This window comes from Streptomyces sp. NPDC104309 (assembly GCF_055584025.1).
Genome location: NZ_JBVJMV010000013.1, coordinates 113,112 through 170,307, shown reverse-complemented (window position 1 = coordinate 170,307; position 57,196 = coordinate 113,112). Strand labels below are relative to the sequence as shown.

The 57,196-nt window shown below is 70.3% G+C and carries 48 protein-coding genes and 1 pseudogene (2 of these 49 only partly in view); 27 read left to right on the top strand and 22 right to left on the bottom strand.

Annotated features, from left to right (window positions below; all coding sequences use genetic code 11):
- Both ACZ68L_RS20840 and ACZ68L_RS20835 read left to right on the top strand, forming a co-directional pair.
- Positions 1-1,096, top strand: the 3' portion of a protein-coding gene (locus tag ACZ68L_RS20840) for an HTTM domain-containing protein (protein ID WP_469578983.1). The gene continues 188 nt to the left of window position 1, outside the view; 1,096 of the gene's 1,284 nt are visible here — the last part of the coding sequence; the start codon falls outside the window, past its left edge; it ends in the stop codon at positions 1,094-1,096.
- Positions 1,097-1,236: 140 nt separating this feature from the next.
- Positions 1,237-1,887, top strand: a complete 651-nt coding sequence (locus tag ACZ68L_RS20835) for a TrmH family RNA methyltransferase (protein ID WP_469578981.1) — start codon at positions 1,237-1,239, stop codon at positions 1,885-1,887.
- A 314-nt stretch (positions 1,888-2,201) separates the two neighbouring features.
- Here the strand turns inward: ACZ68L_RS20835 and paaN are convergent, their stop codons facing one another.
- Complete coding sequence (gene paaN / locus ACZ68L_RS20830) at positions 2,202-3,902, bottom strand: phenylacetic acid degradation protein PaaN (protein ID WP_469578979.1); 1,701 nt, start codon at positions 3,900-3,902, stop codon at positions 2,202-2,204.
- A gap of 123 nt (positions 3,903-4,025) precedes the next feature.
- Here paaN and ACZ68L_RS20825 point away from each other — a divergent pair, with 123 nt between their 5' ends.
- Positions 4,026-4,619: a TetR/AcrR family transcriptional regulator gene (locus ACZ68L_RS20825; RefSeq protein ID WP_469578977.1), complete on the top strand. Its 594-nt coding sequence runs from the start codon at positions 4,026-4,028 to the stop codon at positions 4,617-4,619.
- Between the two features lie 180 nt (positions 4,620-4,799).
- On the opposite strand, the gene ACZ68L_RS20820 is transcribed toward ACZ68L_RS20825, so the two are convergent.
- On the bottom strand, positions 4,800-5,306 hold the full coding sequence (locus ACZ68L_RS20820) for an Lrp/AsnC family transcriptional regulator (protein ID WP_469579163.1): 507 nt from the start codon (positions 5,304-5,306) through the stop codon (positions 4,800-4,802).
- Positions 5,307-5,567: 261 nt separating this feature from the next.
- Here ACZ68L_RS20820 and pdhA (ACZ68L_RS20815) point away from each other — a divergent pair, with 261 nt between their 5' ends.
- The 7 genes from pdhA (ACZ68L_RS20815) to ACZ68L_RS20785 all read left to right on the top strand — a co-directional run bounded on the left by pdhA (ACZ68L_RS20815) (position 5,568) and on the right by ACZ68L_RS20785 (position 14,738).
- A complete protein-coding gene (pdhA, locus tag ACZ68L_RS20815; protein ID WP_469578974.1) occupies positions 5,568-6,731 on the top strand; it encodes a pyruvate dehydrogenase (acetyl-transferring) E1 component subunit alpha in 1,164 nt (387 codons plus the stop codon).
- A complete protein-coding gene (locus ACZ68L_RS20810; protein ID WP_361447392.1) occupies positions 6,728-7,759 on the top strand; it encodes an alpha-ketoacid dehydrogenase subunit beta in 1,032 nt (343 codons plus the stop codon). Before pdhA (ACZ68L_RS20815) ends, ACZ68L_RS20810 begins: the two co-directional genes overlap by 4 nt.
- Complete coding sequence (locus tag ACZ68L_RS20805; protein WP_469578969.1) at positions 7,759-9,363, top strand: dihydrolipoamide acetyltransferase family protein; 1,605 nt, start codon at positions 7,759-7,761, stop codon at positions 9,361-9,363. The genes ACZ68L_RS20810 and ACZ68L_RS20805 overlap by 1 nt, the downstream gene beginning before the upstream one ends.
- A 100-nt stretch (positions 9,364-9,463) precedes the next feature.
- Positions 9,464-10,312 (top strand): NTP transferase domain-containing protein, encoded by an 849-nt coding sequence (locus ACZ68L_RS20800; RefSeq protein ID WP_469578966.1) that lies wholly within the window; start codon positions 9,464-9,466, stop codon positions 10,310-10,312.
- A gap of 647 nt (positions 10,313-10,959) precedes the next feature.
- On the top strand, positions 10,960-12,465 hold the full coding sequence (locus tag ACZ68L_RS20795) for a molybdopterin molybdotransferase MoeA (protein ID WP_469578964.1): 1,506 nt from the start codon (positions 10,960-10,962) through the stop codon (positions 12,463-12,465).
- Positions 12,423-13,559: a potassium channel family protein gene (locus tag ACZ68L_RS20790; RefSeq protein WP_469578962.1), complete on the top strand. Its 1,137-nt coding sequence runs from the start codon at positions 12,423-12,425 to the stop codon at positions 13,557-13,559. The genes ACZ68L_RS20795 and ACZ68L_RS20790 overlap by 43 nt, the downstream gene beginning before the upstream one ends.
- A 192-nt stretch (positions 13,560-13,751) precedes the next feature.
- Positions 13,752-14,738 (top strand): NAD(P)H-quinone oxidoreductase, encoded by a 987-nt coding sequence (locus ACZ68L_RS20785; protein ID WP_469578959.1) that lies wholly within the window; start codon positions 13,752-13,754, stop codon positions 14,736-14,738.
- A gap of 217 nt (positions 14,739-14,955) precedes the next feature.
- Here the strand turns inward: ACZ68L_RS20785 and ACZ68L_RS20780 are convergent, their stop codons facing one another.
- From ACZ68L_RS20780 to ACZ68L_RS20755, 6 genes are all read right to left on the bottom strand, one after another.
- A complete protein-coding gene (locus ACZ68L_RS20780) occupies positions 14,956-15,504 on the bottom strand; it encodes a bacterial proteasome activator family protein (protein ID WP_323183884.1) in 549 nt (182 codons plus the stop codon).
- Positions 15,505-15,623: 119 nt separating this feature from the next.
- On the bottom strand, positions 15,624-18,470 hold the full coding sequence (locus ACZ68L_RS20775; protein ID WP_469578956.1) for an FtsX-like permease family protein: 2,847 nt from the start codon (positions 18,468-18,470) through the stop codon (positions 15,624-15,626).
- Positions 18,467-19,240: an ABC transporter ATP-binding protein gene (locus ACZ68L_RS20770; RefSeq protein ID WP_469578954.1), complete on the bottom strand. Its 774-nt coding sequence runs from the start codon at positions 19,238-19,240 to the stop codon at positions 18,467-18,469. The genes ACZ68L_RS20775 and ACZ68L_RS20770 overlap by 4 nt, the downstream gene beginning before the upstream one ends.
- Positions 19,241-19,377: 137 nt before the next feature.
- Complete coding sequence (locus ACZ68L_RS20765; RefSeq protein ID WP_469578952.1) at positions 19,378-20,007, bottom strand: PadR family transcriptional regulator; 630 nt, start codon at positions 20,005-20,007, stop codon at positions 19,378-19,380.
- Between the two features lie 85 nt (positions 20,008-20,092).
- Positions 20,093-20,791: a hypothetical protein gene (locus tag ACZ68L_RS20760; protein ID WP_469578951.1), complete on the bottom strand. Its 699-nt coding sequence runs from the start codon at positions 20,789-20,791 to the stop codon at positions 20,093-20,095.
- A 309-nt stretch (positions 20,792-21,100) separates the two neighbouring features.
- The gene (locus ACZ68L_RS20755) at positions 21,101-22,744 is read right to left on the bottom strand and encodes a protein kinase domain-containing protein (protein WP_469578949.1); all 1,644 of its coding nucleotides are present in this window, start codon (positions 22,742-22,744) and stop codon (positions 21,101-21,103) included.
- A 459-nt stretch (positions 22,745-23,203) separates the two neighbouring features.
- On the opposite strand from ACZ68L_RS20755, the gene ACZ68L_RS20750 reads away from it, so the two are divergent.
- Positions 23,204-24,838, top strand: coding sequence for a protein kinase domain-containing protein (locus ACZ68L_RS20750; RefSeq protein WP_469578947.1), 1,635 nt, complete (start codon positions 23,204-23,206; stop codon positions 24,836-24,838).
- A gap of 85 nt (positions 24,839-24,923) precedes the next feature.
- On the opposite strand, the gene ACZ68L_RS20745 is transcribed toward ACZ68L_RS20750, so the two are convergent.
- The 3 genes from ACZ68L_RS20745 to ACZ68L_RS20735 form a co-directional block, all read right to left on the bottom strand.
- Positions 24,924-25,916, bottom strand: a complete 993-nt coding sequence (locus ACZ68L_RS20745; RefSeq protein WP_469579161.1) for a phosphotransferase — start codon at positions 25,914-25,916, stop codon at positions 24,924-24,926.
- 126 nt (positions 25,917-26,042) lie between these two features.
- Complete coding sequence (locus ACZ68L_RS20740; RefSeq protein WP_469578945.1) at positions 26,043-26,471, bottom strand: pyridoxamine 5'-phosphate oxidase family protein; 429 nt, start codon at positions 26,469-26,471, stop codon at positions 26,043-26,045.
- 308 nt (positions 26,472-26,779) lie between these two features.
- Complete coding sequence (locus tag ACZ68L_RS20735; RefSeq protein WP_469579160.1) at positions 26,780-27,439, bottom strand: response regulator; 660 nt, start codon at positions 27,437-27,439, stop codon at positions 26,780-26,782.
- Between the two features lie 340 nt (positions 27,440-27,779).
- On the opposite strand from ACZ68L_RS20735, the gene pdhA (ACZ68L_RS20730) reads away from it, so the two are divergent.
- Genes pdhA (ACZ68L_RS20730) through ACZ68L_RS20720 form a run of 3 tightly spaced genes read left to right on the top strand, consistent with a single transcriptional unit; the run spans position 27,780 to position 31,382 of the window.
- Positions 27,780-28,985, top strand: coding sequence for a pyruvate dehydrogenase (acetyl-transferring) E1 component subunit alpha (gene pdhA, locus ACZ68L_RS20730; RefSeq protein WP_469578943.1), 1,206 nt, complete (start codon positions 27,780-27,782; stop codon positions 28,983-28,985).
- 2 nt (positions 28,986-28,987) lie between these two features.
- Positions 28,988-29,968, top strand: a complete 981-nt coding sequence (locus ACZ68L_RS20725) for an alpha-ketoacid dehydrogenase subunit beta (RefSeq protein WP_469578942.1) — start codon at positions 28,988-28,990, stop codon at positions 29,966-29,968.
- A 10-nt stretch (positions 29,969-29,978) separates the two neighbouring features.
- The gene (locus ACZ68L_RS20720) at positions 29,979-31,382 is read left to right on the top strand and encodes a dihydrolipoamide acetyltransferase family protein (RefSeq protein ID WP_469578940.1); all 1,404 of its coding nucleotides are present in this window, start codon (positions 29,979-29,981) and stop codon (positions 31,380-31,382) included.
- Here the strand turns inward: ACZ68L_RS20720 and ACZ68L_RS20715 are convergent.
- Positions 31,369-31,860, bottom strand: a complete 492-nt coding sequence (locus ACZ68L_RS20715; protein ID WP_469578938.1) for an ATP-binding protein — start codon at positions 31,858-31,860, stop codon at positions 31,369-31,371. The genes ACZ68L_RS20720 and ACZ68L_RS20715 overlap by 14 nt on opposite strands.
- A gap of 242 nt (positions 31,861-32,102) precedes the next feature.
- On the opposite strand from ACZ68L_RS20715, the gene ACZ68L_RS20710 reads away from it, so the two are divergent.
- From ACZ68L_RS20710 to ACZ68L_RS20690, 5 genes and pseudogenes are all read left to right on the top strand, one after another.
- Positions 32,103-32,984: a helix-turn-helix domain-containing protein gene (locus ACZ68L_RS20710; RefSeq protein WP_469578937.1), complete on the top strand. Its 882-nt coding sequence runs from the start codon at positions 32,103-32,105 to the stop codon at positions 32,982-32,984.
- A 5-nt stretch (positions 32,985-32,989) separates the two neighbouring features.
- The gene (locus ACZ68L_RS20705; RefSeq protein WP_469578935.1) at positions 32,990-33,181 is read left to right on the top strand and encodes a DUF397 domain-containing protein; all 192 of its coding nucleotides are present in this window, start codon (positions 32,990-32,992) and stop codon (positions 33,179-33,181) included.
- Between the two features lie 73 nt (positions 33,182-33,254).
- A pseudogene (locus ACZ68L_RS20700) lies at positions 33,255-33,787 on the top strand (GNAT family N-acetyltransferase); the annotation flags it as partial.
- Positions 33,788-33,912: 125 nt separating this feature from the next.
- The gene (locus ACZ68L_RS20695; RefSeq protein ID WP_362441155.1) at positions 33,913-34,509 is read left to right on the top strand and encodes a hypothetical protein; all 597 of its coding nucleotides are present in this window, start codon (positions 33,913-33,915) and stop codon (positions 34,507-34,509) included.
- A gap of 99 nt (positions 34,510-34,608) precedes the next feature.
- On the top strand, positions 34,609-34,998 hold the full coding sequence (locus ACZ68L_RS20690; RefSeq protein WP_469578933.1) for a VOC family protein: 390 nt from the start codon (positions 34,609-34,611) through the stop codon (positions 34,996-34,998).
- Positions 34,999-35,077: 79 nt separating this feature from the next.
- On the opposite strand, the gene ACZ68L_RS20685 is transcribed toward ACZ68L_RS20690, so the two are convergent.
- The gene (locus tag ACZ68L_RS20685; protein WP_469578931.1) at positions 35,078-35,977 is read right to left on the bottom strand and encodes a D-alanyl-D-alanine carboxypeptidase family protein; all 900 of its coding nucleotides are present in this window, start codon (positions 35,975-35,977) and stop codon (positions 35,078-35,080) included.
- A 380-nt stretch (positions 35,978-36,357) separates the two neighbouring features.
- Between ACZ68L_RS20685 and ACZ68L_RS20680 the strand changes: the two genes are divergently transcribed.
- Positions 36,358-37,062 (top strand): GntR family transcriptional regulator, encoded by a 705-nt coding sequence (locus ACZ68L_RS20680; protein WP_469578929.1) that lies wholly within the window; start codon positions 36,358-36,360, stop codon positions 37,060-37,062.
- Entirely contained in the window at positions 37,059-38,369 is a 1,311-nt protein-coding gene (locus ACZ68L_RS20675) for an MFS transporter (RefSeq protein WP_469578927.1), read from the top strand. The genes ACZ68L_RS20680 and ACZ68L_RS20675 overlap by 4 nt, the downstream gene beginning before the upstream one ends.
- Positions 38,370-38,499: 130 nt before the next feature.
- On the opposite strand, the gene ACZ68L_RS20670 is transcribed toward ACZ68L_RS20675, so the two are convergent.
- Complete coding sequence (locus ACZ68L_RS20670) at positions 38,500-39,324, bottom strand: maleylpyruvate isomerase family mycothiol-dependent enzyme (protein WP_469578925.1); 825 nt, start codon at positions 39,322-39,324, stop codon at positions 38,500-38,502.
- A 330-nt stretch (positions 39,325-39,654) separates the two neighbouring features.
- Between ACZ68L_RS20670 and ACZ68L_RS20665 the strand changes: the two genes are divergently transcribed.
- The gene (locus ACZ68L_RS20665) at positions 39,655-40,455 is read left to right on the top strand and encodes a carbon-nitrogen family hydrolase (protein ID WP_469578923.1); all 801 of its coding nucleotides are present in this window, start codon (positions 39,655-39,657) and stop codon (positions 40,453-40,455) included.
- A gap of 276 nt (positions 40,456-40,731) precedes the next feature.
- On the opposite strand, the gene ACZ68L_RS20660 is transcribed toward ACZ68L_RS20665, so the two are convergent.
- Positions 40,732-41,226 (bottom strand): LURP-one-related/scramblase family protein, encoded by a 495-nt coding sequence (locus ACZ68L_RS20660; protein ID WP_469578921.1) that lies wholly within the window; start codon positions 41,224-41,226, stop codon positions 40,732-40,734.
- An 82-nt stretch (positions 41,227-41,308) separates the two neighbouring features.
- Between ACZ68L_RS20660 and ACZ68L_RS20655 the strand changes: the two genes are divergently transcribed.
- Positions 41,309-43,135: an NHL domain-containing thioredoxin family protein gene (locus ACZ68L_RS20655; protein WP_469578919.1), complete on the top strand. Its 1,827-nt coding sequence runs from the start codon at positions 41,309-41,311 to the stop codon at positions 43,133-43,135.
- A 108-nt stretch (positions 43,136-43,243) separates the two neighbouring features.
- Here ACZ68L_RS20655 and ACZ68L_RS20650 read toward each other — a convergent pair whose 3' ends face one another.
- The 6 genes from ACZ68L_RS20650 to ACZ68L_RS20625 form a co-directional block, all read right to left on the bottom strand.
- Complete coding sequence (locus ACZ68L_RS20650; RefSeq protein ID WP_469578917.1) at positions 43,244-44,002, bottom strand: DUF4232 domain-containing protein; 759 nt, start codon at positions 44,000-44,002, stop codon at positions 43,244-43,246.
- Between the two features lie 170 nt (positions 44,003-44,172).
- Positions 44,173-47,103 (bottom strand): AfsR/SARP family transcriptional regulator, encoded by a 2,931-nt coding sequence (locus tag ACZ68L_RS20645; protein ID WP_469578915.1) that lies wholly within the window; start codon positions 47,101-47,103, stop codon positions 44,173-44,175.
- Between the two features lie 133 nt (positions 47,104-47,236).
- The gene (locus ACZ68L_RS20640; protein WP_469578913.1) at positions 47,237-47,458 is read right to left on the bottom strand and encodes a DUF6458 family protein; all 222 of its coding nucleotides are present in this window, start codon (positions 47,456-47,458) and stop codon (positions 47,237-47,239) included.
- A 102-nt stretch (positions 47,459-47,560) separates the two neighbouring features.
- Positions 47,561-48,859: a M18 family aminopeptidase gene (locus ACZ68L_RS20635; RefSeq protein ID WP_469578911.1), complete on the bottom strand. Its 1,299-nt coding sequence runs from the start codon at positions 48,857-48,859 to the stop codon at positions 47,561-47,563.
- A 102-nt stretch (positions 48,860-48,961) separates the two neighbouring features.
- Positions 48,962-49,588: a Uma2 family endonuclease gene (locus ACZ68L_RS20630; RefSeq protein ID WP_469578910.1), complete on the bottom strand. Its 627-nt coding sequence runs from the start codon at positions 49,586-49,588 to the stop codon at positions 48,962-48,964.
- Between the two features lie 112 nt (positions 49,589-49,700).
- Positions 49,701-51,527, bottom strand: coding sequence for an acyl-CoA dehydrogenase (locus tag ACZ68L_RS20625; protein WP_469578908.1), 1,827 nt, complete (start codon positions 51,525-51,527; stop codon positions 49,701-49,703).
- A gap of 171 nt (positions 51,528-51,698) precedes the next feature.
- On the opposite strand from ACZ68L_RS20625, the gene ACZ68L_RS20620 reads away from it, so the two are divergent.
- From ACZ68L_RS20620 to ACZ68L_RS20610, 3 genes are all read left to right on the top strand, one after another.
- Positions 51,699-52,139, top strand: a complete 441-nt coding sequence (locus ACZ68L_RS20620; RefSeq protein ID WP_072487501.1) for an SseB family protein — start codon at positions 51,699-51,701, stop codon at positions 52,137-52,139.
- A 147-nt stretch (positions 52,140-52,286) separates the two neighbouring features.
- On the top strand, positions 52,287-53,243 hold the full coding sequence (locus tag ACZ68L_RS20615) for a pirin family protein (RefSeq protein WP_469578906.1): 957 nt from the start codon (positions 52,287-52,289) through the stop codon (positions 53,241-53,243).
- Between the two features lie 84 nt (positions 53,244-53,327).
- Positions 53,328-54,428 (top strand): AI-2E family transporter, encoded by a 1,101-nt coding sequence (locus tag ACZ68L_RS20610; protein ID WP_469578905.1) that lies wholly within the window; start codon positions 53,328-53,330, stop codon positions 54,426-54,428.
- Between the two features lie 348 nt (positions 54,429-54,776).
- Here ACZ68L_RS20610 and ACZ68L_RS20605 read toward each other — a convergent pair whose 3' ends face one another.
- Entirely contained in the window at positions 54,777-56,870 is a 2,094-nt protein-coding gene (locus tag ACZ68L_RS20605; RefSeq protein WP_469578903.1) for an ATP-binding SpoIIE family protein phosphatase, read from the bottom strand.
- A 196-nt stretch (positions 56,871-57,066) separates the two neighbouring features.
- Between ACZ68L_RS20605 and aspS the strand changes: the two genes are divergently transcribed.
- Positions 57,067-57,196, top strand: the beginning of a protein-coding gene (aspS, locus tag ACZ68L_RS20600; RefSeq protein WP_469578901.1) for an aspartate--tRNA ligase. 1,655 nt of this gene lie beyond the right edge of the window; only the first 130 of its 1,785 coding nucleotides appear in the window; its start codon is at positions 57,067-57,069; its stop codon lies off the right edge, out of view.

Below are 57,196 nucleotides of genomic sequence, written 5' to 3'. Positions count from 1 at the left end.
GGCGAAGCAGCTGATATCGGGCAATCAAGCCTTCACCACGCTCATGTGGTCGGACAGTGCGGTCTGGTTCGAGATCGTGTACGCGGTGGCACTGCTCGCCGCCGCGCTGCTGATGGTCGGCTGGCACACCCGCGCCACGTCGGTCCTGTTCATGGTCGGGGTGCTCTCCCTGCAGAACCGCAGCATCTTCATGGGTGACGGCGGCGACAACGTCATCCATCTGATGGCGATCTATCTCGTGCTGACGCGCTGCGCACAGGTCTGGTCGTTGGACGCCCGGCGTGCGGCTCGTGCGGCGGAGACGGATGGCGGCGTGGAGGCGGGTGAGGACGCGGAAGCGGCAGTGGATGCCGGTGGTCCTCGGCGCTCGGTGCGGGGGGACGTGGCTGGTCCGGTTCTCTGGGGACTGCTGGGTCTGGTCCTGATCGTGGCCACCGTGACGGACGGCCTCGGCGGCACCTGGTGGCTGCCGGTTCTCTTCTGGATCCTCTGGGCCGGCCAGGGCGTCTGGTGGGCCGTGAACCGTCGCGCGCCGCACAGCGAGGCGCGCACTCTGCTCGACGTCATCGCCAACCTCGCCCACAACGCGACCCTCGTCGTGATCATGGCCGAGGTCTGTGTGATCTATGCGACGGCGGGTTGGTACAAGATCCAGGGGTCGCGGTGGCAGGACGGCACGGCGCTGTACTACCCGCTCAAGCTCGAATACTTCACGCCCTGGCCCGCGCTGTCGGACATCCTCGCTTCCAGCGGCGTGATGGTGATGCTGCTGACGTACGGCACGGTCATCGTGCAGGTCGCCTTCCCCTTCACCCTGTTCAACCGGCGGGTCAAGAACGTCCTGCTCGTCGTCATGATGTGCGAGCACGCCGGAATCGCCCTGCTGCTCGGTCTGCCCTTCTTCTCGATGGCGATGATCGCCGCCGACTCCGTCTTCCTGCCGACCGTCTTCCTCGTGTGGCTCGGCGGCCGGGTGACGCTCGGGCGGGAGCTGCTGTTCTCGCGCCGGGGCAAGGTGCCCGGCCCGCGGCAGGCCGTCGATGACGAGGAGGTCCCGCAGCGCAGCGGCGACGGGGGCCATACGCTCGTCGGGTGAGTAGTGAGAGCGACAGCAGCACTGGTGGCATCGGACGCCCTGACGGTACCGGCGGGAAATCGTCGACCGGGGAGTCCGCGGGGTCGGAACCGTCCGGCGCATCCGTTCCGACGGCAGAAGCTGGTCCGGCCGCGGAACCGATGCAGTACGACGACGGGTTCGGGACGGAGATCGGCGTCGGGCCGCACCCGCTGCCCTGGCCCGAGGACGAGCGGTACGACCCCGAACTGCTTGCCCAGGGCGACCGGCGCAATGTGGGCGACGCCTACCGGTACTGGACGCGGGAGGCGATCGTCGCCGATCTGGACCTACGGCGGCACGACTTCCACGTGGCGGTCGAGAACTGGGGCCACGACTTCAATATCGGTTCCGTGGTGCGCACCGCGAACGCCTTCCTCGCCAAGGAGATCCACATCGTGGGGCGGCGGCGCTGGAACCGGCGCGGTGCGATGGTCACCGACCGGTACCAGCATGTGCGGCACCACCCCGACACGGAGTCGCTGACAGCGTGGGCGGCGGCAGAGGGGCTGCCGATCATCGGGATCGACAATCTGCCGGGGGCGGTGCCGCTGGAGCGGACCGAACTGCCGCGGCGGTGTGTGCTGCTCTTTGGGCAGGAAGGGCCCGGACTCACCGACGAGGCCCGCAAGCACGCGGCCATGGTGTGCTCCATCGCTCAGTTCGGGTCGACGCGGTCGATCAATGCGGGGGCCGCGGCCGCGATCGCCATGCACGCGTGGGTGCAGAGGTATGCGGAGATTCCGGGGGATGGGCGGAAACCGGGGGCCTGACGTAGGCGGCGCGGTGAGGCACAGGTGCAGGCATGAGTAGGGGTACGTGTACGGGCGGGGCACCGGTTGAGGGCTGTTCCCCCCACCCGCCCCCTCACGTAACCGAGGGCCCCTCCCGACCGGGGGCCCGCCCCCGTCCCCACCGTCCCCTCTCCTCGAACGCCGGAGAGGTTGGACGGAAGCCCATAAACGTCAGGGGCAGGGAGAGGACGGGGGCGGGCGGTACGGGCGACCCGAGCGGTCCGGGGAAGATCCGGAGGGCGCGGAAGTCCGAGTGGACGGGGAGGGGCCGGGCCGAAGGCTCGGAACGCGGGTTACGCCTGGCGGCGGACTTCCACCATGCGGAAGCGGTTTGACACGAAGGCTCCGTCGCACAGGGCCGCGTTCGCAGCCGGATTGCCTCCCGAGCCGTGGAAGTCGGAGAACGCCGCAGTCTGGTTGACGTACACCCCGCCGGTCAGATTCAGCGAGAGCTGGGCCGACTCGTCAAGGCAGACATCCTCCACCGCGCGCTCCACCTCCGGTGAGGTGGTGTACGCACCGACCGTCATCGCACCCTTGTCACGAATCGTGCGGCGGAGCAGTTCCACGGCGTCGGCGGTCGAGTCGACCGCCACAGCGAAGGAGACCGGCCCGAAGCACTCCGACAGGAAGTGCTCCTCGTCATCCGGCTTGGTGCCGTCCAGCTTGACGACGACAGGGGTGCGGACCACGGCGTCGGGGTATTCCGGGTTGGCCACCTCACGGGAGGACAGGGCGACCTCCCCCAGCTCCGCGGCCGCGTCCAGACGGGCCTTCACATCGGGGTTGACCAGGGCGCCCAGCAGCGCGTTCGCCCGGGAGTCGTCGCCCAGCAGTCCGTTGACCGCGGCCGCGATGTCGTCGACGACCTCGTCGTACGTCTTGTCGCCGGCATCGGTGGTGATCCCGTCCCGGGGGATCAGCAGATTCTGTGGGGTCGTACACATCTGGCCGCTGTACAGAGAGAGGGAGAACGCCAGGTTGGCGAGCATCCCCTGGTAGTTGTCGGTGGAGTCGAGGACGATCGTGTTGACTCCGGCCTTCTCCGTGTAGACCTGGGCCTGGCGGGCGTTGGTCTCCAGCCAGTCGCCGAACGCGGTGGATCCGGTGTAATCGATGATCTTGATCTCGGGGCGGACCGCCAGGACCTTCGCGATGCCCTCGCCCGGTCGTTCGGTGGCCAGAGCGACCAGGTTGGCGTCGAAGCCCGCCTCGGCGAGCACCTCTCGCGCCAGCTGCACCGTGAGCGCCAGCGGGAGCACGGCGCGCGGATGCGGCTTGACCAGGACGGGATTTCCGGTGGCCAGGGAGGCGAAGAGCCCGGGATAGCCGTTCCACGTGGGGAACGTGTTGCAGCCGATCAGGAGCGAGATGCCACGGGGTGCCGCGATGAACGACTTGTGCAGGCGGAGCGGATCGCGCTTGCCCTGGGGCTTGGACCAGTCGGCACTCCGCGGCGTGCGGATCTGCTCCTCGTACGCGTATGCCACCGCTTCCAGGCCGCGGTCCTGGGCGTGCGGTCCGCCCGCCTGGAACGCCATCATGAAGGCCTGGCCGCTGGTGTGCATCACCGCGTGGCCGAACTCATGGGTCCGCGCGTTGATGCGCGAGAGGATCTCCAGGCAGACCAGGGCCCTGGTCTCGGGGCCCGCCGCGCGCCAGGCGGCCATGCCCGTACGCATCGCGGGAAGCAGGACGTCCAGGTCGGCGTGCGGGTACTCGACGCCCAGCTCGGGCCCGTACGGAGAGATCTCCCCGCTCGTCCAGCCGTCGGTGCCCGGCTGGCCGAGGTCGAGCCGGGTGCGCAGCACGGCGTCGAAGGCGGCCTTGCCCTCGGCGGCGCTCAGGCTGCCGGGGGCGCCGCCCTCGCCGTACGCCTTCGGATGCTCGGGGTGCGGGGACCAGTAGGCGCGCGTACGGATCGCGTCGAGGGCCTGGTCGAGCGTGGGGCGGTGCTTCTCGGACAGCAGGTGCGGGGAGAGCTCGGCGGCCATGACGGACCAACTCCTCATCGAGCTGGGCAGGGACGGGCGGACAGAGTTAGAGTAACCGAACGATCGGTCGGGACAAGGGGGCCCGCCAAACCTGTGGACAACTCGTAGGGGAGGATCGCGGACATGACCACGGCCAAGCGGGACACGTACACCCCGGAGACTCTGCTCACCGTCGCCGTCCGTGTCTTCAACGAGCGCGGCTACGACGGCACGTCCATGGAACATCTCTCCAAGGCGGCGGGCATCTCCAAGTCGTCCATCTATCACCACGTCGCGGGCAAGGAGGAACTGCTCCGCCGCGCGGTGAGCCGGGCGCTGGACGGGCTCTTCGGGATTCTCGACGAGCCGGGGGCGACGCAGGGACGTGCGATCGAGCAGGTCGAGTACGTCACCCGTCGTACCGTCGATGTGCTGATAGCCGAACTGCCCTACGTCACGCTGCTGCTGCGCGTACGGGGAAACACGAAGACCGAGCGCTGGGCCATGGAGCGCCGGCGCGAGTTCGACCATCGGGTGACCGATCTGCTGAGAGCGGCGGTCGCGGACGGCGATCTCCGCTCCGATGTCGACATACGGCTGGTGACACGGCTGCTCTTCGGCATGGTCAACTCGCTGGTGGAGTGGTACCGCCCGCAACCGGACGGTGGTGTCGACGGGGAGCGGCTGGCGGACACGCTCGTCCGGGTGGCCTTCGACGGGATGCGGTCCAGCCGCTGAAGCGTTGGCGCCGCGACCGGCCCGGACCACCGTCCTTCGGCGCGACCGCTGCCTTGCGTGCGCCCGGGTTCCTGTCCGCCGGCGCGGCTCCTGAAGGGATTGTGCGCGTGAGCGGGTTGCGCGCGTGAACGGGCTTCACGGCGGAGCGAGCTCCGCTCCTGGTTCGGATTCCGGTTTCCGTCACGTGAGCTCGGTGGGCCGGTCCGGGCCCGGGGCGAGGTCCGTCTCCTCGAACACCAGAAGCGTCCGGGTGGAGAGAACCTCAGGGATGGCCTGGATCCTGGTCAGGACCAGCTCGCGCAGTGAGCGGTTGTCCGGGGTGTGCACCAGCAGCAGGACGTCGAAGTCGCCGCTGACGAGTGCGATGTGAGTGGCCCCTGGCAGCGCTTGGAGCTGCTCGCGGACAGTACGCCAGGAATTCTGGACGATCTTGAGCGTGATGTACGCGGAGGCGCCCTGCCCCGCCCGTTCGTGGTTCACCCGCGCGCTGAATCCGCGGATCACGCCGTCCTCGATGAGTCGGTTGATCCGGGAGTACGCGTTGGCCCGCGACACGTGGACGCGATCGGCCACCGAGCGTATCGAGGCGCGGCCGTCCGTCTGGAGCAGTCGCAGGATGTCGCGGTCGATGGCGTCGAGCGGGCGCGCGGGCGGAACCTGGCCGGAGCCCTCGACCCCGTCGGCCATTTGTTCAGCTGACATGTGCCCGCGCCTCCCCGTCCTGGACGACCTGCCCCTATCCCAGGCTGTGGAGAACCGTTTGTCCACAGGCTGAGGGCGCCTGTAGCCAAAATGCGCTCGCGACCGAACAATCGGTAGGTGAGGCACACCACAACCGTGTCTCGGACAGTGCTCGACATTTCGATGTATTTCGACACCCTCGACATCGGACGACCCTCGATGTCGCCAGACGCCGCTCGAAACCCTCGATGCCAGGAGGTGCTTGTCATGACGGTCCAAGAGCTGCCCGGCGCGGCTGCTTACCGGCCCACGCCGCCCCCGGCCTGGAAGCCGCTCACGGATCCCGCGCCGCTGCTCCCGGACCCCGAGCCGTACCGCGTGCTCGGTACGGACGCCGCGGCCGATGTCGACCCCGAACTGCTGCTGCGGCTCTACGCGGAGCTGGTCCGAGGCCGGCGGTACAACGCGCAGGCGACCGCTCTCACCAAGCAGGGCCGACTCGCCGTCTACCCGTCGAGCACGGGGCAGGAGGCCTGCGAGATAGCGGCCGCCCTGGTGCTGGAGGAGCGGGACTGGCTCTTTCCCAGCTATCGCGACACGCTGGCGGCCGTGGCGCGCGGCCTGGACCCGGTCGAGGCACTGACCCTGTTGCGCGGTGACCGGCACACCGGTTACGACCCGCGCGAGCACCGCATCGCACCACTGTGCACGCCCCTCGCCACCCAGTTGCCGCACGCCGTGGGCCTGGCACACGCTGCGCGTCTGAAGGGCGACGACGTGGTGGCGCTGGCCATGGTCGGTGACGGCGGGACCAGCGAGGGGGATTTCCACGAGGCGCTGAATTTCGCGGCCGTCTGGCGGGCCCCGGTCGTCTTCCTCGTACAGAACAACGGCTTCGCGATCTCCGTTCCACTGGCGAAGCAGACCGCCGCGCCGTCCCTCGCGCACAAAGCCGTGGGATACGGGATGCCGGGCCGGCTGGTGGACGGCAATGACGCGGCCGCCGTGCACCAGGTCCTCGGCGAGGCGGTCGCGCGGGCTCGGAGCGGGGGCGGTCCGACGCTCGTCGAGGCGGTGACGTACCGCATGGACGCCCATACGAACGCCGACGACGCGACTCGTTACCGCGTCGAGAGCGAAGTGGAGACATGGCGGGCGCACGATCCGATCCAGCTCCTGGAGCGGGAGCTGACCGAGCGGGGGCTGCTCGGCGACGACGGGATCGAGGAGGCGCGCGCGGCCGCGGAGCGGATGGCGGCGGCTCTGCGCGAGCGGATGAACGCCGATCCGGTGCTCGACCCGATGGATCTCTTCGCCCATGTCTACGCGGAACAGACCACGCAACTCCGGGAGCAGGCAGCGCGGTTGCGTGTGGAGCTGGAGGCCGAGCAGGACCAGCACGGCCACAACGACGTGGAGGAAGGGCGATGACCACCGCAGCGGCGCCGGCCGGAGAGCGTACGGCGAAGGCCAAACCCGCCACCATGGCGCAGGCGCTCGGGCGAGCGCTGCGCGACTCGATGGCCGAGGATCCGACGGTGCACGTCCTCGGTGAGGACGTCGGCACCCTCGGTGGCGTCTTCCGGATCACCGACGGCCTGGCGAAGGAATTCGGCGAGGACCGTTGCACGGACACCCCGCTGGCCGAGGCGGGCATTCTCGGCACGGCTGTCGGCATGGCGATGTACGGGCTGCGGCCCGTGGTGGAGATGCAGTTCGACGCCTTCGCCTATCCGGCGTTCGAGCAGCTCATGAGCCATGTGGCCAAGATGCGGAACCGGACGGCCGGTGCCATGCCGTTGCCGATCACGGTGCGGGTGCCGTACGGCGGAGGGATCGGCGGGGTCGAGCACCACAGCGACTCCTCGGAGGCGTACTACATGGCGACGCCCGGCCTCCAGGTCGTCACGCCCGCCACCGTCGAGGACGCGTACGGGCTGCTGAGGGCCTCGATCGCCTCCGACGACCCGGTGGTCTTCCTGGAGCCGAAACGGCTCTACTGGTCGAAGGCCGACTGGTCGCCCGAGGCGCCGGTGGCGGTGGAACCGATCGGGCGTGCCGTCGTCCGTCGAACCGGGCGCAGCGCGACGCTGATCACGTACGGGCCGTCGCTGCCGGTCTGCATGGAGGCGGCGGAAGCGGCCGTCGAGGAGGGCTGGGATCTCGAAGTCGTCGATCTGCGCTCACTGGTGCCGTTCGACGACGAGACCGTCGCCGCTTCCGTGCGGCGTACGGGGCGCGCGGTGGTCGTCCATGAGTCCTCCGGCTTCGGCGGTCCGGGCGGAGAGATCGCGGCCCGGGTCACCGAGCGTTGCTTCCACCATCTGGAGGCGCCGGTGCTACGGGTCACCGGGTTCGATATTCCGTATCCGCCGCCGATGCAGGAGCGGCACCATCTGCCCGGCGTGGATCGGGTGCTCGACGCGGTTGCCCGCTTGCAGTGGGAGGCGGAGAGCTGATGCCTCAGGTACTCGAATTCAAGCTGCCGGACCTCGGCGAGGGGCTGACCGAGGCGGAGATCGTGCGCTGGCTGGTGGAGGTCGGCGATGTCGTCGCCATCGACCAGCCGGTCGTCGAGGTGGAGACGGCCAAGGCGATGGTGGAGGTGCCGTGCCCGTACGGGGGCGTGGTGACCGCACGGTTCGGCGAGGAGGGCGTGGAGCTTCCGGTCGGGGCGCCGCTGCTGACGGTGGCCGTGGGGACCGAGGGAGCCTTGGAGTCTGAGGAGGCCTTGGGGTCTGGGGGATCGGCGGGCGCGGGCACGGGGCCAGGTGCGGGCACGGGTGCGAGCCCCGGCCTGGGTTCGGGCTCACGCTCCACGGCGGGTTCCGGTTCCATGGCCGGTTCTAGGGGCTCACGCCACACGGCGGGTTCCGGCGCCGATTCCGGATCCGGTTTCGACTCGGGCTCCGGATCAGGCGCCCGGGACAGTGGGGCAGAGTCGTCCGGGAATGTGCTGGTCGGGTACGGGACAGGCGCACCGTTGGCGCGCCGTCGGCGGGTTCGTCCCGAGGCGATGGGGGCGCCTGCTGCCCCACCCGCGACGGCTGCGGCCGCGGGTTCCGCATCCGTGCCGGACTCGGTGCGGGGGCCGGTGGCCGTCGTCTCCCCGCTGGTACGGAAGCTGGCGCGGCAGCACGACCTCGAACTGCGGCAACTGGCGGGGTCCGGGCCCGACGGGCTCATCCTGCGGGCCGATGTCGAATCCGCGATCAGGGCAAAGGCCGAACAGAAGGCGGCCCCTCCGGCGACCACGGTGTCGGTCTCAGTCCCGGTGCCGGAGCCGGAGCCGGGGTCGGTTTCGGAACCATCGTTGCGGCTCCCGGGGCGGCCCCCGGTGGCGCGGGAGGCGGCGAGGCCGGCCCTGGAACGGATTCCATTGCGTGGTGTACGCGGCGCGGTAGCCGACAAGTTGGCGCGCAGCCGGCGGGAGATTCCCGATGCCACGTGCTGGGTCGACGCCGATGCCACCGAGCTGATGGCCGCCCGATCCGCGATGAACAGGGCCGGTGGTCCGGCCGCCGGACCCAAGGTGTCGGTGCTCGCCCTGCTGGCGCGTATCTGTGTTGCCGCGCTGGCCCGCTTCCCCGAGCTCAACTCCACGGTGGACACGGAGGCGCGGGAGATCGTGCGGCTGCCCGAGGTCCATCTCGGGTTCGCGGCCCAGACCGGGAGGGGCCTGGTCGTTCCCGTCGTCCGGGATGCGCACGCCGGGAACGTCGACTCGATCGGGGCCGAGATCACCCGGCTCACCGAGGCGGCCCGGAACGGCAGGCTGACCCCAGCGGAGCTGACCGGCGGCACGTTCACCCTGAACAACTACGGGGTGTTCGGGGTCGACGGTTCGACCCCGATCATCAACCACCCGGAGGCGGCCATGCTGGGTGTCGGCCGGATCGTGCCCAAGCCGTGGGTGCACGGGGGTGAGTTGGCCGTACGCCAGGTCGTCCAGCTCTCGCTGACCTTCGACCATCGGGTCTGCGACGGTGGGACGGCGGGTGGCTTCCTGCGCTACGTGGCCGACTGCGTGGAGCAACCGGCGGTGCTGCTGCGCACGTTGTAGGCGAAGTCGGCCGCGGGCTCTCGTTCTCTCCACTCGTCGATCCGCCGGATTACGGAGGGGGGAGGATCGACGGGAGGCCGCGGCCCGCATACTCGGATGCATGACCGCGTATGACGCCATCGTTCTGGCCGGAGGGGCTGCCAAGCGGCTCGGCGGCGCCGACAAGCCGGGGATCCGGGTCGGTGGCCGTGCGCTGCTCGACCGGGTGCTCGCGGCCTGCGCCGATGCCTCGGCCACCGTGGTGGTGGGTGGGCGGCGGCCTACCGTGCGCACAGTGACCTGGACGCGCGAAGAACCGCAGGGCGGCGGTCCATTGGCCGCGCTCGATGCCGGGGTCCGGCGTACCACTGCGGAGCGGGTCCTCGTTCTCTCGGCCGATCTGCCGTTCCTGGGGAAGGGCACTGTCGGAGCTCTGTTGGCCGCCGCCGGTGAAGGGCGGCGCGACGGGGCCCTGTGCACCGATCAGGGCGGTCGCGATCAGCCTCTCGTCGCCGTCTACCGTGCCGAACCGCTGCGCCGCGAGCTCGCCCTGCTCGCCGCCGAGCACGGCAGTCTGTCCGGGCTCCCTCTGCGGTTGCTGACGAATGAGCTCGACCTCGCCCGGGTGGAGGCCGGTCCTCTCGCCTCCTTCGACTGCGACACCTGGGAGGACGTCGCGTCGGCCCGTGCCCGCATCAGAGAGCATGGGACCGTGCTGGATGAATGGATCACCGCAGTCAAGAACGAACTGGGCATCGAACTCGACGTCGACACCGACGTCCTGCTCGATCTGGCCCGTGACGCCGCTCACGGCGTCGCCCGGCCCGCCGCGCCCCTGACGACCTTCCTGGTCGGTTACGCGGCGGCGAAGGCGGGCAGCGACGGCGACGGCCCGGCGGCGGTTGCCGAGGCCGCCCGCAAGGCTGCCGCACTCGCCCTTCGGTGGGCGGATGAGAACGAGACGCAATGACGGCCCCCGACAGCAGGTCCGACCCGCCTCCTGGCGCCGGCGTCGCGTCGATGGGCACAGGCCCCTCGGCGGGCGCCGGTCCCGCGATGGACGCCGGTTCCTTGGCGGGTGTCGGGTCCTCTGCCCGTGACCGTCCGGCTTCAGCCGATCACGGGTTGGAGCCCGGCGATGGCTCTTCGGCGGCTGATCCATTCTCGACGGGCGGGTCGTCCTTGCAGGCCGCTCCCTCTTCGGCGGGCGCCACCTCCTTGCCGGACGGTTCGTCTTCCGCGGGTGGGGTGTCGTCGGAGGGCGACCGGCTTTTGGCCGCAGGTACGTCTTTGGCCGCAGGTACGTCTTCGAGCACCGGCACGTCTTCGGTGGTCAGCTCGCCCTCGGGAGGCGACCGCTCTCTCTCGGTGGATCGGGGACCGACCCCGGAGGAACTGCGGGCCGTCGAGGAGGACCGGGCCGTCGAACAGGCGCTCGCTCTGGTCGGGCGCCGGTCGCCGGGCGAGTCCTGCGCCACGGAGCGAACTCACTCCGTGAATCAGCCCCACCCCACCGGCCGGCCTCAGCCCGCGGATGAGCCCGACTGCGCGGACTCCCGGTCGTCGGAGCAGCCGTGTTCCCCGGATCGATCCCGCGCACCGGGGCGGCCGCATTCCATGAACCCGCCCCGGCCCGCGGAGGAGGGTGCGAGCGCAGCCGCGGTCCCGCCCCCGAACCAGAGCACCGACCGGCCCCGCGGACGTGAACGGCACAGGCGGGCGACGTCCTGGGAAACGGCCCGCGCGCTGGCCGCACGGTCGGGCCGCGACGTTCCCGTCCGCGCCCGGCGGATCCCCCTCGACCAGGCAGTCGGACACGTACTTGCCGAGCCGCTCGTGGCACTCACCGATCTGCCGTCCTTCGACACCTCCGCCATGGACGGCTGGGTCGTCACCGGGCCGGGGCCGTGGACCATCCGCGCGTTCGAAGAACCCAGGGACAAGGAAGGAGCCGGGGACAGAGAGGGGGCCCGGGACAGGGAGAGAGCCCGGGACGCGAGTGCCGGCTCACGCCCCGGCTCACGCCCCACCGGCCAGCGCCCCGGCCAGGGTCTCGGCATCCTCGCCGGACACGGCGCCCCTGCCGTGCTCCCCGACGGGGATGCCGTACGGATCGCCACCGGCGCGCGCATCCCGGCGGACGCCAACGCCGTGATCCGCAGCGAACACGTTCACGTGGACGAAGCCAGGGGGCTGCTCCACGCGAATCACCAGGTGCTCCCCGGGCAGGACATCAGGCCGCGTGGCCAGGAATGCCGTTCCGGAGATCAACTCCTGCCCGCCGGAACCCTGGTGACACCCGCTGTCCTCGGTCTGGCCGCCGCTGCCGGGTACGACGAGTTGCTAGCTGTCCCGCGCCCTCGCGTCGATGTCCTCGTCCTCGGTGACGAACTGCTGACCAGCGGCCTCCCGCACGACGGGCTGATCCGTGACGCGCTCGGCCCGATGATCGGCCCCTGGCTGTGCGCGCTGGGCGCCGAGGTCTCCGCGCCGCAGCGCCTCGGTGACGACGTACACGCCCTCCGGCGGGCTCTCACCACGTCCGGCGCCGATCTGGTCATCACCACCGGCGGTACGGCATCGGGACCTGTCGATCACGTCCACCCGGTCCTCGCCGAGACCGGGGCCGAGTTGCTGGTCGACGGGGTTGCCGTCCGCCCCGGCCATCCGATGCTGCTGGCCCGACTCAAGACGAAGGACTCCGGCACCGGCCCGTATCTCGTCGGGCTGCCCGGCAACCCCCTGGCCGCCGTGTCCGGGCTCCTCACGCTCGCCGAACCGCTGCTCCGTGGGCTGACCGGCCGGGCGCCGGAGACGTCGTACCGGGTCGTCGTGCGCGACGAGGTGCACGGGCACCCGCACGACACCCGTCTGGTGCCCGTCGTCCACCGAGCGGCCAGGGCGGGTGCCGGTGCCGGCGGCTTCGGCAGCACGGGAACCGACAGCGGCGCCGAGCATGTCGTACCGCTGCACTACAACGGTCCGGCGATGCTCCGGGGGGTTGCCGCGGCGGACGGGCTGGCCGTCGTACCGCCTGGCGGGGTACGGTCCGGCACCGAGGTGGAGATCCTCGACCTACCGTGGGCCTCGGCGATGCCGTGGACGGAAGGGTGTTTCACGTGAAACTTCCCGGTCACGATGCGATGGCCAGGCGTGCCGACGAGTATGTCGCGCCCACGCGGGTGCAGCTCCCGCGCAGGGTCGTCCAGGGACCGGCGCGTCAGGTGGCCAAGCGACTGTCGATGGCACTGATGGTGCTTGCCGTCACCGTGCTGATCGTCTGGCTCGACCGTGGCGGATATCACGACGCCGCAGATGACAATGTCGACCTGCTGGACGCGGTGTACTACGCGACCGTCACCCTCTCCACCACCGGCTACGGCGATATCACCCCGTACGGGGACGTCGCTCGGCTCACCAATGTGGTGCTCATTACACCGCTGCGGGTGCTCTTCCTGATCATCCTGGTCGGCACCACTCTTGAGGTCCTTACGGAACGGACCCGCGAGGACTTTCGGCTGAAGCGTTGGAGAACCAACTTGCGTGACCACACCGTCGTCGTCGGCTTCGGCACGAAGGGACGTTCGGCCATCCAGACCCTGCGCGCCACCGGCCTGAAGAAGGAACAGATCGTCATCGTCGACCCGGCGACCAAGGTGGTCGAGATCGCCAACGCCGAGGGGTTCGTGGGAGTGGTCGGCGATGCGACCCGCAGCGAGGTGCTGTTGCGGGCGGAACTCCAGAAGGCACGGCAGATCATCATCGCCACTCAGCGCGATGACACCGCGGTGCTGGTGGCGCTGACGGCGCGGCAGCTCAACCGCGGCGCGAAGATCGTCGCAGCGGTGCGCGAGGAGGAGAACGCACCGTTGCTGCGGCAGTCCGGCGCCGACGCCGTGATCACCAGCGCCAGCGCGGCGGGGCGACTGCTCGGCCTCTCCGTTCTCAGCCCCAGCGCGGGCACGGTGATGGAGGACCTGATCCAGCAGGGCAGCGGTCTCGATCTCGTCGAACGGCCGGTGATAAAGGCCGAGGTGGGCAAGAGCGTCCGGGAGACGGACGATCTCGTGGTCAGCGTGCTGCGGGGACATCGACTGATCGGCTACGACGACCCGGCGGCCAGCCCACTGCAGTTGACGGACCGTCTGATCACCATCGTGCGAGCCTCGAACGAGCCACCGCCGAGCAACCCGGTTGTGGGGGGCCCGCTCCCGTAGCGGCGTCGATCCTGCGCGGTTCGCCTCCGCCGACGCGGCCCTTCGCTCCATGGAGTGGGCTCACGGCCTCCCGGCGCCGCGGTCTCCCGGCCCACCGCCGGTCTCCCGGCCCACCGCCGGTCTCCCGGCCCACCGCCGGCCCGCAGCTGTCACACCGTCGTCCGGCCCGTGTCACGGAGTAGCCTCGCCGCCATGTATGCGATCACGATCCCCGAACCCGGTGGCCCCGAGGCGCTCGTATGGGCCGAGGTGCCCGATCCGGTGGCCGGCGAGGGCGAGGTCCTCGTCGATGTCGTGTCCAGCGCGGTCAACCGCGCCGATGTGCTGCAGCGGCAGGGGTTCTACAACCCGCCGCCCGGCGCGTCCCCGTACCCGGGCCTGGAGTGCGCGGGCCGTGTCTCGGCGATCGGGCCCGGTGCCACCGGCTGGTCGGTCGGCGACGAGGTGTGTGCGCTGCTTGCCGGCGGCGGATACGCGGAGAAGGTTGCCGTACCCGCCGGACAGTTGCTGCCCGTACCTGCCGGTGTCGACCTGAACTCGGCCGCCGCGCTGCCCGAGGTGACGGCCACCGTCTGGTCGAACGTGTTCATGGTGGCCCACCTTCGCCCCGGCGAGACGCTGTTGGTGCACGGTGGGTCCAGCGGCATCGGCACCATGGCGATCCAGCTCGCCAAGGCCGTGGGCGCACGGGTCGCGGTGACCGCCGGTGGCCCGGAGAAGCTGGCGCGCTGCGCGGAGCTGGGCGCCGACATCCTGATCGACTACCGGGAGCAGGACTTCGTCGAGGAGCTGCGCAAGGCGACGGACGGGACCGGTGCGGATGTCATCCTCGACATCGTCGGCGCGAAGTACCTGGACCGGAACGTGAAGGCACTCGCCGTCAACGGCCGGCTGGCCGTCATCGGCCTCCAGGGCGGCGTCAAGGGCGAGCTGAATCTGAGCGCCCTGCTGAACAAGCGGGCCGCCATCACCGCGACCTCGCTGCGCGGTCGCCCGCTCGTCGAGAAGGCCGCCATCGTCGCCGCCGTACGCGAACACGTCTGGCCGCTGATCGCCGACGGCGTGGTCCGGCCGATCGTGGATCGCACGCTGTCGATGGCCGATGCCGCCGAGGCTCACCGGGTGCTGGAGTCCAGCGCGCACATCGGAAAGGTGCTTCTGCGGACCCCTGCGGGCTGACGCGCCGCCTTCCCGCGCTACACCTCCCACGCCACCTCCCCGCTGCCCCGCGCCGTCTCCCGGCGCCACCTACCCCGCGCCGCCTCCCCGCCCGTGCTTCAGGCACCGTGCGGCAAAAGGCCCGGCGTACAGGTCGTCGACCATGTGCGCCGGGCCTTGGTGTCGCTATGCGATCGGGGTGTACGGGCCAATCGGGGCGTACGGACTGGCGTATGGACTAGAGATACGGGCCGGACCGGATGGCCCCGTGCTGGTCCCCGCTGCCGTCCTCGTCCTCGTGGCCACTGCCCGGCGGAAGGGCGCGCCGCATCTGCTCCAGCTGTGCCCGAGCCGCCATCTGCTGCGCGAACAACGCCGTCTGGATGCCGTGGAAGAGGCCCTCCAGCCAGCCCACCAACTGCGCCTGTGCGATCCGGAGTTCCGCCTCGGAGGGCACGGACTCCTCGGTGAACGGCAGGGAGAGCCGCTCCAACTCCTCCACCAGCTCAGGCGCGAGGCCGTCCTCCAGCTCCTTCACGGAGCTCGCGTGGATCTCCTTGAGCCTGACCCGGCTCGCCTCGTCGAGAGGAGCCGCCCTGACCTCCTCCAGGAGCTGCTTGATCATGCTGCCGATGCGCATGACCTTCGCGGGCTGTTCGACCATCTCCGTCACCGGGACCTCGCGCGATTCGTCGTCAGTGCCACCGCCGCCGATCGCCATGCCGTCCTGCCCCACCACGAGGACTTGGGGGTGCTCCTGCGACCGTTCATTCCTCGGCATCTCCATGGCGTCATTGTCTCGCACACCTGCTGTACAACACGGTGGTGCCCCCGCAAACGGTTGATCCACCGTTTACAGGGGCACCAAATCAGCCGGTCAGGCCATTCACCGCACCGCCCGCGCGCTCATCCGGCCCGCCGCGCCAGCACCAGGCGCGACCGTGTGAACGCCGCCGCGAGCACCCCGGCCAGCAGCGGAATGCACACGACGAGCAGACCGATGGTCGACCAGGGCAGCACGATCGGCGTGTACGCCGACTGCGTGGGATCGAGCCGCATCGACTTCAGTGCTTCCCGCAGGTCGATGAAGCGCAGCGCCACCGCGGGCACCAGACCGGCCAGTGTGCCGAGCACCACACCTGTGAGCGCCACCACCACGCACTGGAAGCCGGACAGCTTCCGCCGTACGCCCGGGGGCGCGCCCACCGCGCTGAGGGTGTTGAGATCGGCCTCCGCGTCCGCCTTGGCGAGGCCCGTCGTGATCGCGGCCGCGCCGAGCGTCACCACGCCGGCGAACAGGGTCAGGATCAGCAGTACGGTGTTGTCCTGCTGGCCGGAGCCGTATTCGGACTGCACCCAGATTCCGCCGCCGACCTGCTCAAGGGCACCACGAACCCGCTGCTGCTCGGCGTCCGTCGGAGCATGGGCGACGGCATACACGCTCCCGGACACCCTGGTGTGCAGGCCGAGCCGCTCCGCCGTCCCCTCCGGAAGGATCAGGCGGATTCCGGGGGTGGACGCGTACGTCGCCGGGGCCACGTACACCTTGAGCTTGTCCAGCGTGGTCCGCGCCTTGCCCGGGTGCAGCTTCCGGTTCTTCTTGTCCTTCTCGCTGTACCGATGGACCGACTTGATGGTGACCTCGCCGTTCTTCGCGTACACCGGGTTGAGCAGCACCGGTGTACCCGCGGCCAGTGCCCTGGCGGCCGCGGGATCGTGGAGCTTCACGTACGTGTCGAGCAGGGCCGCGTCCGCGACGACGATGTCGCTCCCGCCCCTGCTGAAGACTCCCGATGCCATCAGGTCGCTGAGGCAGGCGGGGGAACGCATCAGCTTCCTGTGCTCGTCGGCGGAGAGCCTCGCGGCGAGTTCCTTGGCTCCGGCTCGGGTGAGCGGGCACGTGTGGGCCTTTCCGCCGGGCCTGACCAGTTCCAGCGAGCCGCACTGGTTCTCCTCGTAGCCGTAGCAGTCGCTGCCTGCCCAAACCTGTCGGAAGTCCGTGTGTCCGCTGGTGACGGCCATGCTCCGTTCCACGGCCGCCCGCGCACGCGGGAGCTCTTCGACCGACTCCGCACTGGAGGTCGAGACGACGATGGTCCCCGGGGTGAGCGAGGGAACGTAGTTGTACTCGGCCTGGGCCGCACTGCTGGCCATGTATGTGGCGATGCCCACCGAACCCGCGACGGCCGCCATCACCGCGGCGACGGCGGGAGCGGTGCGACCGCGGTTGCGGGCGGCGTCGCGCAGCGCCATCCGGGGCGTGAGAGGCAGCCTCCGGCCGAGCCGCCCGAGCAGGCCGACGATCGCCGGGATGCAGCCGAGCAGCCCGAGTTCGGCGACCATCGAGCCCCCGGCGACGAGTGTCGGGTTCCCGCTGGTGCCGCCGTAGAGGGCGATCGCGGCACCGAACGCCAGCACGGAGGTGCCCAGGACGGGCAGCACCCGTGAGGAGCGGCGGACGCCCCGGCGGCCGGTCAGCGACTCCAGTACCGACTGCCGACTCGCCACGATCGCCGGGGCGAACGCCGCCAACAAGCCGGTGATCAGGCCGATCGCGGCGATGACCAGCAACTCCAGCGGCGCGATCGTCAGAGAGCCGAACCGGTGTCCGGCCCAGTTCTCGATCAGGGGCTGGAAAGCCGCGGTGAGCCCGAGGCCGACCACGACACCCGTCACCGCTCCGATGCCACCGAGCACCAGACCGCCACCGAGCACGACGGCCCTGACATGGCGTCGGTCTCCGCCGCAGGTGCCGAGGAGGCCGAGCTGACGGCGGGAACGGCGCGCACCGACCGCGAAGGCCGGTCCGGCGAGCAGCACAATCTCCAGGACCGCCATGGCGATCACGGTGACGAGTGCCGTGCCGAGCTTTTCGGAGCTCCCGTCGGCGATGCCGGGGTTCCTGGCCATCAGCGGGACCTCGGAGTCCGGCGGCGGGTCGAGGGCGACCTGCCGGGACGTGACGAGCACGCCCGACTTGTTGGCCTCCATGACGTGCGGCCAGGTCACGCCGACTCCCGCCGGGCCTTTGACCAGCCAGTCCGTGGACTCGGTGTGCGGCGGAAGCACCTTCTTGTCGTGGTCGGCCTTGGCCTTCCACGGAGCGATGACCGCACCGGGGTCGGCGTAGAGCGCCTCGGTCTTCAGCTCGCTGGGCAGCTCGACCACGCCGGTGATGGTGTACGTCCGGCCGGAGTTGCGCACGGTGGTGGTCGAGCCGACGTGCAGCCCGGTCGCCTTCAGGAACGGCTGTGTGGCGGCCATCTCGCCCTTGCCGTGCGGGTAGGCGCCGCGCACGAGGTCGATCTTGCCGCGGGCCATCGCGTCCGACGTCCGGATCTCGACGATGTCGGTGTTCGTGATGCCGTACCGGGTGGTGACACTCGCGGGGACGGACTGGATGCTGATCGCCCGCGAACCTTTGGGGAAGGTCGTCCTGATGTCGATCGGGTCGGCGTTCTCCACGGGCGGTGCGTCGTCCACGCCCATGTAGATGTGGCTCACCGCCCCGTCGGGGAGTTGCTCGATGGGCCCCATCGTCTTGTCGCTGAACAGCGCGTCGGCGGAGCCCATTTCGCTGGTCAGCGTCTCGGCGACGGACGGTTTCTCGCTGCGGTACGTCACATCGAGGGCCGTGACGCCGAGTACCGGTACCGCGAGCATCGCGACCACCAGCGCGCTGCGGCCCTTGGCGCGCATCGCGTCGCGCCTGGCTATGCGGAGGGAGGCGCGCCAGCCCGTGAAGACGCTCACTTGGCGCCCTCGGCGGCCAGCAACGAGTCGGCGTCGGCGGTCAGCGTCTGGTCGACGAGCGATCCGTCCCGGAGGAATATGACCCGGTCCGCCCAGGCCGCGTACCGCGGCTCGTGCGTCACCATCACGCCGGCCGCGCCCTGGTCGCAGCGCTTGCGCAGCAGCGCGAGCACGGCCTCGCCGGTCTCCGAGTCGAGCGCCCCGGTCGGTTCGTCGGCGAGCACGAGGCGCCGGTCCCCCACCAGCGCGCGGGCGATGGCGACGCGTTGCTGCTGGCCGCCGGACATCTCGTCCGGGAACCGGTCGGCGATCTCCAGGAGCTTCATTTCCTCCAGCGCCGCCCGTGCCTCCTTGCGCGCCTTGCGCACGGAGACCCCGTCGAGCTCGCGCGGCAGGGCGATGTTCTCGGCGGCGGTCAGCGCCGGGATCAGGTTGTAGTCCTGGAAGACATAGCCGATGCTGCGGCGGCGCAGGGCGGCGACGCCCTTTCGGCCGAGACCGGAGATGTCCTGACCCTCGATGACGACCTGGCCGCCGGTCGCGGTGTCGAGACCGCCCGCGATGGTCAGCAGCGTGGACTTGCCGGAGCCGGAAGGGCCCATCACGGCGACCAGTTCACCGGCGTGCACGGAGAGATCGATGCCGCGCAGGGCGTGCACCTCGGCGATGCCGGTGCCATGGGTGCGGGTGAGCGCTCGGAGTTCGAGCACCGGTGTGTCCGCGGCCGGCGGTGAGCCGGAGGCGGATCGGGACGGGGCGCGCGAGGACATGGTGGTGGTTCCCCCCTTGGAACGGTTTGTGGGGCCGACATCGGGTCGCCGAGGCGGTCCGTGGCCGGCACGGGGCGCGTACGTGGTGGTCCGTCGTGGTGCCGGAAGCCGGGACGCGGACGCGCGGTGGTGTGTGGTCAGCGCCGGCCGCGCGGGCCGGCGGCACGGGCCGGAGCGCGGACGACCGGGGTACGCCCGGTCGTGCGTGCCTCGGGCTCCGGCTCCGTGGCGGCGGCCTCGGCGAGGCGGACCAGCCGGGACTCGCAGTGGTCCAGCCAGCGGGCCTCGGCCTCCGCCTGGAAGATCAGCTGTTCGAGCACGAGCAGCCAGGCGACCTCGTCGCGGTCGGCCGGGACATCGGTGAGCGCCTGCGCCTTCAGGCGGGTGTAGTCCTGCATCGCCTTCACGGTGTGGCGGCGCTGGGACTGGATGACGGCGCGGATGTCCACACCGGGCGCGCCGACCGCCATGGCGAGCTTGATGGCCAGTTCGTCGCGCGGCGGACTGCTGCGGTCGACGGGCGTCTCGAACCAATTCCGCAGTTCGGCACGGCCGTCGTCGGTGATGGCGTAGAGGGCGTGCCCCTGGTCGTCCTCGTCGTCCTGGACGACCAGGCCGTCGCGCTCCAGCCGGCTCAGTGTCGTGTACACCTGGCCGACGTTGAGCGGCCAGGTGGAGCCGGTGCGCGACTCGAATTCGGTACGGAGCCGCGAGCCGTATCTGGGCCCCCGCTCCAGCAGGGCCAGCAGCCCGTGACGGATCGACATACTGAGTATGTATACCGAGTATGTTGGTGGACGCAAGTTCCTGCCGGAGCGTGTGGGCGCCGGTGAAGAGGGGGTGCGGGGCGTCTCAGTTCGAGCGGCGCATGCGGAGCGCCAGGAAGCCGAGCCCCAGTCCTATCAGCGCGATCCCGGCGCCCAGCGACACGTGCCGGACCTGCCGCACGGTGGGTCCGTCGAGGGCCTGGGGTGCGAGCCGGCCGGGCACGGGGGATGTGTCTACCGCCGGTGTCACGGCGGGTGCCGATCCCGGATCGCTCGCCGCGGGGCGCGTGACGGGCTCGTCGAGGGAGCTGTCCGCGTGTGCGAGGTCCCACGGCGCGAGCGGCCGTCCGGGGCGCGGTCTTCCTTCCCCGGCCTCGCGCCCGGCGAGCGGGGGCTGGGCGTCGGGGGGCGCCGAGCCTTCGGCGGCCGAGGCGCCGGGGGAGGCGGAGGCGGACGGGTCGGCGGAGGCGGACGGGGAGGGGGGCCGAGAAGAGGGCGGGGAGGGTGCCGGGGGTGCGGGGGCGGCCGACGCGTCATCCGTGGATATCGCCGAGGGTTCGGCCGAAGGGGTGGCCGAGGGGGCGGCCGAAGCATCGGCTGACGGTTCGACACCGGGGCGTGTGGGGCGTGTGGGGCGGACGGAAGGCACGTCCGGTGTGGTCGGGGGCGGCGTCACCGAGGCGCTGACCGCTCCCGGTGCCCTGCCGGGCGCGCGCTGCTGGGCCTGCGCCTCGCCCGTGGCGGCCCCCAGTGCGGCGCCCGCCGAGAATATGAGACCGACCACGCACCTCGTGGACCGTGAAGGGAGAAGTCCTGGAGCCATGAGGGCAGCGTCACATGTGACGATATGCCCGGCATCTCGGGCATGCGGGGGCATGCGGCGCCTCCTTGGGCTCGCGACACCCTCCTTGGGCTCGTGTCGGTCCCGGCTCGTGTCGGTCCCGGCTCGTGCCGATCTCTGAGAGCCGCTGCTATGCGTACGTGGCCCGGAAAGCCGCCCTCACACGTACCGGACCCTCACTCGCGCGCGCCGAGTGCCCATGCCCCGGGCATCCCTGCCCCCGAGTGCCCGCGCCTCCGCGTGTGCGCCCGCTCAGGCCGGGTCGCCCGTCGCGACGCGCAGCTCGAAGTGGGCGCCCGTCTTGTCAACGGCAGTTCCGGAGGTCGGGAACTGGTCGATGACCTGGTCCTCCGCGTAGGCGTTCCCTGGCACCTTGACCTTCTTGACGGTCCAGCCCGCCGCATCCGCGCAGGCCTTCGCGGAGAGGTAGTCCTTGTACAAGAACTTCGGCGCGTCCACCTTCGCCGGGTCGGTCGAATCCTCCAGGGGGTCCGTGCAGTCCTCGGTCCTCATCGTCCGGTTACGCTCCGGATCCTTGTGCTCGCTCGCGGCCGGCGACTCGTTCGCGGAGGAGCCGCCCGAGGGCGTGTCGTCTTTCAGCGAGAGCACCGTGATCAGGCCGCCGATCGCGATCAGCGCCACCACGACAGAGCCGACGATCACCGGCATGTTCCGCTTGGAGCCGCCCCCGCCGGAGCCGCCGTGCGTCTGTGTCTGCTGCGCGACCGCGTACGGCGGCGGGGTCTGCTGCTGCATCGGCGACATCGGGGCCTGGCCCTGGTACGCCGGAGCCGACTGCGGATATCCGTACGACGGGGCCGGGGTCGGCGCACCGTACGGCCCCGGCTGGGCGCCCGACTGGTACGGGCCCGGCTGGTACGGCGTCTGGACGTTCTGCGGCACCGGGATGGACTGGTCGACCGGAGGGAAGACCGCCGAGCCGACACCCGAACCGCTGTTCGGTGGTGCGCCGCCACCTGCGACGATCACCGGGGCGCCGGTCTGTCCGCTCGCGCTCAGCACGCGCGCGATCTCGTCCTGCATCGCCGCGGCGCTGGGGAAGCGCTCGTTCGGGTTCTTCTTCAGCGCGCGGGCCACGAGCGCGTCCATCGCCGGGGTGATCGACCGGTTGATGGTGGAGGGCGCGACCGGCTCCTCCTGGACATGCGCGTACGCGATGGCGAGCGGCGAGTCCGCGTCGAACGGGATGCGGCCGGTCACCAGCTGGAACAGCATGATGCCGACCGAGTACAGGTCGGAGCGCGCGTCCACCCCGCGGCCCAGGGCCTGCTCGGGGGAGAGGTACTGCGGGGTGCCGACGACCATGCCGGTCTGCGTCATCGACGTGACGCCCGACTGCATGGCGCGGGCGATGCCGAAGTCCATGACCTTCACGACACCGCGCTTGGTCACCATCACGTTGCCGGGCTTGATGTCGCGGTGGACCAGCCCCATCTCGTGGCTGGTGTCCAGCGCGGCCAGCACGTCGGCCGTCACCTTGAGGGCCTTGTCGGCCGGCATCGCGCCGTAGCTCTGGATGTCCGCCTGGAGCACCGAGCCGAGCGGCTGCCCCTCCACGTACTCCATGACGATGTACGGCATCAGCGCGCCGCCGAGCTCGTCCTCACCGGTGTCGAAGACCGAGACGATGTTGGTGTGCTGCAGCTTGGCGACGGCCTGCGCCTCGCGCCGGAACCGCTCGCGGAAGGACTGCTCGCGTCCCAGTTCCGTGTGCAGTGTCTTGATCGCGACCTGGCGGTCCAGTGCGGAGTCGTACGCCAGATATACGGATGCCATCCCGCCTTCGCCGAGCAGGTCGTGCAGCTGGTAGCGGCCGCCGGCGACCGAATCGCCCGCATAGCGCCCCTGAGCGCCGTGTGCGCCGTCCTGGCTCATGACTTGCTTCCCCCTCGGCGCGCGACTGACGCGATGATCCCTATTACGCGCCAAGTCTGCCCGAGGGGTACGGCACGTCAAGCCAGGTGCCCGTTCCGTGACCCTACGCACAAGAAGCGTCTCGGAAGCGTTACAGGAAGCCCATGGAATTTGCGCGCGCGGCACGCCGGCCGGTTGGATGACCCGTCCCTCTCGGAAACGGTGTGTCCGGCGGAGGCTGTAGCGTGACGTGGCAATGCAGCTGGTGCTGTGGCCGGAAAGGTTTGCCGGGAAACTCGCGGCGTCCGGTGCGGTGCATCGCAAGGCGGAGGATCGCCCTCGTGCTGGACGCACTCGGGTGATGCGACGACGTGGCGAGGCGCCGTGCCGGACGTGACGACCCGGCGAACCTTTCCGGCCACAGCACTGGGACACCGTGAGAACCCGCGGACGCGCGGACAGATACGACGGCGAGGACTGATGGCACCCGATTCCGAAGCAAACGGCGGCGGAGTTTCGGATGGCACCGACTCCTGGGGCATCGACGGCGTCGTCGGTGACGGGCGCTACCGGATGACCCACCGGCTCGGCCGGGGCGGCATGGCGGAGGTCTTCGCGGCCGAGGACGTCAGGCTGGGACGTACGGTCGCGGTCAAGCTCCTGCGTTCCGATCTCGCCGAGGACCCGGTCTCCAAGGCCCGGTTCACGCGCGAGGCACAATCGGTCGCGGGCCTCAACCACCACGCGATCGTCGCCGTGTACGACTCCGGCGAGGACGTCGTGGGCGGCCAGACCGTCCCCTACATCGTGATGGAGCTCGTCGAGGGCCGCACCATCCGCGATCTGCTGCTCAATGCCGAGGCCCCGCCGCCCGAGCAGGCGCTGATCATCGTCTCGGGCGTGCTGGAAGCCCTCGCGTACTCGCACCAGCACGGCATCGTGCACCGTGACATCAAGCCCGCCAACGTGATCATCACGAACTCGGGTGCGGTCAAGGTGATGGACTTCGGCATCGCCCGTGCGTTGCACGGCGCGCAGTCGACGATGACGCAGACCGGCATGGTCATGGGCACGCCGCAGTACCTCTCCCCCGAGCAGGCGCTGGGCAAGGCCGTCGACCACCGCTCCGACCTCTACGCCACCGGCTGTCTGCTGTACGAACTTCTGGCGCTGCGGCCCCCGTTCACGGGTGAGACGCCGCTCTCCGTCGTGTACCAGCACGTGCAGGACATCCCGGTTCCGCCGTCCGATGTGCTGGAGGCGGTTCCGCCGGAGCTGGACGGGCTGGTCATGCGTTCGCTCGCGAAGGACCCGGACGACCGGTTCCAGAGCGCCGAGGAGATGCGCGGTCTCATCCAGTACGGCCTGCAGATGCTTCAGGTGCAGGGCGGCCACACGGGTACGTGGAACACCGGCCCGGTCGCGGTGCACGAAGGCGGTCACACCCCGCCCATGGGTGTCACCGGGGGCACGATGGCGATGGGGCATCCGCAGCACGGGGACACCTCGCAGGGTCCGATCCTGCCGCCGATGAACCCGGACGACGGTGGCTACGAGGGCAGACCGCAGGGCGGTGGCGGCCGGGGCAAGCTGTGGCTCTTCGTCGTGCTCGCGCTGATCGCGATCGGGGCCGGCGTCGCCATCGCCGTCAACGCGACGGGCAGCGACGGCGGCCGGCACGAGAAGAAGCCCGCGGAGACGTCCAGCTCGTCGTCGTCGCCGGAGAGTTCGCCCTCGCCGAGCGACCGGCAGAGCGAGGAGAGCCAGCAGTCGGGGAACTCCACCGGCAACCAGCAGAACACGCGGCCGCGGCACTCCTACTCCCCGTCGTACACCCCGAGCCAGCCGGCCGAGCCGCCGCCGACCCAACCGTCCACCCCGGCCACGGGCGGCGCTTCCGACGGGGGTACGGGTGCGGCCGACGGAGGTACCGGGACGGCCGACGGAGGTACGGGTGCGGCCGACGGAGGTACCGGGACGGCCGACGGAGGTACGGGTGCGGCCGACGGCGGCACCGGGACGGCCAACGGCGGCACGGGTGCGGCCGACGGCGGCACCGGGACCACCACCGGCACGTCCGCGGCGGGGGGCACCGCGGCGGGCACCACCCCGTAACCCGGGCACGGCTCAGTGCCCCGCGCGGTGGCCCGTGTCCCGGGCCCCGTGCCGGGCTCCGTGCGGTGCTCCGCACGGGGCGGGCTCAGCCCGTGAACGCCTCGCACACCGCCTGGTACTCGCGCGTCCACCAGACCGCCAGGGCCGACACCGCAGGGAACTGCGGGTCGGCCCTTCGGTCGTCCAGGCAGTACCGCCAGCGCAGTATCCAGAAGTCGTTGAGCCGCTCCCACCACACCCGGTGCACCGCCGCGGCGAGCTCCGCCGCCCCCGCCCCGGCCGCCCGCCGGTAGGCCCGCGCGTACGCCCGTACCTTCTCCAGCTCCAGCTTCCCGGCCGGCTGGACGAAGAAGATCGCCGCGGCCCGTACCGCCTCCTCCGCGCGCGGCTGGACGCCGAGCCGGTCCCAGTCGAGGATCGCGACCGGGTCCGTGCCCCGGTAGAGGACGTTCAGCGGGTGGAAGTCGCCGTGCACCCAGCCGGTGGCCGGGACGTCGGGGGTGGGAGGCCTGCGGTCGGCGTGCTGCTCCAGCAGGGTGCGCCGTTCCAGGAGGCGGTGTTCGGCCAGCTCGTCGAAGGAGTCCCGGGGGCGGCGCCCGCGTGCGGCCGCCAGCAGGTCCTCGATCAGCGCGAAGGTGTCGGCGGGGTCGGGGCTCCGGTGTCCGCCGGACCGCCCGGCAACCCCCGAGCCCGTCTCCATGACCTGTTCGAGCCCGGTGTGCACGGCGCCGAGCAGCGCTCCGAGTCGTTGCGACTGGGCGGTGGTGAGCTGGGCGCCGGCCCGGTGCAGTCCGTCCACCCAGGGGTGCAGGGCGTAGCACCGGCCACCGATCTCCGTGACCGTGCCGCCCTCGGTGTCCTCCAGGGGAGGGGCGACGGGCACGCCGAGTGACTGCAGCCGCTGGGTGGCGCGGTGCTGGCGGACGATCGTGGCGCGGTCGCCGGTGGAGTCGTCGAGGTGGTGCTTGAGGAAGTACGAGCCGCGGGTGGTGGAGACGCGGTAGCCGTGATTGAGCAGCCCCTGGGTCACGGGCTTGCAGGTGAGAGGCGTACCGGCGTCCGGATAGCGGCGCAGCACCTCGTCCACCGGAGGAACCGGCGGCCGGGGTGCGGAGGAGCGGGGCACGGATGAGCACAGCACCTCGTCGGCCGGTGGAGCAGACGGAAGGGTTACAGATGAGCGCGGCACTCGCCAGATGTTAGATCACGCTGCGTTGCGGATCGGCTGAGTTGCGTGGAAGCCCAGAGTGTGCACGGAGACGAGGTGCGGGTCGACCGCGAGGAACGCGGGGGTGAAGGGCTCCCCGTTCACCTGGGCGGGGGCGGCGCCGAAGCGGCCTCGCTGTTCGGCGGTCGGGTGCACGATCTGGGCGGGGCCGGTGAACTGCACGGACCACAGCTCGCCGCCGTCCTCCGAGGGCGCGGCGTTGAAGTTGTCCGCTCCGTACGCCACGACCGTGCCGTCGCAGGCGTCGTGGTAGCCGAGGCCGCCGTGCATCCGCAGGACGACACGGCCGTCGACCACGATATGACGGGCCACCGCCAGTATCGGGAGGGCCCGCATGCTCGTCGCCAGCCGGCCGTACGGGACGCGGCCGAGCAGTTCGAGCGCGTGGAGTTGCTCAGAGGGCATGCCGTCCACTCTCCGTCACCGGGGAGGCCGTAGAAAGAGGCCGCGGCCCCAGGTGGTACGGGACCAAAGTCCCGAAGATCACTCACCGAGGAGCGCGACCGCCTCGCCCACGTCCGGGCCCGCCGAGTTCGCGACGTCCGGCCTCCCCCGGCAGGCGGGGCCTTTCCCCCGGCCCGCCGGGATACGCGGTGACCGGCCCGGTCCAGTGGCGTTCGGCCCGCACCGGTCCGCCCGTCGTGCGCGCCGCTCGGCCGCCGTCGGCGTCGACCTGGCGCTGATCCTCTGCGTCCGCCCGTCGCGCGCTCCGCTCAGCCCTTCTCCGCCTGCAGCCTGGCCACGTACGCGGCGGCCTGCGAGCGCCGTTCCATGCCCAGTTTGGAGAGCAGACTGGAGACGTAATTCTTGATCGTCTTCTCGGCGAGATGCAGCCGCTCGCCGATCACCCGGTTCGTCAGCCCCTCGCCGATCAGATCGAGGATCTTGCGCTCCTGATCGGTGAGGCTCGCGAGCTTGTCGTCGCCGCGGCCCTTCTTGCCGTCGCGCAGCCGCTCCAGCACCCGGGCGGTCGCGACGGGGTCCAGCAGGGACTTCCCGGCCGCCACCTCCCGTACCGCGTTCAGCAGTTCGTTGCCGCGGATCGCCTTCAGCACATATCCCGAGGCGCCCGCCATGATCGCGTCGAAGAGCGCCTCGTCATCGGCGTACGAGGTCAGCATCAGGCATTTGATGGTCTCGTCCTGGGAACGGATCTCCCGGCAGACCTCCACCCCGCTCCCGTCCGGCAGCCGCACGTCGAGCACCGCCACATCGGGCCGGGTCGCGGGAATGCGGACCAGCGCGTCGGCCGCCGTGCCGGCCTCGCCGACGACCTCGATGTCGGGCTCGACCGAGAGCAATTCATGGACCCCGCGTCGGACGACTTCGTGGTCGTCCAGCAGAAAAACAGTGATTTTTCCTTGTTCGCGCACAAAACGCAGTCTCACACACTCGCCTCTTCCCTGCCGCCGAACGGCGGGATAACGTGCCGTTGTTCCGGCGGCCTGCGAGGCTGTTCCCAGTGCTGTGACCAGCGAGAGTTCCCGACTTTTTCGATTTACTTGGAAATCCAAGCAAAATCGCAGGTCAGATAGGGTTTCGCAGTTAAGCGGTGTACTGGGTAACGTGCTTTTGGCAGGGCGCTCGCCGGGGCACCTGTCACGCCTGTTTCCGGACCGAGCGGCACCCACCCCGTGCACGGGTACGGACACAGGCGAGCCGCACTGGCTTCCCGGCAGACCCCGGGGGCCGGACCGACGGAGGAGCACGCACGTGACCGTGGAGAGCACTGCCGCGAGCAAACCGCGACGCAGCAGTAAGCGGACCAGCGCCGTGAAAACGCCCGCAAAGACGTCCGCGAAGACACCCGCCAGGACGTCCGCGAAGACGCCACAGAGTTCCGAGCCCGAACTCGTACAGCTGCTGACGCCCGAGGGCGAGCGCGTGGAGCATCCGGACTACCGGATCGACCTGACCGCCGAAGAGCTGCGCGGTCTGTACCGGGACATGGTCCTGACCCGCCGCTTCGACGCCGAGGCCACCGCCCTCCAGCGCCAGGGCGAGCTGGGTCTGTGGGCCTCGCTGCTCGGCCAGGAGGCCGCGCAGATCGGCTCCGGCCGGGCCCTGCGTGACGACGACTACGTCTTCCCGACGTACCGCGAGCACGGCGTCGCCTGGTGCCGCGGGGTCGACCCGACGAATCTGCTCGGAATGTTCCGCGGTGTGAACCACGGCGGATGGGACCCCAACAGCAACAACTTCCACCTGTACACGATCGTCATCGGCTCGCAGACCCTGCACGCCACCGGCTACGCCATGGGCGTCGCCAAGGACGGCGCGGACTCGGCCGTGATCGCGTACTTCGGTGACGGCGCCTCCAGCCAGGGAGACGTCGCCGAGTCCTTCACCTTCTCCGCGGTGTACAACGCCCCGGTCGTCTTCTTCTGCCAGAACAACCAGTGGGCGATCTCCGAGCCGACCGAGAAGCAGACCCGCGTGCCGCTCTACCAGCGCGCGCAGGGCTTCGGCTTCCCCGGTGTCCGGGTCGACGGCAACGATGTGCTCGCCTGCCTGGCCGTGACCAGGTCGGCGCTGGAGCGGGCCCGCCGGGGGGAAGGGCCCACGCTCGTCGAGGCCTTCACCTACCGCATGGGCGCGCACACCACCTCCGACGACCCCACGAAGTACCGGGCGGACGAGGAGCGGCTCGCCTGGGAGGCCAAGGACCCGATCCTGCGGCTGCGTACGTACCTGGAGAAGCAGGGCGCCGCCGACGAGGCGTTCTTCACCGCGCTGGAGCAGGAGAGCGAAGTCCTCGGCAAGCGGGTGCGCGAGGCGGTGCGGGCGATGCCCGATCCGGACCGGATGGCGATCTTCGACCACGCCTACGCCGACGGGAACCCGCTCGTCGACGAGGAGCGCGCCGAGTTCGCCGCGTACCAGGCATCGTTCGCGGACTCCGCCGAGGAAGGCAAGTAGCCATGGCCATGGAAAAGATGTCCATCGCGAAGGCGCTCAACGAGTCGCTGCGCAAGGCCCTCGACACCGACCCCAAGGTCCTCATCATGGGCGAGGACGTCGGCAAGCTGGGCGGGGTCTTCCGGATCACCGACGGACTCCAGAAGGACTTCGGCGAGGACCGGGTGATCGACACCCCGCTCGCCGAGTCCGGCATCGTCGGCACGGCGATCGGCCTGGCGCTGCGTGGCTACCGGCCCGTCGTGGAGATCCAGTTCGACGGCTTCGTCTTCCCCGCGTACGACCAGATCGTCACGCAGCTCGCCAAGATGCACGCGCGGGCGCTCGGCAAGATCAAGCTGCCGGTCGTCGTGCGGATTCCGTACGGCGGCGGCATCGGCGCCGTCGAGCACCACAGCGAGTCCCCCGAAGCCCTGTTCGCGCACGTCGCGGGCCTGAAGGTGGTCTCGCCCTCGAACGCGAGCGACGCCTACTGGATGATGCAGCAGGCCGTCCAGAGCGACGACCCGGTCATCTTCTTCGAGCCGAAGCGCCGCTACTGGGACAAGGGGGAGGTGGAGACCGACTCCATTCCCGGCCCGCTGCACCGGGCCACGGTGGCGCGTACCGGCTCCGACCTCACGCTCGTCGCTTACGGCCCGATGGTGAAGGTCTGCCTGGAAGCGGCCGCGGCCGCCCAGGAGGAGGGCAAGTCGATCGAGGTGCTGGACCTGCGGTCCATGTCCCCGATCGACTTCGACACCATCCAGACCTCGGTCGAGAAGACCGGCCGGCTCGTGGTGGTCCACGAGGCGCCGGTGTTCTACGGCTCCGGGGCCGAGATCGCCGCCCGGATCACCGAGCGCTGCTTCTACCACCTGGAAGCACCGGTGCTGAGGGTCGGCGGCTACCACGTCCCGTACCCGCCGGCGCGGCTGGAGGACGAGTACCTGCCGGGTCTCGACCGTGTGCTCGACGCCGTCGACCGCTCGCTGGCGTACTGAGGACTGGGGCGTGACAACGATGACCGACACTTCCAACGCTGCTCGCTTCCGTGAGTTCAAGATGCCCGACGTGGGCGAGGGACTGACCGAGGCCGAGATCCTCAAGTGGTACGTCCAGCCCGGCGACACCGTCACCGACGGGCAGGTCGTGTGCGAGGTCGAGACGGCCAAGGCGGCCGTGGAGCTGCCGATTCCGTTCGACGGGGTGGTGCACGAGCTGCGTTTCCCCGAGGGCACGACCGTCGACGTCGGCCAGGTGATCATCGCGGTGGACGTGGCGCCGGGCAGCGGTGACGCCGCCCCGGCCCCGACGCCGGTTGCTGAGGCCGAACCGGAGCCCGAGGCCCCCAAGGGCCGTCAGCCCGTTCTGGTGGGCTACGGCGTCGCCGAGAGCTCGACCAAGCGGCGGGCCCGCAAGGGCGCCACGACGGCGGTGCCCGCTGCCGCGGCGGCGATCCAGGGCGAGATGAACGGCCACGGCTCCGTCATCCCGGAGAGCCGTCCGCTGGCGAAGCCGCCGGTGCGCAAGCTGGCCAAGGATCTGGGCATCGACCTGGCGACGGTCGTGCCGACCGGTGAGGGCGGCATCATCACCCGCGCGGACGTGCACGCGGCGGCCACGCCCGTACCCGCACAGGCTCCGGCGCCCGTCGCCGCCGCGGTGGCGGCCGAGGCCGAGGCCCCGGCTCCGGCTGTCGTCGCTCAGGCGGGCGACCGCGAGACCCGTATCCCGGTCAAGGGCGTACGGAAGGCCATCGCCCAGGCGATGGTCGACAGTGCCTTCACCGCGCCGCACGTCACGGAGTTCGTGACCGTCGACGTGACGCGCACGATGAAGCTGGTGGCGGAGCTCAAGGAAGACAAGGACATGGCGGGGGTCCGGGTCAACCCGCTCCTGATCATCGCCAAGGCGCTCCTCGTCGCGATCAGGCGCAACCCGGAGGTCAACTCCGCCTGGGACGAGGCGAACCAGGAGATCGTGCGCAAGCACTACGTCAACCTGGGCATCGCCGCCGCCACCCCGCGCGGTCTGATCGTGCCGAACATCAAGGACGCGCACGACAAGACCCTGCCGGAGTTCGCCGCGGCGCTGGGCGAGCTGGTCTCCACGGCGCGTGAGGGCAGGACGTCCCCCGCGGCCATGGCGGGCGGCACGGTGACGATCACCAACGTCGGCGTCTTCGGCGTCGACACGGGTACGCCGATCCTGAACCCGGGCGAGTCCGCGATCCTCGCGGTCGGCGCGATCAAGCTCCAGCCCTGGGTCCACAAGGGGAAGGTGAAGCCTCGTCAGGTCACCACACTGGCCCTGTCGTTCGACCACCGTCTGATCGACGGCGAGCTCGGCTCCAAGTTCCTGGCGGATATCGCCGCGATCCTGGAACAGCCGAAGCGGCTGATCACCTGGGCGTAGCTGTACGAGATGGGCCCGCGCGAAGTTCGCGCGGGCCCATCGGCATGTCCGGCTTCTGCCGCAGGGCGAGTTCGGCGAACACCGTCTTGCCGACGGTGCGCGGCTCGACGCCCCAGCGGTCCGCGAGCCGCGCGACGATCAGGAGCCCGCGGCCGTAGCACTCGTCGTCCCCGGCCTCGCGCAGACCGGGCAGCCGCTCACCGCGTGCGTCGCTCACCGCGATGCGGAGCGTGGTCGCGGTGAGTGTGAGGTGGACGCGGAAGAGGCGGTCCTCGATGGCGCCGTGCAGCAGTGCGTTGGTCGCCAACTCGCTGACCAGGAGCGACGCGTCGCCGGCCAGGCCGGGATGGCCCCACTCCTGGACGAGCCGCGCGGTGCGACGCCGGGAGAAGGAGACGCTGCGGGCGGTGGGGGTGAAGTCGAGCCGGTCCTCGCGGAGGACGGGTTCGGGGACGGAGATCTGTTCGGCTGCGGTCATGGACGCGTGCCTCCGTGGGATGCGGGCGGTGGCGATGCCGCGCCTGCGGGGCGCCGAATTTTGGGCGCGGGGCAGGGCGGTGCACTTCCGCCGGTTTCGACTCCGCTGTGCGAGCGGTGGAGCACTGACGGTAGCGGTGCAGTTGCGTGCGCAGCAACAAGTTCGGGCAGAAATTTCTCTGCCCTAGTTGGTGTTCGAGAAGGATGAGTCCCAGACTTGGGCCACTCGGCGGAGGGATGCACGTGGCAGGTAACAGCCCTGATCGGGGCCGGACGGTTTCGACTGTGCTCGGGCGCCGTCTCGGCGGAGAGTTGCTGCGCATGCGTGAGGCGCGCTCCCTGCGGCAAGCGCACGCGGCGGAGGCGCTGACAGCGTCGGTCGCCAAGGTTGCGAAGATCGAGCGGGGCCTCGTACCGATACGGGATCCTGACGTCAGGGCCCTGTGCCACCTGTACGGCGAGGCTGACGCCGAGGTCGTCGACAGGTTGCTGGCTCTCGCCAAGACAGACCGCGAACGTCGCAAGGCGAGCGGTTGGTGGAATCAGTACCCGGGACTTCAGTCCATGGTCGAGTACGTGGCTCTGGAGGACATCGCCACCAGTCTCCGCACCTGGCAAGTCGCCATCGTGCCCGGGCTGCTGCAGACCCCGGACTACGCCAGGGCGCTTGCTGTGGGAAACGGGTCCTGGGACGACCCCGACGAGATCGAACCCTTCGTCGAGTCCAGGATGACGCGGCAGGCACGGTTGAGCGGCGACCGGCCGCTCGAACTGCGGGCGGTGGTGCACGAAGGTGCTCTACGTCAGCTGGTGGGCGGGCGCGAGGTGATGAAGGACCAGCTCGGCAGGCTGCTGGACGTGGCTCGGAAGCCGAACGTGAAGCTTCAGGTGATGCCGTATATCGCGGGTGCTCATCCCGGCATGACAAGCGCCTTCACCATCGTTTCCTTTGCTGAGCCCGGAGCACTCGACGTGGTTCACATGGATACGACCTCGACCACTCTCTGGCTGGAGAGCGATACTGATGCCGAGCGCCACAGCAGCCTTTTCGACCGCATCTCGCGCCTGGGGCTTGCGCAACACACCTCGGTGAAACTCATCAACAACATCCTCAGGGAGCTGTAGACCGCGTGCCCGGGTACCAGTTCGTCAAGTCCAGCTACAGCGGAGGCAACGCGGGCCAGGAGTGCGTCGAGGTGGCCCGCAACATCCCCCACACCGTCGCTGTCCGCGACTCCAAGCGTCCCGACAGCCCCGTCATCGTCCTCGGCCCCGCCGCCTGGGACGCCTTCCGGGCCGGGCTGGTCCGGTCGTCGGGTTGACCCGGGCCGTCCGGCCGGAGCCTGTCGCGAAGATCGCTGTTCACCGGTCCTCGGGCTGTGTTTCCCTGCCACAGTGAAGAGCGAGAGCGTGTCCGGCGCGGATGTACCCCCTGGTGTCCGACAGCGGACTGACCGCGACCTCGGCGACTGTGCGCGGGTGCTGGCAGAGGTCCATGAGCACGACGGCTATCCGGTGAACTGGCCCGACTCCCCGGGCGCATGGCTCACACCGTCATCGCTCATCGCCTCATGGGTGGCGGAACTGGACGGCCGTGTGGCCGGTCATGTCGGTCTGTCCCGGAGCGGCGCGGGAGACGCGGCTCCCGGGCTCTGGAGCGCTCGTGCGGGGGTGAGTACCGACGCGACCGCCGTGGTCAACCGACTGTTCGTCGCCCCGTGGGCCCGCGGCCACGGGATCGGTGCCCTGCTGATGGGGCGGGCTGTCGCGGAAGCACGGATCACGGCCTGCATCCGGTGCTCGACGTGCTGGCTTCGGACGCTGCGGCAGCAGCTCTGTACGAGCGGCTGGGCTGGCAGCTGCTGGCCACGGTCGAACAGCAGTGGAGTCCGGAGCAGAAGGTGACCGTCCGGTGTTATGCGGCGGCAACCTGGTCCGCGTGTGCGGCACCGGACCACGGGGGTGGTCGGCAGCCGCCGGCATACCCGGCCTCTTGTCAGACACCGCCACTACGTTGACGTGAGAATCTCGTTTCGACCTCTGGAAAGGGCGCATGTACGACGAACGGCTCGCCGCGTTTTCCGCCGAGCGGCTGGACGGCCGTCCGATACCCGACGATCTGCGTGTGCTGCTGGTGGCGCAGTGGGGAGGCCGCACCGACTTCACCCGCCTTCTCGACCTCGACTTCTTCGAGGCGGGAGAGGTCCACCCGCTCCTGGACACCAGTTACCTGAGCGAGAAGGAACTCGCGGACCCGGAGATGCAGGCCGTCAACGCCGGAGCCGCGGAGATGGCCAAGTACGTCAAGCTCGTGGCGAAGGGTGGAAAGGGGTGGATCGGCTACTGGCTGCACCCCGACGAACCTGCGGACCGCGCCTGGCACCTCGTGGAGCTGGACACCGAGTTCAGCTTCTGGGGCCTGTCCGGCCTCACTCTGACCGAGGGGGTCGCCGCCGAGCGGGCCGGCTACCAGGACGAGCCCGACGAGCGCATCGCGTTCACACGACTGGCCGCCGAACTCGCCGGGCTCGGCCTGCCGCTGAGCACCGAGGACTACGACGCCCTCGATGACACCGAGTACACGGTGGACCCGGAGGAACTCATGGAGGAGCTGACCGAAGCCGAACGAGAGAAGCGCGGTCTTCGCTGAGCGGGGAGATGCCGGCCGTCAGCGTCCGGAAGGGCGCTCGGAATTCCGGGCCCGAAAAATAGGAACTGGCTGGCGAAGACCCGCTGTTAGGGTGACCGAATGGCATCGGTCAAGAAGTTCCAGGTCACGTTCGACTGCGCAGAGCCCGAGCGCGTCGCCCGCTTTTGGTGCGAGGTGTTGGGGTACGTCGTGACGCTGCCTTCCGAAGGGCAGGGATCATGGGCTGTGTGCACCGATCCCACGGGTGGGGGCCCGCGCATGTATTTCCAGCAGGTTCCCGAGGGCAAGGTCGCCAAGAACAAGGTGCATCTCGACGTGCGGGCCGGCACCGGGCTCGTGGGTGCGGAGCGGCTGGCCGTGCTTGAGGCCGAACGCGATCGGCTGGTGGCGCTCGGAGCGGTGTGCACACAGGTGCTGTATGCCGACGAGGAGAACGAGTCGTGCATCAACATGCAGGACGTCGAGGGCAACGAGTTCTGTCTCGACTGAGCATGCTCTCCGGTATGGCGAGAGGGGGCCCGCGTGATGCGGGCCCCCTCTTTGCGTGTGTTGCCGTGAAGCGAGTGGACTACTTCTTGAAGCTGTAGTCCATGATCTTCTTCATGTCCGCGGTACGGGTGGTCGCGCTCGTGGAGGAGAGCACCGTGCCGATCACCGTCTTTCCGTTGCGGGTCGCGGCGAAGACCAGGCAGTACTTGGCCGTCGGGCCGGAACCGGTCTTCACGCCGATCGCCCCGCTGTAGCTGCTGAGCATGGTGTTGGTGTTGGACCACGACATGTAGCGGTAGCCACCGGACTTCGTGGTGACCTTCTGCTTGGTCGACGTGGTCTTCACGACCGTGCGGAACGTGGAGTTCTTCATCGCGCTGCTGGCGATCTTCGTCAGGTCGCGCGGCGTCGAGTAGTTCGAGCCATTCCCTATGCCGTCGAACGAGTCGAAGTGGGTGTTCGTCAGGCCGAGGGACTTCGCGGAGGCGTTCATCTTGCCGATGAACGACTTCACACGGGCCGCGCGGGTGGTGCCGGAGCCGTACTTGTCGGCCAGCGCGTACGCGGCGTCGCAGCCGGACGGCAGCATCAGGCCGTACAGCAGCTGGCGGACCGTGACCTTGTCGCCCACGATCAGGTGGGCCGAAGAGGCGCCCTTGGAGACGATGTAGTCGCTGTACGCCTTGTCGATCGTGACCTTGGAATCCAGGTTCAGATTCTTCTGCTCCAGGACGACCTTGGCGGTCATGATCTTGGTGGTGGAACCGGTGGAGCGACGGGTGTCCGCGGCCTTGCTGAACAGGGTCTTCGCGGTGCCGTTGTTCATCACGAAACCGCCCTTGGCGGTGATCGTGGGGGTGGGCGGCGTGGCAGCCTGCGCCGTGGAGGCGAACACGCTGCCCGCGATGACGGCACCAGCGGTGAGAGCCACGGTGGCACTGGCGGAAACGCGGTTTATGCCCTTAATGCCGATTTTCAACTTGAACGCTCCAAATGCCCCTGGAATGCGGCCACATGAGGGTGCCGCTCGGTGGTGAGACTCATGAGACGGGTAGAAGGATGTGCCGATTCCTGGGGCAATTTCGGAGCAATGGAGGGTTCCGTTCGAGGGCGCCTCCTCCCCGGAAGTCCGGCGCGGGTCTCCCTGGAGTCCGGCAGGGGTCTCCCTGGGGGGTCGGCGTGGATCTTCCCGGAATTCCGGCGTGGATTCTTCCTGGAAGTCCGGCGTGGATCCTTCCTGGAAGTCCGATGTGGATTCCTTCTGTGGCCGGGCGCGGATCTGTCCGGAAATCCGGCAGGGATCTGTCCGGATCCCGGACGGGTGCCACCATGGACGCATGTTGTATCTATGCTGTGTACATGCCTGCCGCACCCCCAGCCGTGAAGCCCCCCGTCAAGTCCGCCGCGAAGCCGGCGAAGCCGACCGCCAAGCAGCCCCCCGCCGCCGAGCGTGTCTATGCCCACATCAAGGGAGCGGTCCTGGACCGCCGCTACGAGGGCGGCACGCTCCTCACCGAAGGCGATCTCGCGGAGGCTGTCGGCGTCTCCCGTACGCCCGTGCGTGAGGCGCTGCTGCGGCTGGAGGTCGAGGGGCTGATCAAGCTGTATCCGAAGAAGGGCGCTCTCGTGCTCGCCGTCTCCGCGCAGGAGATCGCGGACGTGGTGGAGACCCGGCTGCTGGTCGAGGAGTTCGCGGCCCGCAAGGCCGTGCCCGCCTCCGCGCAGTTGATCGGACGGCTCGAAGAACTTCTTGAGGAGCAGCGCCAGTTGGCGGAGGCCGGGGATCTGGCCGCCGTGTCCGTGAAGGACCGCTGCTTCCATGCCGAGATCGTGCGCAACGCGGGCAACGACATTCTCTCCCGCCTCTACGACCAGCTGCGCGACCGGCAGTTGCGGATGGGTGTCGCCGTGATGGAGGCGCACCCGGGAAGGATCGCCGCGAACATCACCGAGCACGGTGAGCTGCTGGAGGCCATCAGGTCCGGTGACGCCGACGGTGCCGCGCAGGTCGTGCGGCGTCATGTCAGCCGGGTCAAGGTGCTGGTCAGGGGTGAGGACCGGTGAGCTCTGCCGCCGCTCCCGCCCTCTCTCTGCCCGGTGATCCACCCGGCGGCCGGCGTGCCGCATGGGTGTGGGGCATCGGTGTCGCCGTCTACTTCGTCGCGATCATCTTCCGTACCAGCCTGGGCGTGGCCGGGCTCGACGCCGCCGACCGGTTCCACGTCAACGCCTCCGCGCTCTCCACGTTCTCCATCCTTCAGCTGCTCGTCTACGCGGGCATGCAGATACCCGTCGGCCTGATGGTCGACCGGCTCGGCACCAAGAAGGTCCTCACCCTCGGGGCCGTCCTGTTCACCCTGGGGCAGCTCGGCTTCGCGCTCTCCCCCTCGTACGGCACGGCGCTGGCGTCCAGGGCGCTGCTCGGCTGCGGTGACGCGATGACGTTCATCAGCGTGCTGAGGCTCGGCGCCCGCTGGTTCCCGGCCCGGCGCGGCCCGCTGATCGGTCAGGTCGCCGCGCTCTTCGGGATGGCGGGCAACCTCGTCTCGACGCTCTTCATCGCGCGGGCCCTGCACGGATTCGGCTGGACCACCACGTTCGCCGGCAGCTCCGCCGCCGGGGTTCTCGTTCTCGTCCTTCTTCTGCTGTTCCTGAAGGACCACCCCGAGGGCCACGAGCCGCCGCCCGCAGAGCACGCGGGCGCCGCCTATGTGCGCAAGCAGATCGCCGCCTCCTGGCGGGAGCCCGGCACCCGGCTCGGTATGTGGGTGCACTTCACCACGCAGTTCCCGGCCATGGTGTTCCTGCTGCTGTGGGGCCTGCCGTTCCTGGTGGAGGCGCAGGGGCTGAGCCGGTCCACGGCCGGTGAGCTGCTCACCCTGGTGGTGCTCTCCAACATGGCGTTCGGGCTGGTCTACGGGCAGATCATCGCCCGCCACCACGCGGCCCGCGCCCCGCTGGCCCTCGGGACGGTCATGGTGACGGCCCTGCTCTGGGCGTCGACCATTTTCTACCCGGGCGACCACGCGCCGATGTGGCTGCTGATCGTCCTGTGCGTGGTGCTGGGCGCGTGCGGTCCCGCCTCGATGATCGGTTTCGACTTCGCGCGGCCCGCCAACCCGCCGGAGCGCCAGGGCACCGCGTCGGGCATCGTCAACATGGGCGGCTTCGTCGCCTCGATGACCACGCTGTTCGCCGTCGGTGTGCTGCTGGACGCGACCGGCGACAACTACCGGATCGCGTTCGCCTCGGTCTTCGTGCTGGAGACGCTCGGCGTCGTACAGATCCTGCGGCTGCACTCCCGGGCCACGCACCGCGAGCGGGACCACCATGTGATCAGCCGCGTGGAAGCCGTGCACGTACCGGCGTAACGCGTCTGTCGCGCCGGATCGGCGGCGCGCCCGTCCTCGCACGACGGGCGCCGCCGACCCACGGTGGCACGGCGCCGGGGCGCTGCGGCCTCAGGGCGTCACGCCCTCGTGGCCCCGCGATGTCACGGCGTCACGGCGTCACGGCGAAGTTCTGCAGGATCGCCGCCGCCAGTTCCTGGTCGCCCTCGATCTTGACCCGGTCCGCGACCGCGCCGGCCCGCACCCGCCCGCAGGCGAGGCGGAAGTACGTCTCCCAGTCCATCGCGAGCGTCACCGCGGGACCCAGCGACGGCGAGCCGTCCACCGAGCCGCGTCCCTCCGCGTCGACCCTGACCGTGCGCAGGAACTCCATCGGCCCGTGCACATCGAGCACGACCGCCGAGCTGGTCGGCGCGCCCGCGTCCTTGGCGACCACCTTCGGCAGCGCGGCGAGCAGGGTGTCCCGGACGATGGAGGCGCCGGGGGAGTCCAGATTGCCGGGCTGCCCCAGCGTCGTCCGCAGATCCTGCTCATGCACCCAGACGTCGAAGGCCCGCATCCGCAGCGCGAGTTCGAGGGTCTGCTCGGCGCCCAGCGGTGCCCGGACCATGGTCTCGGGGTCACGCGTCTCGTTGCGCAGCTGACGTGCGCGGCGAATGATCGTGTACTCCAGCTCGGAGGTCATCTCCGGCGCGGTGTGGTGACGCCGCACATCGACCTGCATCTCCATGTAGCGAGCGAAGTCGCTCTGCACATGGAAGAGATCGCGCGGCAGCGTGTGGATCGGACGCGGATCGCCGAGCTGCTCGCTCTCCATGCCGATGATGTGCGAGACGATGTCGCGCACCGACCAGTTGGGGCACGGTGTACGGGCGTTCCACTCTCCCTCGGCGAGCGGCTTCACCAGCTCGGCTATCGACTCGATGGAGTGGGTCCAGGCATCGGCGTAGGTCTGGAGGCTGGGATGGACGGTCACGGGACCCCTCGTGCGGTTCTGCGGTGCATGGGCTGGAGTGCTGGGCGCGGGCGGTGGGCTGCGTGGGAGGTTCTGTCGCTCAGAGCGTCCGGTGACCGGGGGTGGCCTCACGGGGTTGGGCACGTACATCTGCGGCGTTGTCGTCGGTCACCAACGCTCCGCGTTGACTTCCTCCTCCGCCTGGCAGCTGCATGCACCCAGCCCCGCTCCTTCTTCCACCCCCCAGTCGCCGGACGCTCTAAGTTACGCTGCGAGCAGGCACCCCGGCAGTGCTTTCGTGTGACGATCGTAGGCCTGTGTTGACGGCTCGAATGCCAGGACGGTGGTAGTGTGCTCGCCTCCCTCATCCAGATCGCAGTAGACCCGGACGAATCCGTCAATTCCCGCAGGGAGCGTGCGGCTTCGCTGATCGCGGCCCAGCGCGGTGCGGATCTGGTGATTCTTCCCGAACTCTGGCCCGTCGGCGCCTTCGCCTACACCGCCTTCGAGGACGAGGCCGAACCCTTCCAGGGGCCCACCCACGACATCATGGCGAAGGCCGCGGCCGATGCCGGGGTCTGGCTGCACGCGGGCTCCTTCGTCGAGCGCGCCGCCGACGGCACCCTCTACAACACCGCGCTCGTCTTCACGCCCGAGGGCGAGCGGGCCGCCGCGTACCGCAAGATCCATCGCTTCGGCTTCGACAAGGGCGAGGCGGTCATGATGGGCGCCGGCGAGGAACTGGTCACGGTCACCCTGCCGGAGACCACGCTGGGCCTCGCCACCTGTTACGACCTGCGCTTCCCGGAAATGTTCCGTGGTCTGGTCGACGCGGGCGCCCGGACGCTGATCGTCGCGGCGGGCTGGCCGGAGCGCCGCCGCTCCCACTGGACGCTGCTGGCCCAGGCCCGTGCCGTCGAGAACCAGTCGTACGTCCTGGCCGTCGGCACCGCGGGCACCCATGCCGGAATCCAGCAGGCCGGACACAGCATCGTCGTCGACCCATGGGGCGAGGTGCTCGCCGAGGCGGGCGCTGACGAGGAGGTGCTGAGCGTGGAGTTCGACCCGTCGAAGGTCGCCGTCACGCGTGAGCAGTTCCCAGCGCTCAAGGACCGGCGGCTGGGGCTGGCCTTGCCCGGTACGGGCAAGTAGTCCCGTTTCACGTGAAACCGGGCCCGGTGCCGTCACCGGGCCCGCCCACCGACGATTCTGCCCTCGGTCCGCGGCACTTCGGCGGTTCTGCCCCCGTTCCGCGGGCCTTCGGCTCTTCTTCCCTCGGTCCGGGGGCCACCGACGGTTCAGCCTTCGGTCCGGGGGCCACCGACGGTTCAGCCTTCGGTCCGGGGGCCACCGACGGTTCAGCCTTCGGTCCGGGGGCCTGCGGCGGTTCCGTCCTCGACTGCCGGACGGACTCGATCTCCGAGCCCGTCAGTCGTTGTCGTGCTCCTTGTCGGCGAGCACGATGACGCACACCGATACGGCGATCAGCAGCGCCATGTCGGCGTCCTCCCGCACGACGTCGATGCCGTACGTGTCCCGGACGGTGAGCCACCGCCGCGAGATCTGGGCCAGCAGTTCCCCGTCGTAGTCGATGGCGAACTCACGGTCCAGGATCTTGCCGCTGACATCGAGCTCGGTGCCGTCCACCAACGTGACCCGGTAGTGGTTGCGCAGCAGCGACAGCCGTTTGCGCTTGACCTTGGCGAGTTCCTCGCCATCGCGCTCGATGAGCATCGTGTCGCGCAGACTGAGCAGCTTCTGCCGGATCTCGACCAGAATCCGGCCCTGCGCGTCCTTCAGCTCGAAGGTGTCACGCACCCGCAGGGCCTTGCCGTCGACGAGGAAGACCTTGCGGCCGTCCGCGTCCTCGATCCAGTAGTCGTCACCGATGGCGAAGAGCCGTTCACGTACCAGGAATCTCATGGCTCACAGGTTCCCCCAGGACTCCCCGGAATGCGTGGACCCTCCGGAATGCGCGCGGCCCACGGTGATGTTGACTGTCCACATGGCAACACGTGCGCGCGTCAGGGCCCCCGAGCTGATCGGCAAGGGCGGCTGGCTCAATACAGGCGACCAGCAGTACACCCTCGCTGACCTGCGAGGACGCATTGTGATCCTGGATTTTTGGACCTTCTGCTGTGTGAACTGTCTGCATGTCCTCGATGAGCTGCGCGAGCTGGAGGAGAAGCACCGCGACACCGTCGTGATCATCGGTGTGCACTCGCCGAAGTTCGTGCACGAGGCCGAGCACCAGGCAGTCGTCGACGCCGTCGAGCGGTACGAGGTCCACCATCCGGTCCTCGACGACCCGGAGCTGGCGACCTGGAAGCAGTACGCCGTACGGGCCTGGCCCACGCTCGTCGTCATCGACCCCGAGGGCTATGTCGTCGCCCAGCAAGCGGGCGAGGGACACGCGCACGCCATCGAGAAGCTGGTGGAGGAGCTGGAGGCCGAACACGGGGCGAAGGGCACGCTGCGCCGTGGCGACGGCCCCTATGTCGCGCCCGAACCGGTCGCCACGCATCTGCGCTTCCCCGGCAAGGCCCTGCTCCTGCCCGACGGCGGTTTCCTGGTCTCCGACACCACCCGGCACCGTCTGGTCGAGATCGAACGCGACGGCGAAACGGTCCGCCGTCACGTCGGAACGGGCGGCAGGGGATTCACCGACGGCGGGCCCGACGAGGCCCGGTTCTCCGAGCCCCAGGGACTCGCCGTGCTGCCCGACGGCCGGATCGCGGTCGCCGACACGGTCAATCACGCCGTCCGCGCCCTCGATCTCACCACCGGGATCACGACGACCCTCGCCGGCACCGGCCGTCAGTGGTGGCAGGGTTCGCCGACGGCCGGCCCGGCCCGCGAGGTCGACCTCTCCTCCCCCTGGGACGTCGCCTGGTTCGCGGACCGGCTGTGGATCGCCATGGCGGGCGTGCACCAGCTGTGGACGTACGACCCCGGGACGGGGACCGTGCGGGTCGCGGCGGGCACGACCAACGAGGGACTGGTCGACGGGCCGGCCGACGAAGCCTGGTTCGCCCAGCCGTCGGGGCTCGCCGCGTCGGCCGACGGGGAGCGGCTGTGGGTCGCCGACTCGGAGACGTCCGCCCTGCGGTACGTCGAACGCGACGGCACCGGCTTCGCCGTCCGCACGGCCGTCGGCACCGGTCTCTTCGACTTCGGCCACCGCGACGGCGGAGCGGATCAGGCGCTGTTCCAGCACCCGCTGGGCGTGACCGCGCTGCCCGACGGGTCCGTCGCTGTCTGCGACACGTACAACCACGCGCTGCGCCGCTACGACCCGGTGAGCGGCGAGGTCACCACCCTGGCCACGGACCTGCGCGAGCCCAGCGACGCGGTGCTGGTCGACGGCGATCTCGTCGTCGTCGAGTCCGCGCGGCACCGGCTGACCCGGCTGCGGCTCCCGGAGGAGGCCGTGCGGGTCGCCGACCGGGCGCACCGCACACAGCGCGCGGCGACCGAGATCGCTCCGGGCACACTGCGGCTCGATGTGGTCTTCCAGGCGCCCGCCGGGCAGAAGCTGGACACCCGGTACGGTCCCTCGACCCGGCTGCTGGTCTCGGCGACCCCGCCCAAGCTGCTCGCGGCGGGTTCCGGTCCCGGTGCCGACCTCTTCCGCGACCTGGTCCTGGCCGACGGCGTCACCGAGGGGGTCCTGCATGTGTCCGCAATGGCGGCGTCCTGCGACGACGACCCGGCGAACGAGTACCCGGCCTGCCATGTCCACCAACAGGACTGGGGCGTCCCCGTCCGCGTGAGTGCGGAGGGAACGCCCCGGCTGCCGCTGGTGCTGGCAGGGATGGACGAGCGGGCCTGACGGCGCGCGGAGCCCCGGATACGGAGGGCCTTCTGCGCCGGGTTCGGTGTGTGCGGCGGGGTAGGGGCCGCATCCCGCGGGGCTCGTCGTACGGCCCGGCTCAGCGGGTCAGGAGGTGCCCGCCTGCTTCATGGAGCTCACCGCTTCGGCGACCGTGCTCCGGTACAGGCCGAGCTTCGGGTCGCGCACCTTCACATCGGGGCCGAGCTCGAAGTTCTGCGTGTCCGCGTTGGGCATGTGGTCGCCGTCGGCGAGCACGTTCATCTCGTCGATCCAGGTCAGACCGTTCGCACCGCTCGGGTTGAGGTCGATCACCGCGATGGCGGCCGTCTTGGGCTTGACCGGGTACGCGGGTGCGCCGCCCAGGCCGCCGGGAACGGCCGGCCTGATGTCGGAGCTGTGGTCCGAGGCCTTCGCGGCGCCCAGGCTGACCCGCGGGAAGTAGCTCAGGCCGCAGGAGTTCGCGCCGACGTTGTTGACCTCGATCACCTGCTGGGTGGCCGAGCCCTCGCGGGGGTACACGCGTACCGACAGGTCCCCGCTCTTGCACGGGTGCGTGTAGGCGTAGCTGTCGCTGGTGCTGCCGCCCGTCTTGGCGCTGCCGTTGGACGCGTTGGTCTTCGAGGTGCCCGTCTTCGTGGCTCCGGTGTTCTGCGCGGCACCGCCGGTCTTCGAGGTGCCCGTGGTCGTCGCGTCGGTGGCGGGCTGGGAGGCGTCCGTCGAAGCGGCAGCCGCTGCGGCGTCGCTCGCCGGGCCGGCGGACTTCGTGCCGGTGCCGTCGTTGCCGCCGCAGGCGGTGAGGGCCAGGGCGAGCACGGCGGTGGTCGCGGCGGCGAGGACGGTGGTGCGGTTGCGGAGAGTGCTCATGGAAATTCCCCCGAGTCTGACGGTGAGACGGACGCCTGGTCATTGGCGAGCGCCCCTGACCTGCTGACATCTACGAGTCTGGGGCGGGCCGCTCATGTTCTGCTGGCGTCCCGCTGACGTCCCGCTGACGTGCGGACCGTCACTCTCACGTCATCGCGTCGGCGTGCGGCTCAGCCGTCGTGGGCGAGCCGCCGGACCGCCTCTTCGTACCGTTTGCGGTACTCCGTGCGCGCCGTGACCCGCAGCAGCGCTTCGAGGGCCCGGACCGCGCCGTCGTCGTAACCCGCGTGTTCCGCCTCTCCGGCCGCCAGGTCCAGCAGCCGGATGCCGTCGTCCTCCTCGCCGAGCGCCAGCCGCGCCTCGCCGCTGACGGTCAGCAGCAGCACCCGGCGCGCGACCTCCTCGTGCTCGGGGCCGAGGTCGAGCGCCGTGCGGGCGGAGTGCAGCGCCTCCTGCGGGCGGTTGGCGGTGAGCTGCATCCGGGCGAGGTGCTGCAGGGCGAGCATCTCGGTGTGCGCGTCGGCTTCCTCGCGGGCCAGGCCGACGGCGCGCGCGCAGCCCTCCAGCGCCGCGTCGAGCCCGCCCTGTTCGGCCTGCACGATGGCCAGGTTGATCAGCGCGGTCGCCTCGCCGAGCCGGTCACCGGCCTGCCGGGCGAGGGCGGGCGAGCGCTCCAGCAGGGTGACGGCCTCGGTGGTTCTGCCCTCCTCGGCCAGCACCCAGCCCAGCAGATTGAGCACCCGTGACTCGGCGTAGGGATCGTGCTCGCTACGGGCCGAGTCCAGCGCCAGCTCCAGCAGCGGGGCCCAGCTGTCCCGTACCCGCCACACCACCTGCGGCCACTGGAGCAGGATGATCCGCCAGGCCCGGTCGTCGAGCCCGGCGGTCCGGGCCGCGAGGGCGGCCAGGGCCAGGTCGTCGCGCTCCGCGGCCAGCCAGTGCATCGCCGCAGCCCGGTCGGTGAAGTCCCTGACGGCGGCGGGGCTGCGGTAGCCGTCCGGCAGGACGAAGCAGGGCTCACCGCCGGGTTCGGCCGTGTCGGCTGCGGCGAGCGCCGTGGCGATGTAGTGGTCGAGGACACCGATGAGCGCTTCGGGCCCGGACGCGGGGTCCAGGCTGCGGGCGTAGAGGCGTATCAGATCGTGCAGCACCCAGCGTTTGGGCGCCGTCTCGATGACGAGGTGGGCGGTGGCCAGCCGTTCCAGCGCCGTCGCCGCGACGACCGGGTCCGTACCGGCCAGTGCGGCGGCGGTGTACGGGTCGAAGTGGCTGCCGGGGTGGTGGCCGAGCCGGGAGAGGTGGTGGACGGCGTCCGGCGGCAGCTGCTGCACGGTCAGCCGCAGCGCGGCCGAGACACCGGTGTCGTCCACGTCGAGGTACGTCAGCCGGCTGCGTTCGTCGGCCAGTTCGTCGGCCAGGCCGGCCAGCGTCCGTTGCGGACGTCCCGCCAGCCGGGCCGCGGTGACCCGCAGGGCGAGCGGCAGCCCTCCGCAGAGTCCGGCGAGCCGGCGGGCCGCCACGGGTTCGGCGAGGACCCGTTCCTCGCCGAGCACACCGGCCAGCAGGGCCGTGCTGTCCTGCGGTTCGAGAATGTCGAGCGGGACGGGACGGGCCGCGTCCGAGGCGATGAGGCCCTCCAGTCGGTGCCGGCTGGTGACCAGCGTGACGCAGTCGGTGCCGCCCGGGAGCAGCTGCCTGACCGTGGCGGAGCCGCGGGCGTTGTCGAGGACGACGAGCAGCCGGCGCCGGTCGGTCAGGGACCGGAAGAGCGCGGCCGCGGCGGGGGCGGACTCGGGGATGCGGCGCGGTGCGACGCCGAGCGCCAGCAGGAACTCCCGCAGGACTTCGATGAGCGTGGGCTCACCGGTGTCGCTGAACCCGCGCAGATCGGCGAAGAGCCGTCCGTCCGGGAAGGCGGCGGAGTTCCGGTGCGCCCACTGGAGGGCCAGCGCGGTCTTGCCCACGCCCGCCGGTCCGGTGACCAGACAGACAGGTGCCTCGCCCGCCGCGGCCCGGCTGAGCGCGGCCAGTTCGGCGACCCGTCCGTGGAAGCCGCGGGGCGCGCGGGGCAGCAGGTCGGTGGGGTGCGGTTCGCCGACGAGGGGCTGCGGGACGGGGGAGCGGGGAAGCGGCGGGCCGAGGGTGCTGTCCGCACCGGCCCAGGCCTCCGCCACGGCCCGGGCTTTCACACCCGCCCCGGCCTCCGTACCAGCCTCGGCTTCCGCCACGGCCCCGGCTTTCACACCCGCCCCGGCTTTCACACCCGCCCCGGTCTCCGTACCGGCCTCGGCTTCCGCCACGGCCCCGGCCTTCGCACCGCCGGTCGAGTCGTCCGGGCGGTCGGCCGGCGCATCCGGGCCGGGGGTGCCGCGCAGGATCAGCGCGTACGCGTCGGCGAGTTCGTGTCCGGGGTCGATCCCGAGCTCGTCGGCGAGCAGCCGCCTCGTGCGGTGGAACCAGTCCAGGGCCTCCGACTGACGCCCCGCCCGGTACAGCGCCGTCATCAGGGCCGCCGCCAGCGACTCCCGCATCGGATGCGCGACCGCTTCCGCCCGCAGCACCGCCGCGGCCCGGCTGTGTTCCCCCAGCGCCGTGCAGGCGTGCGCCAGTTGCTCGACGGCCGCCAGCCGGGACTCCTCCAGTGAGTGCGCGGCGGCCTGCAGCGGCGGACCGGTGAACGCGCCGGTGAGCGCCGGGCCCTGCCACAGGGACAGGGCCTCCTTGAGCATCAGTACGGAGTCGGCGGGGCTGCGCTGCTCCCGCGCCAGCACCAGCAGCTCCTCGAACCGCTGGGAGTCCAGCAGGGTCTCCGGCAACCGCAGCACATACGCGTCGCCGAGCGTGACCAGTTCCACCCCGTACGCCTCCGCGTCCGCGCCCACCAGGAGGGCGCGGAGCCGGGAGACATGGCCCTGGATGACACTGCGGGCGTGCAGCGGTGGTTCGTCGTCCCACAGGGAATCCGTCAACCGGGTGATGGATACAGGTGTGTTGGCGGACAGCAGCAACGCGGCCAGCAGGCTGCGGCGTTTGGCGGGGCCGAGGGGCAGCGGCCCGGTACGCGTGTCGACGGAGACGGTGCCGAGCAGCCGGAACTCCACGTACGGCTTCCCTTCCGGGCGGGGTGCACCCGTGGTGGGGGCACGGGCAAAGTCCCAGGATATCGAGGGTGCCGCGGAGTCGACGAGGGGTTACCACCGGGTCGGCGGGGCGCGATCCGACAGGCGTCGTGGGTCAGGGGTAGCGGCGCTCGTCCTCGGACACGACCGTGGTGCCGGGCGGCACGACCATCCGGCGGCGCCGCGCGATGCTCGCGTAGACGAAGACCCCGATGATGCCGACGATCATCATGATCCAGCCGACCAGGCCGACGTTGACGGTGTCCATCTTCCAGTCCGTGGCGAAGGCCGGTACCGCCCCGGCGCCGATGAGGATGATGCATCCTCCGAGCCCCATGATTCCCGCCTCCTCGACGGCCCGGCGGTTCCGGGCCGGTGTACGGATCGCGTACACGGCCCGGTGACGGCCAGGCCCGGGACCGTGGTCGGGGCGAGGCCGTCAGCCCGCCAGGAACGCCGCCAGCGCGTTGGCCAGCAGATACGGATCGTCCGCGCCGCACAGTTCACGGGCGCTGTGCATCGAGAGGATCGCGACACCGATGTCCACGGTCTGAATGCCGTGCCGCGCGGCGGTGATCGGGCCGATCGTGGTGCCGCACGGCATCGAGTTGTTGGAGACGAACGTCTGCCACGGCACGTCGGCCTTCCGGCACGCCTCCGCGAACACGGCCCGGCCGCTGCCGTCGGTCGCGTACCGCATATTGACGTTGACCTTGAGGATCGGTCCGCCGTTGACCACCGGGTGGTGGGTCGGATCGTGGCGCTCGGCGTAGTTGGGGTGGATCGCGTGGCCGGTGTCGGAGGAGAGACAGACGGTCCCGGCGAAGGCGCGGGCGCGGTCCTCGTACGTGCCGCCGCGGGCGAAGACGGAACGCTCCAGGACCGTGCCGAGCAGCGGTCCGTCGGCGCCCGTGTCGGACTGCGAGCCGTTCTCCTCGTGGTCGAAGGCGGCCATGACCGGGATGTACGGAAGCTCGGCGTCCGGCTGGCCGGAGACGGCGGCGAGCGCGGCGGTCGCCGCGTGCACGGAGAGCAGGTTGTCCATCCTGGGCCCGGCCAGCAGCTCGCGGTCCCGGCCCAGGTAGGCGGGCGGCTCGACGGGGTGCGGCATCAGGTCCCAGCCGGTCACGTCCTCGGCGGCGACGCCCGCCTCCTCGGCGACGAACCGGATCAGGTCGCCCTCCTCGACCTCCCCGAGCCCCCAGATCGGCTGCATGTGCTTCTGCCGGTCGAGCTTCAGGCCGTCGGGGTTGGCCGACCGGTCCAGATGCACGGCCAGCTGCGGTACGCGCAGGAGCGGCCGGTTGATGTTCACCAGCCGGTGCGTGCCCCCTCGCAGCGAGATCCGGCCGGCGAGGCCGAGGTCCCGGTCGAGCCAGGTGTTGAGGAGCGTCCCGCCGTAGATCTCCACGGCGACCTGCCGCCAGCCGTACGCGCCGGTGTCGGGCAGCGGCTTGACCCGCAGGTTCGGCGAGTCGGTGTGCGCCCCGACGATCCGGTACGGGGTGTGGGCCGTGGCGCCCTCGGGCACGTACCAGGCCACGATCGCACCGCCGCGCAGGACGTACTTCCCCCCGCTGGTGCCGTCCCAGGCCGCGGTCTCCTCGACCTGACGGAACCCGGCCTTCTCCAGCCGCTCGGCCGCGGTGGCCACGGCGTGGTACGGGGAGGGGGAGGCCATCAGGAAGGCCATCAGATCGTCGGTGTGGCCGCGGTCGAAGCGGAGGGAGGAACTCATGTTCTTCACTGTAACGAGGCCGGACCGGCCGGATTCACCGTCGTCCCGCGGCGGCGCCGCGGCGCCACCGCGGAGACCGGGGCGCGCGCGGGGAGACCGGCCCTACAGCTGGTCGATGGCGGTCAGGTCGATGTCGATGTCGTACGGGGCGGAGAGCTTCAACCGGTCGTGGTGGACGCCGGTGGAGACGTATGTCTTGTTGACCGGGTCGAGTGTGTACGTCCAGACCACGGGCCGGTCGTTCTCGTCGGCCATTTCGACGAGCCAGAAGTGCTCGATGCCTGCGCCCGCGTACTTGTGCGGCTTGGTGTCGCGGTCGCGGTCCTCGGAGTCGGGGGATACGACTTCGACGGCGAGCAGGACGTCGGCGGCGTCGTAGCGGGTCTGCCGCTGGTTCACCGCACCTTCTTCCCGCACCACGACCAGGTCGGGTTCCGGGGCGTTCCGCTTGCCGAGCACGATGGCCATCTCCCGGCGCACGCGCAGATCGGCGGGTACGTGCGTGCGCAGGCCCTGTTCCAGCAGATACATCGCCAGCGTGTGGAAATTGCGCTGCGGACTCACGAAAACCAGGCTCCCGTCGATCAGCTCTGTGTGCGGCGGGAGGTCGTCAAGCGTGAAGAAGTCGTCCACGGTGTAGCCGTCCTCAGGCGGGACCGGCCACTTGGATGTCTCGCGCCGCAGCTGCGACGCCTCGGGCAGTGCCTCGGCGGTCATGGTTCCTCCCATGGACGGGATTCTGGGCCCTGCAGCCAGCGTACCCAGCTGATACGACAGCACCGCCACCCGAAAGCGTGTCCGGGTGACGGTGCGTGTTGACGATCGTGAGCGGGGCCGGAGGCTAGAACGCGGCCTCGTCGAGCTCCATCAGCGAGTTGTCGACGGACTCCGCGAGCGCGCGCTCGGTGGAGACGCCCGGCAGGACGTTCGCGGCGAAGAACTTCGCGGCGGCGATCTTGCCCTGGTAGAAGGCGACGTCCTTCGCCGTGGCGGTCGGCAGCTTCTCGGTCGCGACGGCCGCGCCCTTGAGCAGCAGGTAGCCGACGACGACATCGCCGGAGGCCATCAGCAGGCGGGTGGTGTTGAGGCCCACCTTGTAGATGTTCTTGATGTCCTCGCCGGTCGCGGTCAGGTCGGTGATCATCGTGCCGACGATCGCCTCCAGGTCCACGGCGGCCTTGGCGAGCGCGTCCAGCGCGCCGGACAGCTCCTCGTTGCCCTGGGCGCCGGCGAGGAACTTCTTGATCTCCTCGGAGAGGGCGTTGAGCGAGGCACCCTGGTCGCGGACGATCTTCCGGAAGAAGAAGTCCTGGCCCTGGATCGCCGTCGTGCCCTCGTACAGCGTGTCGATCTTGGCGTCACGGATGTACTGCTCGATCGGGTACTCCTGGAGGTACCCGGAGCCGCCGAACGTCTGGAGCGACTGCGCCAGCTGCTCGTACGACCTCTCGGAGCCGTAGCCCTTCACGATCGGGAGCAGCAGGTCGTTGAGGCCGTGCAGCGCCTTGGCGTCCTCGCCCGTGGCCTCCTTCTCCTGGATCGCGTCCTGGACGGTGGCGGTGTACAGCACGAGGGAGCGCATGCCCTCCGCGTACGCCTTCTGCGTCATGAGCGCGCGGCGCACGTCGGGGTGGTGCGTGATGGTGACCTTGGGGGCGGCCTTGTCCATGAACTGCGAGAGGTCGGTGCCCTGGACGCGCTCCTTGGCGTACTCCAGCGCGTTCAGGTAGCCGGTCGACAGGGTCGCGATGGCCTTCGTGCCGACCATCATGCGGGCGAACTCGATGATGCGGAACATCTGGCGGATGCCGTCGTGCCTGTCACCGATCAGCCAGCCCTTGGCCGGGTGCTGGTCGCCGAAGGTCATCTCGCAGGTGTTGGACGCCTTGAGGCCCATCTTGTGCTCGACGTTCGTCGCGTACACGCCGTTGCGCTCGCCCAGCTCGCCGGTGGTCCAGTCGAAGTGGAACTTCGGGACCATGAAGAGCGAGAGGCCCTTCGTGCCGGGACCGGCGCCCTCGGGGCGGGCCAGCACGTAGTGGATGATGTTCTCGGACATGTCGTGCTCGCCCGAGGTGATGAAGCGCTTCACACCCTCGATGTGCCAGGAGCCGTCCTCCTGCTCGACGGCCTTCGTGCGGCCCGCGCCGACGTCCGAACCGGCGTCCGGCTCGGTCAGCACCATCGTCGAGCCCCACTGCTTCTCGACGGCGATCTCGGCGATCTTCTTCTGCGCCTCGTTGCCCTCCTCGAAGAGGATGCCGGCGAACGCCGGGCCCGAGGAGTACATCCACACGGCCGGGTTCGAGCCGAGCAGCAGCTCCGCGTAGGACCAGATCAGGGAGCGCGGCGAGGTGGTGCCGCCGATCTCCTCGGGCAGGCCCAGACGCCAGTACTCGGAGTCCATGAAGGCCTGGTACGACTTCTTGAAGGTCTCCGGGACCGGCGCGGTGTTGGTCTCCGGGTCGAAGACCGGCGGGTTGCGGTCGGCGTCGGCGAAGGAGTCGGCCAACTCGTTCTCCGCGAGACGGGCGACCTCGTCGAGGATGCTCTTCGCCGTCTCGACGTCCATCTCGGCGAACGGGCCGGTGCCGTACGTCTTGTCGCGCCCGAGGACCTCGAAGAGGTTGAACTCGATGTCGCGGAGATTCGACTTGTAGTGCCCCATGGAAGGCTCCGTAATCAATAGCAGTGGCGCGCGGCGCCCCGGGGAGGGGGTGCGGGCCGGGTGGGCGACGAGCTGGCGTGGGTATATCAGCTGACCTCTACGATGATGCTACCCGCCAGTAATAAGACGCAACCCCTCAAGGGCCCGATGTGGCCGATTACTCTTTGCGGTATGTACGGCTACGACCAGAACCCGGGTGCACAGCAGCAGATGGGCGGCGGCTACGGCGAGCAGCCGCTGTATCCCGAGCCCTCGCCGCCCTCCCTGGGGGACGCGGTACGCGCCTTCACCACCGGCTCGCTGTCCGCCGAGGACTTCCAGCAGATCTTCGCGACGTCGAAGGTCTACTGCCCGCGCGGCGACAACCCCGGCTTCCTCGCGCTGCACAACACCCAGCAGCCGGTGATCCCGATGTTCACCACGCTCAAGGAGCTCCGGCTGTACGCGGGCAAGGAGTCCAAGTACTTCGTGATCACCGGGGCCGAGGTGATCGACCTGCTGCCGACCGGGTACGGCTTCGTCCTCGACATGGAGGGTGAGCACCGCATGGTCTTCGACGCCAAGGCCGTGGAGCAGATGGTCGACTTCGCGATGCGCCGTATGTACGGCTGAGATCCGCTCTTCGTTCCCGAAGGGGCCCGTACCGCCAGGTACGGGCCCCTTCTCGTCGTCCGGGCGGCGCGCGGGAATGAATGACGCCTTGCAGGATGTTCACCATTCAACTAAATTGGGCTCAGGACAATCCCGGAGGTGGCTCCCATGCCCGCAGTGACCGTCGAAAACCCGTTGACCCTGCCCAAGGTCGCCGCCTCGGGCGACGCCAAGGCCCGTCCCGTGCTCGCCGTCACCACGGCGCCGAGCGGATTCGAGGGGGAGGGCTTCCCGGTTCGCCGCGCGTTCGCCGGGATCAACTACAAGTACCTCGACCCGTTCATCATGATGGACCAGATGGGCGAGGTGGAGTACGCGGCCGGAGAGCCGAAGGGCACCCCCTGGCACCCGCACCGCGGCTTCGAGACCGTCACGTACCTGATCGACGGAACCTTCGTCCACCAGGACTCCAACGGTGGCGGCGGCACCATCCGCAACGGCGACACCCAGTGGATGACCGCCGGGTCCGGCCTCCTGCACATCGAGGCCCCGCCGGAGTCCCTGGTGATGTCGGGCGGCCTCTTCCACGGCCTCCAGCTCTGGGTGAACCTGCCCAAGGCCGACAAGATGATGGCCCCCCGCTACCAGGACATCCGCGGCGGTCAGGTCCAGCTCCTCGCCTCCCCGGACGGCGGCGCGCTGCTCCGCGTCATCGCCGGTGAGCTCGACGGGCACGAGGGTCCCGGCATCACCCACACCCCGATCACGATGATCCACGCCACCGTCCGTCCCGGTGCCGAGGTGACCCTGCCGTGGCGCGAGGACTTCAACGGACTCGCGTACGTGCTCGCCGGGCGCGGCACCGTCGGTACGGAGCGCCGCCCCGTCCACATGGGGCAGACCGCGGTCTTCGGCGCCGGTTCCTCGCTGACCGTCCGCGCGGACGAGCAGCAGGACGGCAACACCCCGGACCTGGAGGTCGTGCTGCTCGGCGGCCGTCCGATCCGCGAGCCCATGGCGCACTACGGGCCGTTCGTGATGAACAGCCAGGCCGAACTGAAGCAGGCGTTCGAGGACTTCCAGGCCGGCCGCCTCGGCACGGTGCCCGCCGTCCACGGAATGTGACCCGCGAGGCCGGCGTGTGACAGTCCGTCACCCGTACGGCCGCGCAAGCGGGACATCGCACCCGCGCCGTGATCGGGTGGGAGGGTGCAGACCCCCAAACCCCTCCTGCCCGACGGCGCGCGGCGTGCCGCCGCCTGGTGCGGTGTCGTTCTCCTCGTCACCGGGGTCGCGGCGGTCGCCGTCTGGCTGTGCGTCATCTTCAAGACGGCGGTCACCCCCGTGCTGCTCGCGCTGCTCGGCACGGCGCTGCTCGGGCCGGTCCATCGTTGGCTGACCGGCCGCGGACTGAACCGCTCACTGGCCGCGGGGCTCACCTGCGCCCTGCTCGTCGCGGTGGTCGGCGGCGCCGGATACATCGTCGTCACCGCGCTCGTGGACACCGGCGACCAGATCGTCCGCTCGCTGAAGGACGCCGGGCAGTGGGTCGTCGACCACTTCGGGATCAGCAAGAACACCAATGTGGACGACCTCATCGCCAACGCCCGCACACTCTTCGAGAAGTTCGGCGCGAGCGCGGCGGGCGGACTCCTCTCCGGGATCAGCCTGATCGGCTCGCTGATCGCCACCAGCATCCTCGCCCTCCTGCTGACCTTCTTCTTCCTGCGCGACTCCGACCGGGCCGCGGGCCTCGCCCACTCGATCGCCCCGCGCGGCACCGGGGACCAGGTCGAGGCCATGGGGCGGCGGGCCTTCGAAGCCGTCCAGGGCTTCATGCGAGGCACCACGTTCATCGCCCTGATCGACGCGACCTGCATCACCGTCGGCCTGCTGATCCTGAGCGTCCCCGGCGCGGTGGGGCTCGGTGCGCTGGTTTTCGTCGGCGCCTACATCCCCTATCTCGGGGCCTTCATCTCCGGCGCGGTCGCGGTACTGGTGGCGCTCGCCGACCGGGGGTTCGTGATCGCACTCTGGGCGCTGGGGGTGGTGCTCGCCGTGCAGGTGCTGGAGGGCCACGTCCTGCAGCCGATGATCCAGAGCCGTACGGTCCAGATGCACCCCGCCACCATCATGATCGCGATCACCGCGGGCGCCAGCGTGGCGGGACTGCTGGGCATGCTGCTCGCGGTGCCGGTCTGCGCGGCGGCCTTCGGCATCGTCGGCGAACTGCGGGGGGAGCGGGGAGCGGAGGGCGAGGGCGGCGAGCCGGGTGGCCCGGCGCGCTCCCCGGCCCCGCCCGACGCCTGACCGGGCGGCCGACGTCCTTTTGGACCGGGCGGCCGACGTCCTTTTGGACCGGACGGCGCCGGCCCGTCCTCGCCCGTCCAGCGTTCGAGGGCGGAACCGCTGCGGCGGAAGCCCGTGCGGGCGTGACCGTTCACGGGAAGAGCCCCTGCGGGCGTGACCGTTCAGGCCGAAGCCTGTGAGGGCGGAATCGCCGACGCGGAGAGCCTGTGAGGGCGTGACCGCCCAGGGGGAGAGGCCGTGCGGACGGGACCGTTCAGGCCGAAGCCCGTGCGGACGGGACCGTTCACGGGAAGAGCCCGTGCGGACGCGACCGTTCACGCGGAAGCCGCGAAGGCGACGACCCGGCTCTCAGCCCGCCTCGTCCGGCCCCGGCTCGTACAGCTCGAACCAGATCGACTTCCCCGCCCCCTGCGGATCCACCCCCCACGCATCGGCGAGCATCTCCATCAGCACCAGCCCCCGCCCGCTGGAAGCCATCTCCCCGGGCCGCCGACGGTGCGGCAGCTCGTCGCTGGCGTCGGCCACCTCCACCCGCAGCCGCCGTTCCCCGGGCTCCCCCGTCGCCTCGGCGACCATCAGCGCGTCCCCGTCCGTGTGGACGAGCACATTGGTGGCCATCTCGGAGATCATCAGCACCGCCGCGTCGACCTGCTCCGGATCGGCCCAGTCGTGGAGCAGTTCCCGCAGATGCTGCCGGGCCGCCGCGATCCGCTCCGGCTCCGCCTGCGCGATGGTCAGCGCGGTGCGCCGCGCGGTCTCCTTCGGCGTCGCCCCGTCGCGCCGCAGCAGCAGCACCGCGATGTCGTCCTCCCGGCGGTCCGCCAGCGGCCCCGTCGTGTAGTGCGACGTCGGCCCGTGCACGGCCTGCACGAGGGCGTCGGCGAGCTTCTCCAGGTCGTCCGTGTGCTGCTCCAGGATCGGTCGCAGCCGGATCCAGCCGGTCGCCAGATCGTGGCCGCCGGTCTCGATCAGCCCGTCGGTGCAGAGCATGATCGTTTCTCCGGCCTCCAGGGTGAGCCGGGTCGTCGGGTAGTCGGCGTCCGCCTCGATGCCGAGCGGCAGCCCGCCCTCGGTCTGGCGGATCATCGCGGTCCCGTCGGCGGTCATCACCACCGGATCGGGGTGCCCGGCCCGCGCGATGTCGAGAACGCCGGTCTCGGGGTCGGCCTCCGCGTACAGACAGGTCGCGAAGCGCGCCCCCGTCCCCGCCCCGCCCTCGTACGCGTCGGTGAGGCCGGAGAGGAACCGGGACGCGCGGGAGAGCACCGCGTCCGGGCGATGGCCCTCGGAGGCGTACGCGCGCAGGGCGATCCGCAACTGGCCCATCAGGCCCGCGGCGCGCACGTCGTGGCCCTGGACGTCACCGATCACGAGGGCGATGCGGCCATTGGGGAGGGGGATCAGGTCGTACCAGTCGCCGCCGACCTGGAGCCCGCCACCCGTCGGGACGTAGCGGGCGGCGACCGTCATCCCCGGGATCTCGGGGCCGAGCGACGGCATCATCGAGCGCTGGAGTCCCAGCGACAGCTCGCGCTCCGTCTCGGCGACCCCGGCACGGGTCAGGGCCTGGGCGAGCATCCGGGCCACGGTCGTCAGTACGGCACGCTCGTCCGGCGAGAACGACACCGGGTGCCGGAAGCCGGCCATCCAGGCACCCATGGTCCGCCCTGCCACGATCAGCGGCAGAAAGGCCCAGGAGCGGCGGCCGAAACGGCTGGCGAGCGGCCAGGTGGCCGGGTAGCGGCGGCTGTACTCCTCGGCAGAGGGCAGGTAGATCGCGCGTCCCGTCCGTACGACCTCGGCGGCCGGATAGTCGGTCTCCAGCGGCATGTCGTTGAACGGACCTTCGTCTCCCGCGCTGTGTCCGTGGTGCCCGATGATCGTCAGCCGCTCGCCCGAGATACCGAAGACCGCCAGGCCGTCCGGCGAGAACCCGGGCATGGACAGCGAGGCGGCGACCCGCAGCACCTCCGCGGTCGACCGGGCCTCGGCCAGCGCCCGGCCCGCGTCCAGCAGGAACGCCTCACGCGAGCGGCGCCAGTCCCCGGTGATGGGGGTGTGCGCCCCGGTGGTGCCCGGCTGCGGCTCGGCGACCTCCTGGAGCGTGCCGACCAGCACGTAGGACGTGCTGCCGGGCGCCTCGGGCGGGAACGGCTTGGAACGGCTGCGCACGGTACGCAGCACCCGGCCGTGCTCGTCCACGATCCGCAGCCGGGCCTCGGCGAGGGTGCCCTCGGCGACCGCGAGATTCACCACTCCGTAGATCTCGTTCCAGTCGACCGGATGGAAACGGGAACGCACCGCGGACTCGCGGAAGACACCGGCCGCGGCGGGCAGCTCAAGCAGCCGGGCCGCCTCGGCATCGAGCGTGACGGTCCCGGCTGCGTTGTCCCAGCGCCACAGACCGGTCGCGGTCGCGGCCAGGACGTCCTCGGTGCGCATTGCCCCACTTTAAGAAGGTCTGCGCCGCGAACGCCACCGAGGGCGGCAGTCCACGTCCCGTCCGGTCACGGGGCCGGAGCCCGCCCGTCCCGTCCGGATGATCTTGAAATGTCAATGTCAATGATTCGATGCGGGTGCGGGCGGTAGCCTGGGGAGGCTGAATCCACCCCGAACCGCGAAGACTGGATGAACGAGAATGCATCGGTACAGGTCACACACCTGCGGCGAGCTCCGCGCCTCTGACGTCGGCACCGACGTCCGGCTGAGCGGCTGGCTGCACAATCGCCGAGACCTGGGCGGCATCCTCTTCATCGATCTGCGCGACC

Excerpts from the sequence above, each read along its gene's own strand:
- ACZ68L_RS20690 (WP_469578933.1), top strand. The coding sequence starts at position 34,609 with ATGGCATCGGTCAAGAAGTTCCAGGTCACGTTCGACTGCGCAGAGCCC.
- ACZ68L_RS20620 (WP_072487501.1), top strand. The coding sequence starts at position 51,699 with ATGTACGGCTACGACCAGAACCCGGGTGCACAGCAGCAGATGGGCGGC.
- ACZ68L_RS20680 (WP_469578929.1), top strand. The coding sequence starts at position 36,358 with ATGCCTGCCGCACCCCCAGCCGTGAAGCCCCCCGTCAAGTCCGCCGCG.
- ACZ68L_RS20785 (WP_469578959.1), top strand. The coding sequence starts at position 13,752 with ATGTATGCGATCACGATCCCCGAACCCGGTGGCCCCGAGGCGCTCGTA.
- ACZ68L_RS20725 (WP_469578942.1), top strand. The coding sequence starts at position 28,988 with ATGGCCATGGAAAAGATGTCCATCGCGAAGGCGCTCAACGAGTCGCTG.
- ACZ68L_RS20605 (WP_469578903.1), bottom strand. The coding sequence starts at position 56,870 with ATGCGCACCGAGGACGTCCTGGCCGCGACCGCGACCGGTCTGTGGCGC.
- ACZ68L_RS20820 (WP_469579163.1), bottom strand. The coding sequence starts at position 5,306 with ATGGCCGACGGGGTCGAGGGCTCCGGCCAGGTTCCGCCCGCGCGCCCG.
- ACZ68L_RS20625 (WP_469578908.1), bottom strand. The coding sequence starts at position 51,527 with ATGGGGCACTACAAGTCGAATCTCCGCGACATCGAGTTCAACCTCTTC.
- ACZ68L_RS20750 (WP_469578947.1), top strand. The coding sequence starts at position 23,204 with ATGGCACCCGATTCCGAAGCAAACGGCGGCGGAGTTTCGGATGGCACC.
- ACZ68L_RS20655 (WP_469578919.1), top strand. The coding sequence starts at position 41,309 with ATGGCAACACGTGCGCGCGTCAGGGCCCCCGAGCTGATCGGCAAGGGC.
- ACZ68L_RS20795 (WP_469578964.1), top strand. The coding sequence starts at position 10,960 with ATGAACCCGCCCCGGCCCGCGGAGGAGGGTGCGAGCGCAGCCGCGGTC.
- ACZ68L_RS20800 (WP_469578966.1), top strand. The coding sequence starts at position 9,464 with ATGACCGCGTATGACGCCATCGTTCTGGCCGGAGGGGCTGCCAAGCGG.
- ACZ68L_RS20780 (WP_323183884.1), bottom strand. The coding sequence starts at position 15,504 with ATGGAGATGCCGAGGAATGAACGGTCGCAGGAGCACCCCCAAGTCCTC.
- pdhA (WP_469578974.1), top strand. The coding sequence starts at position 5,568 with ATGACGGTCCAAGAGCTGCCCGGCGCGGCTGCTTACCGGCCCACGCCG.
- ACZ68L_RS20805 (WP_469578969.1), top strand. The coding sequence starts at position 7,759 with ATGCCTCAGGTACTCGAATTCAAGCTGCCGGACCTCGGCGAGGGGCTG.
- ACZ68L_RS20630 (WP_469578910.1), bottom strand. The coding sequence starts at position 49,588 with ATGGGAGGAACCATGACCGCCGAGGCACTGCCCGAGGCGTCGCAGCTG.
- ACZ68L_RS20635 (WP_469578911.1), bottom strand. The coding sequence starts at position 48,859 with ATGAGTTCCTCCCTCCGCTTCGACCGCGGCCACACCGACGATCTGATG.
- ACZ68L_RS20810 (WP_361447392.1), top strand. The coding sequence starts at position 6,728 with ATGACCACCGCAGCGGCGCCGGCCGGAGAGCGTACGGCGAAGGCCAAA.
- ACZ68L_RS20695 (WP_362441155.1), top strand. The coding sequence starts at position 33,913 with ATGTACGACGAACGGCTCGCCGCGTTTTCCGCCGAGCGGCTGGACGGC.
- ACZ68L_RS20755 (WP_469578949.1), bottom strand. The coding sequence starts at position 22,744 with ATGAGCCAGGACGGCGCACACGGCGCTCAGGGGCGCTATGCGGGCGAT.
- ACZ68L_RS20740 (WP_469578945.1), bottom strand. The coding sequence starts at position 26,471 with ATGCCCTCTGAGCAACTCCACGCGCTCGAACTGCTCGGCCGCGTCCCG.
- ACZ68L_RS20765 (WP_469578952.1), bottom strand. The coding sequence starts at position 20,007 with ATGTCGATCCGTCACGGGCTGCTGGCCCTGCTGGAGCGGGGGCCCAGA.
- ACZ68L_RS20660 (WP_469578921.1), bottom strand. The coding sequence starts at position 41,226 with ATGAGATTCCTGGTACGTGAACGGCTCTTCGCCATCGGTGACGACTAC.
- ACZ68L_RS20615 (WP_469578906.1), top strand. The coding sequence starts at position 52,287 with ATGCCCGCAGTGACCGTCGAAAACCCGTTGACCCTGCCCAAGGTCGCC.
- ACZ68L_RS20650 (WP_469578917.1), bottom strand. The coding sequence starts at position 44,002 with ATGAGCACTCTCCGCAACCGCACCACCGTCCTCGCCGCCGCGACCACC.
- ACZ68L_RS20715 (WP_469578938.1), bottom strand. The coding sequence starts at position 31,860 with ATGACCGCAGCCGAACAGATCTCCGTCCCCGAACCCGTCCTCCGCGAG.
- ACZ68L_RS20835 (WP_469578981.1), top strand. The coding sequence starts at position 1,237 with ATGCAGTACGACGACGGGTTCGGGACGGAGATCGGCGTCGGGCCGCAC.
- paaN (WP_469578979.1), bottom strand. The coding sequence starts at position 3,902 with ATGGCCGCCGAGCTCTCCCCGCACCTGCTGTCCGAGAAGCACCGCCCC.
- ACZ68L_RS20770 (WP_469578954.1), bottom strand. The coding sequence starts at position 19,240 with ATGTCCTCGCGCGCCCCGTCCCGATCCGCCTCCGGCTCACCGCCGGCC.
- ACZ68L_RS20640 (WP_469578913.1), bottom strand. The coding sequence starts at position 47,458 with ATGGGGCTCGGAGGATGCATCATCCTCATCGGCGCCGGGGCGGTACCG.
- ACZ68L_RS20825 (WP_469578977.1), top strand. The coding sequence starts at position 4,026 with ATGACCACGGCCAAGCGGGACACGTACACCCCGGAGACTCTGCTCACC.